We start from the raw sequence: 45,429 nt of genomic DNA on the forward strand, positions 1-45,429 counted from the left end.
CTCAGTGATTCGCGCATCCTCAGCCGCTCGGCCCTGGATGCCGCTGAGTTTGTGCGGATCGCTGGGGTGATGTGGCGTGGGTGGGGCGGGCGTCGCGCAGTCTCAGTGTTTCGCGCATCCTCAGCCGCTCGGCCCTGGATGCCGCTGAGCTTGTGCGAATCGCTTGGGTGATGTCGAGTGGGTGGGTCGGGCGTCGCGCAGTCTCAGCGATTCGCGCATCCTCAGCCCTTTCGCCCCGGATGCCGCGCACCCTGTGCGGATCGCTGAGGGTGCGCGGGCGACACGCCGACGCGCGGAAGGCCGGCGCCCCTCGGGGCACCGGCCTTCTGGCATCCGGACGCGGGCTTCGCGTCAGGCCTTGGCCTTCGCCTTCGGCTTGCGGACGAACAGGGTCTCGGTCTGTTCGAGCTCCATGCCCTTGGTCTCGGGGATGCGCAGGGCGACGTAGACGAACGACAGGGCCGCGAACAGGGCGTACATGCCGTAGGTGAGGGGCAGCGACCAGCCCGACATGGCCGGGAACGACACCGTGATGGCGAAGTTCGCGATCCACTGGGCTCCGGCGGCGACGCCGAGGGCCTTGCCTCGGATGCGGCTCGGGAAGATCTCGCCGAGCAGCACCCAGACCAGCGGGCCCCACGACGCCCCGAAGCCGACGACGAAGACGTTCGCGGCGACCAAAGCGACTCCACCCCACGGGGCGGGCAACGACACGTCCGTACCCGAACCGGTGGCGAAGGCGAACGAGAGCGCCATCGCACCGAGCGAAACGGTCATGAGGATCGAGCCGGTCAAGAGAATCGGCTTCCGGCCCACCCGGTCGACGAGGAAGATCGCGACGAAGGTCACGACGACGTTCGTGACCGAGGTGATCACCGAGATCAGCAGAGAGTTGCTCTCGTCGAAGCCGACAGCCTTCCAGAGGGTCGTGGAGTAGTAGAAGATCACGTTGATGCCGACGAACTGCTGGAACATCGACAGCAGAATGCCGGTCCACACGATCCCCTGCAGTCCCAGCACCGGCCCGCGCAGCGAGACGTTCTTGTTCTTGCGGTCGGCCTCGATGGCGTTCGAGAGCTCGTTCATCGTCTTGTCGAGGTCGGCCGGCGGCACCAGTCGCGCGAAGATCGCCTTCGCCTCGTCGCGCTTGCCCTTCGAGAGCAGGTAGCGGGGCGATTCGGGAACCGTGAAGGACAGGACTCCGTATACCGCTGCCGGGACCACACCGACGAGGAACATCCAGCGCCAGGCCTCCATGCCCAGCCACAGCTGATTGGCCGCGCCGCCGGCGGTGTTGGCCAGCAGGGCATCCGAGAGCAGGGCGCCGAAGATACCGAGCGTGATCGCCAGCTGCTGCAGGGAGGCCAGGGAACCACGGATCTGACGCGGGGCGACCTCCGCAATGTAGGCGGGGGCGACCACCGAGGCGATGCCGATTCCCAGTCCGCTCATCACGCGCCACAGGATGAGGTCGGGCACGCTGAAGGTGAGGGCGGCGCCGATCGACGAGACGAAGAACAGCACGGCGCCGAGGAGCATGACCTTGAGGCGCCCCCAGCGGTCCGACAGGGCGCCGGCGACGATCGCGCCGACGGCGCAACCGAGCAGGGCGACGGCGACGACGAAACCGGTGAGCACCTGCGAGAGCTCGAAGTTGCCCTGGACGGCGTCGACAGCGCCGTTGATGACCGAGGAGTCGAAACCGAAGAGGAAACCGCCCACCGCTGCCGCGAGCGAGAGCCCGATGGCTCGTCGCCCGTAGGGGCTCCTGAGGGTGAAAGCGTTCGAGGGGATGGACTGCGTTTGACTCACCTGATCACGCTACTCCTGCCCATCGGGAGCGTCGGGTACTGGCGGGATCGCTGACTACAGTGGAACAATGCCCGTTTCCCTCCTCGGTGCCTCCGAGATCCGTCGGCTCGCCGCCGAGCTCGATGTGACCCCCACCAAGAAGCTCGGGCAGAACTTCGTCGTCGACGCCAACACGGTGCGCAAGATCGTGCAGGCGGCTCGGGTCACGGCATCCGATCGTGTCGTCGAGATCGGTCCCGGTCTTGGATCCCTCACTCTGGCGATCCTCGAGACGGGCGCCTCGGTCGTTGCCGTCGAGATCGATCACCGGCTCGCGGAGCGGCTTCCCTCCACCGCGGCAGCCCACGACGTGCCCGCCGGCCGCCTGACGGTCATCGACGCCGACGCTCTGCGCGTCGATGAGCTGCCGGGAGAACCCGGTGTCCTGGTCGCGAACCTGCCGTACAACGTCTCGGTGCCCGTGCTGCTGCACTTCCTCGAGACCTTCCCCTACCTGCAGCGCGGCGTCGTCATGGTGCAGGCCGAGGTGGGGGAGCGCCTCGCCGCCCCTCCCGGGTCGAAGATCTACGGCGCCCCGAGCGTCAAGGCGGCCTGGTACGGCTCATGGCGACTGGCCGGCACGGTGTCGCGTCAGGTGTTCTGGCCCGTGCCGAACGTCGACAGCGTGCTCGTCGGCTTCGACCGGGATGCCGAAGCCCGCGGCACCGAGGAGCACCGACTCCGCACTTTCCAGATCGTGGATGCCGCTTTCCAGCAGCGCCGCAAGATGCTCCGCCAGGCGCTGTCGGGCGTGCTGGGCGGCACGGCCGCGGAGGCGTCAGCTCATCTCGAAGCGGCCGGCGTGGATCCCACGCTGCGCGGCGAGCAGCTGACGGTTGAGGACTACGCGCGCATCGCCGCGGTCTGATCGCCGCGCTCTGACCCGAGGTCGGGGCGCCCCGACGTGACCCGCGTTCGAGGTGACCCCTGTCCGCCGAGAGGACCCGCGTTTCGCGCTCGTCTCGGGTCATCTCGCGCATCGCGGGTCATGTCGCTCGACCGGGCGGGATGCGGCGCGGCGTCCACCCCACACGACGTCCCGTGCCACCGCGCAGTGCGGCCACGTTGTGAACTGTCGGGTGAATTCTCGCCGTGTTCATCACGCGTTCCAGAAACATGTCTGTAACATTTCGAGCCAACCGGGAGCATCACGCCGGTGACGAGGTCGTACCCGACGGCCCGAGAGGATCGAGATGCGCTACGCCGAGTACCCCCGAGCCGAACGTGTGCTGCTCCACCTGAGCGACACCCACCTTCGCGCCGGCGGTGCACCGCTCTACGACGACGTCGACTCCGAGGCGTACCTCGCCCGTGCGGTCGAGGCGATCGGTGCGTCGGGCATCCGCCCCGACGCCCTCGTCTTCACCGGCGACCTCGCCGACTACGGCGAGGCTGACGCCTACGACCGTGTCCGCGCGTTGGTCGAGCCGCTCGCCGAGCGCTTGCAGACGCGCGTGGTGTGGGTCATGGGCAACCACGACGACCGGGCGGCCTTCCGCTCGCGGCTGCTGCCCGGTGACGAGGGCGACCGCGACGCTCCGGTCGACCGCGTCGACGAGTTCGACGGCTTGCGCATCGTGACGCTCGACACCTCGGTGCCCGGTGCCCATCACGGCGAGGTCACGGCGGCTCAGCGCGAGTGGCTCGCCGAGGTGCTGGCCACCCCCGCGCCCCTCGGCACGATCCTCGCGATGCACCACCCGCCCGTCCCGAGCGTGCTCGACCTCGCGGCCTCCGTTGAACTGCGCGATCAGCGCAGTCTCGCCGCGATCCTTCGAGGATCCGACGTCCGCGCCATCCTCGCGGGACACCTGCACTACTCGACGTTCGCCACGTTCGCCGGCATCCCGGTGTCCGTCGCCTCGGCCACCTGCTACACGCAGGACCTCATGGTGCCCGTGGGCGGCACGCGCCCTCAGGACGCGGCGCAGGGCTTCAACATCGTGCACGTGTACGACGAGACGGTCGTTCACTCCGTCGTTCCGCTCGCGACGAGCGCGGCCTTGCAGTATGTCGACGCGGACGAGTCGCAGCGGCGGCTGCACGACGCCGGCGTCGTGGTCCCGACCTCGCGCGAGCTCAGCGGCCGGGTGTCGCCGCCGACGACGCCGCTGCCGATCCTTCGCTGACCGAGGTCTTCTCCCACGGCGCAGCGACCGGGAAGTAGCGCTCGAGGCAGGCGCGCAGCGCCGGGACGCGCACCTCCTCGGGGATCTCGGGCACGCTGCCGTCGTTGAGGCAGAACATGTCGGTGTCTCGGCGCGACACGAGGCGCTCCATGGTGCGGAGGGAGTCCAACTGCGTGGTCTGCACGTAGCGGGTGCGCGGCTCGGTCGTGATGACCGCGCGACCGGTCGCCAGAGCGTAGTGGTGGTACAGGCTGTTGGTGACCGAGATGTCGGTCGCCGAACGGAACCGGCTCGCGGCCGTGCGTGCATAGTCCTCGGCGAACTCCCGCTCGAGCTCGAAGGCCACGGAACGGCGCAGCGGCGTCGCGCAGTGCTCGAGGTCGAGTGTGATGACACGGCCGAAGCGCTCTTTGAGCAGCGCCCGGTTCACGCGCAGGCCGTTGTCGTGGCCGGAGCGGTCGACGTGCGCCGGACCGCTGCCGATGCGCACACCGCTCTCGACGAAACGGCTCACTCCGCCACCGCTGAAGAACAGTTCGGGGGTGACGGGGCGCCCGAAGAACATGTCGTCGTTGCTGTAGAGGAAGTGCTCGGCCAGACCGGGGATGCGGTGCAGCTGCGCCTCGACCGCGTGCGAGTTGTGCGTGGGAAGGACCGAGGGATCGGCGAAGAACTCCTCGCTGCGCACGATCGTCACTTTCGGGTGATCGGCGAGCCATTCCGGGGTGGGGGAGTCGGTGGCGATGAAGATGCGGCGCACCCACGGCGCGTACATGTGCACACTGCGCAGCGCGTAACGCAGTTCGTCGACCTGTCGGTACCGGGCGGCGTTGTCGTCGCCGTCGCCGACGACGTAGCCCTTCATCCGGGCAGCGCGCTGACGTTGGAACTCGCTCGAGGATCCGTCGACCCACGAGAAGACCATGTCGACGTCGGCGGTGAACTCGTTCGGGTGGGGGTCGAACATGCCCGAGACCGTCATCCAGCGGCGGCCGTAGCGCTCGACCTCGACCAGATCGAGGTCGGCGGCGGCGAACTTGCGGCGGGTGAGGGCGCTCGGGCGGGGTGCCTCGATGGTCTTCTCGCCGAAACGCCAGAGCTCCATCCGCGGAGCCAACGCCGAGCCGTAGCGGTACGACCCCTCGGTCGAGGTGCGCGGGCGGAAGACCGCGTAGGCCTGCACCGACCCGGGAGCGGGCTCGACGCTGTGTGCGGGCACCGGGTCTTCGCCACGGGCCTTGAGGTACATCGGGCCGAGGTCGGGATCGCGCAGCGCGGCGAGGGCCTTCGCGGCATCGGCGGTATCGACGACGAGCTTGGGACGACGGTTGGCGTCGCGCACCAGCAGCACCCTCACCCCCGCAGCTTCGATCGCGGACGCTGCGGTGAGCAGGTCGTCGCGCTCGGCCATCGCGGGCGTCGAGGAGTCGTCGACGACGTGCAGGATGCCGTCGTGCATGCGGATATCGGACCGGGACAGCAGGGCGCGCCAGGGGTCGGTGTCGATCGACAGGGGGACCATCGGGCGCATTCTGCCTCCTCGGGGGTGGGTGCAAGGGATCCGGTCACCGTATGGTTCCGGGGTTACGAAGACGTTTCGGCCTCGGCGCCGAACGACGGGGGAGCGGAGCACTACTGTCGAAGAGTGACTCAGATCGCTCGCTCCGGCCCGTACCTTTCCGTACCGCCTTGCGAGCGTTGGCGGGAAGCGGGCCGACGTTCCAGTTTCGCACACCCCGACAGCCCCCGGCGCGCGGGACGGCGGCAGGGACGATGAGCGTCCACGCCCCGGCATCCGTCCGCGTTCGCGCGCCCGGGAAGATCAACGTCTTCCTCGAGGTGGGCGACGTCCAGGACGACGGTTACCACGAGCTCGCGACGGCCTTCCAAGCGGTGTCCCTCTACGAAGAGATGGTCGCGACGCCCGCTGACGACATCACGATCGAGGTGTCCGCGCGCGGTCCGGTCGATATCGATGGTGTTCCCACCGACGACCGCAACCTCGCCGTTCGCGCGGCGCGCCTTCTCGCGCAGACCGCGGGAATCGACCGAGGTGCCCATCTCTCGGTCCGCAAGGCCGTTCCCGTCGCCGGCGGCATGGGTGGGGGATCGGCCGATGCGGCTGCCGCCCTCGTCGCCTGCGATGCGCTCTGGGGGCTCGGGATGCCGACGAGCGAGCTCGCCCGCCTGGCTGCCCGCCTCGGCGCGGACGTCCCCTTCGCCCTGCTCGGCGGGACCGCCATCGGCACCGGTCGCGGCGACCAGCTGAGTCCGGCTCTCGCGCGTGGGCGCTTCGACTGGGTGCTCGTTCCGAACGAGACCGGCATGTCGACCCCCGTCGTCTATGGCGAGCTCGATGCGCACCGCAGACGTCACGCCGTCGACATCGGTCCGGCTCCGCGCGTGCCCGTGGTCGACCGTGACGTGCTCCACGCCCTTCGTCAGGGCGACGCCGGCATGCTCGCCGCGAGCCTGCGCAACGACCTCCAGGCGCCGGCCCTCCACCTCCGCCCCGATCTCGCCCGCGTGCTCGAGCGCGGCGAGAGCTCGGGTGCCCTGGCGGGGATCGTTTCGGGCTCCGGGCCGACGCTCGCGTTCCTCGCCGCCGACGAATCATCCGCCATCGACCTGCAGGTCACCCTCAGCGCCGCCGGTCTGGTCGCCCTGCACGTGCACGGGCCCGTTCCCGGCGCGCGTGTGGTCTGAGGGCGCCGCACCCTAGCCCAGGTCGTCACACGGGGCAATCTGCGCTTTGCGTGCCGACCGTCTGGTTAGCCTCATGCGAGGTGGTCCGTCACCGATGGGCGCTGTGCCCGCGGGACGCCACGGAGGGGGTAAACCATGAAGGCAGTGCTCGACGGCGTCGTGATCGCCGAAGCCGACCGCAACGACCTGGCCTCGATCGAGGGCAACTGGTACTTCCCGCCGCAGTCCGTCCGCGAGGGCGCTCTGCATGAGAGCCCCACCCCGTACACCTGCCCGTGGAAGGGCGCTGCACAGTACTGGAACGTCGCGCTCGACGGTGTCGAACTGGCCGACGGTGCCTGGTCGTACCCCGACCTGTACCCGGGCGCTGTGGAGCGCGTGGGCAAGGACTTCGCCGGCTACGTCGCCTTCGACCGGAAGGTCGTGGTCTCCGACTGAGGTCGGGTGAGCACATGATCGAGTTCTCGGCCGTCTCCAAGGTCTTCCCCGACGGCACGCGCGCCGTCGACGACTTCCATCTCGTCATCCCCTCGCGAAAGACGACCGTCTTCGTGGGGTCGTCCGGCTGTGGCAAGACGACATTGCTGCGCATGATCAACCGCATGGTCGAGCCCTCCTCGGGCACGATCGAGATCGACGGAGCAGACATCGGCGGCAGCCCCGCCGTGCAGTTGCGCCGCAGCATCGGCTACGTGATGCAGAACTCCGGCCTCTTGCCGCACTTCACCGTGGCCGACAACATCGCCACCGTGCCGGTGCTGCAGGGGCAGAACCGTAAAGCCGCTCGCGCCCGGGCGCTCGAGCTCATGAAGACGGTGGGCCTCGACGCGGCGATGGCCGACCGTTACCCCAGCCAGCTCTCCGGCGGGCAGCAGCAGCGCGTCGGCGTCGCTCGCGGCCTCGCCGCCGACCCCAACATCCTGCTGATGGACGAACCCTTCGGTGCCGTCGATCCGATCGTCCGCGATGAACTGCAGCAGGAACTCCTTCGTCTGCAGAGCGAGATCGGCAAGACGATCGTCTTCGTCACCCACGACATCGACGAGGCCTTCCTGCTCGGCGACCAGGTCGTGATCCTCGAGAAGGGCGCGAAGATCGCGCAGGTGGGAACTCCCAGCGAGATCGTCGAGAACCCCGCCAGCGACTTCGTCGCGAGCTTCATCGGCGCGGTCAAGGGCAAGCGCGCGCTCCATCTGAAGCAGACGCCGAGCGGCACGGTCGTCGTGGATGCCGAGGGACGCACGCAGGGTGCGCTCGTGGAGGATTCCCGCCCGTGAACTGGGTCGGCAACAACCTCGAGCTGATCGGGGAGCTCACGCTGGTGCACCTGCGCCAGAGCATCATCGCGTTGATCGCTGGCTTCGTGTTGAGCGTCCCGCTCGGCTGGGTCGCGTGGCGGTATCGCCTCGTGCGCAGCGGTGTCATCACCATCACCGGCTTGCTCTACACGATCCCCTCTCTCGCCCTGCTGATCCTCGTGCCCGTCGTCACCGGTTGGTACAGCATCGTCAGCGAGACGAACCTCATCGTCGCTCTCGCCATCTACGCGGTCGCGATCCTCGTACGCGCGGTCGCGGACGGTCTCGATTCGGTGGATGCCGGAGTCCGCCAGGCCTCGACGGCCATCGGCTACGGCTCCTTCCGTCGCTTCTGGGCGGTGGAGTTCCCGCTCGCCGGCCCCGTCGTGCTCGCGGGTCTGCGCGTCGCCTCGGCCAGCACGATCGCGCTGGCCACGGTCGGCATCCTCGTCGGCATCCAGAACATCGGCTACCTGTTCACGAACGGGCTGCAAAGGCGCATCATCCCCGAGGTCTTCGCGGGCGTGATCGCCGTCGTGGTGCTCGCTCTGATCATCGACCTGCTGCTCGTGGTCGCGGGCCGCCTGCTCATGCCGTGGACGCGTGGGACGAAGACCGTCTCGCGTCAGGCCAACCGAACGCTGGTGAAGGCATGAACCTCCTCGGCGACGCGATCGCCTGGATCTTCTCCGGGGATTCCGGCCAGTTCGACTCGATCCCCGCCGCCATCGGCGTCCAGTTGCTGTACACGCTGGTCGCCGTGGTGATCGCGGGAGCGATCGCCATCCCGCTGGGCTGGTACATCGGCCACACCGGCAAGGGGCGCGAGAGTGCCGTGGCGATCTCGGGTGCGGCACGGGCGATCCCCTCCTTCGGCTTGCTGATCCTCCTGACACTGCTCCTCGGCGTCCTCCACAAGCCCGAGGCCGCGGTCATCTCGTTCATCGTGCTGGCGATCCCGTCGCTGCTCGCCGGGGCGTACACGGGCTTCGAGGCCATCGACCGCCGCGTGATCGACGCGGGACGCTCGATGGGCATGACCGAGTCGCAGATCCTCTGGCGCATCGAGGTTCCCCTCGGTCTTCCGCTGCTGGTCGGCGGCATCCGTGCGGCGACCCTGCAGGTGTTGGCGACCGTCACGATCGCCGCGTACATCGGCCTCGGCGGGCTCGGGCAGTACATCATCGCCGCGATCCCGCTCCGCCGGTTCGACATCCTCATCGGCGGGGCGATCCTCGTGGCCGTCCTCGCGCTCGTCATCGACGGGCTCTTCGCCCTGCTTCAGCACCTGGTCGTACCCCGTGGCATCCGTGCCGCAGGTTCCGCTCAGCCGCAGCGGCGCTCCGTTCGTCAGCGTCGCGCCGAAGCCCTCGCCGTGGGGGCACCGACCGCACCTCCGGCGACCCCCTGACCCACACTCGATTCCCGAATCACCAGAAAAGAGAGCACCCATGTTCACAGCACGAACCAAGAAGGGCCTCGGCCTGTTCGCCGGCCTCGCGGTCGCCTCGCTCGCCCTCGCCGGTTGCGGCGGCGGCTCCAGCGATCCCCTCAGCAACGGCGGCGGCGACGCCAGCGCCTCGAGCGACACCATCGTGGTCGGCTCGCAGGCCTACTACTCGAACGAGATCATCGCCGAGATCTACGCGCAGGCGCTCGAGGGTGCCGGCAAGACCGTGAAGCGCCAGTTCCAGATCGGTCAGCGCGACGCGTACATCCCGCTGCTCGAGGACGGCACCGTCTCGGTCTTCCCCGAGTACACCGGCAACCTGCTCCAGTTCTTCGAGAAGGACACCACCGCGCGCACCTCCGACGACGTGTACGCGGCTCTGCCGGCCGCCCTCCCCGAGGGTCTCGAGGTCCTCGACCAGTCGCAGGCCACCGACCAGGACTCGTACACCGTCACGAAGGCGTTCGCCGACGCGAACGGGCTCACCTCGATCGCCGACCTCGCGAAGGTGACGTCGGGTGTGACCCTCGGGGGCAACGCCGAGCTCGCCGAGCGTCCCTACGGACCCACCGGTCTGCAGTCGACCTACGGCGTGAGCGTCCAGTTCTCGCCCACCGGTGAGACCACGGTCGACGACCTCGTCGCCGGTACCGTCCAGGTCGCCAACGTCTACACGGCCGACCCCCGCATCAAGACCGACAACCTCGTCACGCTGACCGACCCCAAGGGCCTGTTCCTGGCGTCGAACGTGGTGCCGGTGGTCAACTCGAACGTCGCCTCCGAGGTGTCGGACGTGCTCAACAAGGTCAGCGCCGCCCTGACGGCCGATGCCCTCGTCGAGATGAACGTCGAGTCCACGGTCGACCAGAAGTCGTCCGCCGACATCGCCAAGGAGTGGCTCTCGGCCAACGGCTTCTGAGCCGTCGAGTCACGCGGGGTCGTCCGGTTCGCCGGGCGGCCCCGTCGTCGTTCCGGCCGCGGCCCCGGGTGCCGGCATCCGGGGTGCGCCTGCGATCGTCTCGTCCGTGGCGCGCCAGATGGGCGACGGGAAGCAGGAGATCCCGGATGCCGGCACCCCCGCGCGCTCGCACACCCCGGGCACCGCGTAGCCTGGGACGGATATGGCACACCTGCTCGGGGGCGAAGCCCTGCACCTGGAATACCCGACCAAGGTCGTCTTCGACTCCGTCTCGCTCGGCGTGAACGAAGGTGACCGAATCGGCATCGTCGGTCGCAACGGCGACGGCAAGTCGAGTCTGCTCGGCATGCTCGCCGGCACCCGCGAACCCGACGGCGGGCGCGTGACGGTGCGCGGCGGCGTCACCGTGGGCGTGCTCGACCAGCAGGACACCCTCGACGACGACGACACGATCGGGCACGCGGTGGTCGGCGACCGCGCCGAACACGAGTGGGCCGGTGACGCGCGCACGCGCGACGTGATCGCGGGTCTGCTGGGTGATCTGCCCTGGGACGCGCGCCTCGGCGACCTCTCGGGCGGTCAGCGCCGCCGCGTCGCGCTGGCGGCGCTGCTCTCGGGCGATTGGGATGTGCTGTTCCTGGACGAGCCCACCAACCACCTCGACGTCGAAGCCATCACCTGGCTCGCGGGGCACCTGAAGAAGCGGTGGGCGCCGTCGGCGGGCGGTCTGCTCGTCGTCACGCACGATCGGTGGTTCCTCGACGAGATCTGCACGGTCACCTGGGAGGTGCACGACCGTCTCGTCGAGCCCTTCGAGGGCGGGTACGCGGCGTACATCCTGCAGCGCGTGGAGCGCGACCGTCAGGCGGCATCCATCGAACAGCGCCGACAGAACCTGGCCCGCAAAGAGCTGGCGTGGCTGCGTCGCGGGGCGCCGGCGCGCACGTCGAAGCCGAAGTTCCGCATCGATGCGGCCAACGAGCTCATCGCCGACGTGCCCGAGATCCGCGACAAGGTCGCGTTGCAGTCCCTCGCCGTGGCACGGCTCGGCAAAGACGTGGTCGACCTGCTCGACGCCGGTGTGACCTACGGCGATCACACGGTCCTGAAAGACGTCGAGTGGCGCATCGCCCCGGGTGAGCGCACCGGCATCCTGGGGGTGAACGGCGCGGGCAAGTCGACCCTGCTGAGCCTGGTCACCGGCTCGCTCGAGCCGACGAGCGGCCGGGTCAAGCGCGGCAAGACGGTGAAGGTCGCCACCCTCACCCAGCGCCTCGACGAGCTCGACCAGCACCTGAACGACCCCGTGCGCGTGGTGATCTCGGGGCTGCGGACCACCTATTCGTTCGGCGCGGGGTCGAAGGCGAAGGAGCTCACCCCCGGCGAGCTGCTCGAGCGCCTCGGGTTCTCGAGCGCCCAGCTCTCGACCCCCGTGAAAGACCTCTCCGGCGGTCAGAAGCGGCGCCTGCAGCTGCTGCTCGTCCTGCTCGACCAGCCGAACGTGCTCATCCTCGACGAGCCCACCAACGACCTCGACACCGACATGCTCGCGGCCATGGAAGACCTGCTCGACTCGTGGTCGGGCACCCTCATCGTCGTCTCGCACGACCGGTACTTCCTCGAGCGCGTCACCGACCAGCAGTACGCGATCCTCGATGCGAAGCTGCGGCACCTGCCCGGCGGCGTCGACGAGTACCTGCGTCTTCGAGCGATTCAGGATGCCGAGCCCTCGCGGTCCGCGACGACGGGCGGCGCCACCGCGACCTCGGGTCTGCAGGGCGCGGAACTGCGCGCCGCGCAGAAGGAGGCCTCGGCCACCGAGCGGCGCATCGAGAAGCTGCAGCAGCAGATCGACAGGGCCAAAGCCGCGCTCGTCGACCACGACCAGGCGGATTATGAGGGACTCGGCAAAGAGATGCAGCGCATCTCGGCCCTCGAGGGCGAGCGCGACGAGCTCGAGATGAAGTGGTTCGAGCTCACCGAGACGATCGGCTGAGCTCGTCCCGAGCGAGTGCCGCCCAGCGGAGGATTTTCGTACCTCGATCGTCCTCGGCCGCCGAGATCTCCTCCCCGCACGGCGAACGGCCCGCCCCCTCGGGTGACGGGCCGTTCGCGTCGTCGGGTCAGTGCACCGAGACGAAGATCGGGTTCGTGTAGAGCCACGTGTCGAGCCAGGGGTTTCCCTGCCCCGCCGCGTGCGGCTGAGGAGCGCGCGGGTCGACCTCGGCGCCGCGGGGGCCGGTGCCGTGGACCTTGCCGTCGGAGCCGCGCACGCGCACGTAGCCGTCGACGTCGGCCGTGCCCACCGGGATCACGATCTGGAAGGGCGAGCCGCTGCGGTCGCTCACGTCGCGCAGCTCGACGACGCGGGTGCGGGGAGCGATCATGGTGTCGCGGTCGGTCACCGCGCCGGTGATCTCCCCGCGGATCACATCGAGGTGGGCCAGACGGGGCAGGATGCCGGCGGAGTTGCGCTGCGTGGTCGGCTCGACGTCGATCACGATCTCGATCTTCGTCCCCGTCGGCACGCGCAGGGTTCCGCCGAGGGTGGCGGTGTTCGCGGTGTCGTCGACCGCGCGGAGGGTGACCCCGAGCCCGGCGACGAGGTGGCCGTGGTCGACCCACATGCGCCCCGCTCGCACCGCGTCGAGGACGGCCGTGTGCGTCTTCGCGGTGGCGCCCACGTGGGTGCGGCTGAACTCGCCCGGCCAGAGGTCGCTGCCGCCCTGCGGTGCCGCCGTCGACACGGGATCGGGGCGGCGGCCGGCGCGGTTGAAGTTCGCCAGCGTCGCGCCGTTGTCCCAGCCCGAACCGGTGGGAAAATCGCCCACGCGGGTGTTGTCGAAGTTCTTCAGGTGCAGGTCGCTGTTCGTGGTGATCCACCAGCGGCGTCCCTCGCTCAGCAGTGCGTCCCACATTCCGCCGACGACGGCCGTCATCCAGTCGAAGCCGCCGTGCGCCCGGTAGGCCTCGCTGGGGAACCCGGGGTACGAGTAGTCGCTGCGCGAGTTCTCGTACTCCCCGCGCTGCGAACGGTCGGTGGTGTTGGCCGCGAGGCCCGAGGCCTGCGCTCCCGGTGCACCCTCGAATCCGACGAAGATGTCGGGGTCGGCATCCTGCCACGCGCGCAGTTCGCCGGGGGAGTCGATCCCCAGACGGCTGGGATGGTTGGCGAGCACCAGCACGTCGGCGATCGCCCCCGCGGTGCGCTGCTGACCGAGCCACGAGATGCCGTCGACCGCGTGCTGCAGCCAGTCCGCGGCGTCGCTCGTGTTCGGCCGCGGCTTCTCCCACTTGTTCAGCTTGCCGTCGTAGTCGAGCTCGAAGCGTCGCAGCACCTCGGTGACCCGGGGGCCGGGTGCGACGAGAACAGTGCCGTGCTCCGCGGCCGGGATGTACCACTCGAGCCCCTGGAACACGAGCAGGTCCGGGCGCGCCGTGCGTGCCGCCTCGATCTCCCGGGCGGCGTTGAAGACGCCTCCGACGTTGGCGTGACCGACGTTGCTGTGCTCTGTGAAGGCGATGGCATCCACCCCGAAACGCTGCGCCTGGTCGAGGATCGTCGTCATCGCGTACTTCGCGTCGTGCGAGTACACCGAGTGCACGTGGTGGTCGAAGACCAGCCAGCGCAGGGTCTTCGGGTCGGTGACGGCGGCGGGCGCGGCGGTCGCCGCCGCAGCTGTCGCGGCGGCGGCGGGACCGAAGGACGACGCGGCGGACGCGGTCGTGACGGCCGCCGCCGCGGCGGCGAGGAAGGCGCGGCGGGAGAAGCCGGAAGGGGTGTGAGTGGGCATTGGTCACTTTCGTGAGAGGGGTCGCCGGGAACGTAGGGGCCGCGGGTGAATAGCGGGTGGCCTGCGGGTGATGTTGGCGTCATCATCCGTTCACCGGGCGGACCGAACCGTGGGGCACAGTCCGTTCGTCCTCACCACCCGATCGAGAGCAGCCATGTCGTCCACGCCCGTGCCCACCCGCCTTCTCCCCATCGCCGCCGCCGTGGTCCTCGTCGCGGGTATCGTTCCGCTCAGCTCCCTGGCCGCTTCCGCGGCGAGCCCCCTCGTGCTGCGGGATGCCGACGGTGCGGCCGTCTTCTCGGGCGACGCCGCCGCATACCCGTCGTTCGCCACCGCGGACTTCGCCGACGGCTGCCCGGCCGGCACACGCGACGGGGCGCGCCTGACCGTTTCGGCGGGCGGCAGCACCGTGGTGGTGTCGGCGACCGTGCCCGTGGACGGGGGAGCGGCCGTGAGTGTCCCCATGGGGTCGTCGTTCCGTGCCGTGGTCCCGGCGGGAACGACGGCGGCGACCCTCAGCCTCGAGTGCCTCGCGCTGTCGTCGGGCGTGCCCTCATCGATCACCTCGGCGGCCAGTCTGCCCGTGACCCTCACCGCAACGGGCTGGTCGGTCCCGGGCCAGTCCGCTCCGACTCCGACGACGGCCCCGACGACCGCCGCTCCGTCGCCGAGCACCTCGGCGTCGGTCGGCCCCGACCCGGCGGCCGCCGCCACTCCGCGCCCCTCGGTCTCGACGGCCGCGGTTCCCGTCGCCGCGGGCGGGGCGGACCTCGCCGTCACGGGGGCGCAGGTCGCGGGCGTTGCGGGACTCGGGGCCCTCCTTGCCGTCGTCGCCGGCTTCGTCCTGCGCAGCCGCGCCCGTCGCCGGGCGGTCGCTCGGGACTGATGGCCCTTCCCACCGCGTCGTTGCGAGAGCGATGAGACGGTCGGCGTCAGCGGAAGGCGCTCGTGTCGCCCGCGACGAGATGTCGACGAGGGATGCCGTCAGTGGATGGCGTACTCGAGCGCGATGATGAACACGCCGAGGCAGGCGGTCGCGAACGCTCCCAGCAAACGCACCGCGATCCGGGCCTTCCGCCTCGCGTACGCGCCGTACCCCAGCAGCGCGAGCACCGCGAAGGTCGCCCACATGCAGGCCTCGAACGCATCGTCCACCGAGACGCCGGTGAGGCCGGCCCACACCAGCACGAGGATCGAAGGAACCGAGGCGTACAGCATCCCGGCTCCGTGGCGCATCCCCTCACGCGTGGCCAGACGCAGGCCGTGGTCGGCGTGTTCGGTCAGGGTGTGGGCGAAGACGTGCGCGATGAAGAACACCACGAGCGACACCGACGCGCTCGCGAGGACCTCCCACACGTCCTCGGCGTGATCGTCGGCGATCGAGACGAAGGCCGCGAACACGATGAGGCCGTAGATGGCGGCGGGGGAGCGGAAACGAACGCCGAACCACCCCCTCACACGGGCCCAACGCGAGGGGGACCCGATCGGAGCGCTCACGCGTCGAACCCCAGGCTCAACTTGCGCAGGAGGGTCGCGAGGCGGTCGCGGTCGCCGCGGGAGAGGCTCTCGAGCAGCAGGGCCTCGGCATCGACGAGGCGGGTGATCGCGGCATCCACTCGTATTCGTCCGTCATCGGTCAGAGTCACCAGGATGCTCCGTCCGTCCCCGGGGTCGGCCTCCCGGCGCACGAAACGGCGAGCGACCAGCCGATCGATGCGGTTCGTCATCGTTCCGCTCGACACCAGCGTCTGCTGAAGAAGCTGCTTGGGGCTCAGCTGGTAGGGCTCGCCCGCGCGGCGCAGAGCCGAGAGCACGTCCCACTCCCACGACTCGATGTCGCTGCGGCGGAACGCCTCCTTGCGGGCGATGTCGAGGTGCCGTGAGAGGCGGGCGACACGCGAGAGCACCTCGAGCGGCGAGAAGTCGAGATCGGGGCGCTGCCGCATCCACGCATCGACGATGCGGTCGACTTCGTCGCTGTCCCGGCTCACGGTCTCATTATGTCGAGTGCGCGGTCCACCGTCGTCGCGCGCCGCAAGTCGGAACGCGCGGCGCTCGGGTCTGGCAGACTTGACCGGTGCCCGCGGGCACGGTCCGCCGTGGTGTAACGGCAGCACGACAGCCTTTGGAGCTGTTAGGTCTAGGTTCGAATCCTGGCGGCGGAGCATGACATCACCGACCGAGCTGGCTGTCGTCGTCCTCGCCGCGGGTCAGGGGACGCGCATGCGCTCCCGCACCCCCAAGGTGCTGCACCCCGTCGGCGGTCGCCCGCTGGTCGGTCACGTGCTCGACACCGCGGCCTCCCTCGACCCGGCGCGCATCGTCGTGGTCGTGCGTCACGAGCGAGAGCTCGTCGCCGAGACCGTGTCGGAGCTCGCGCCCGGCGTCGTGATCGTCGACCAGGACGAGGTGCCCGGTACCGGTCGTGCGGTGGAGGTCGCCCTCGACGCGCTCGACGGATTCGAGGGCGATGTCCTCGTGCTCAGCGCCGACGTGCCGCTGCTCGAGACCGGAACGCTGACCGAGCTGCTCGCGACGCACCGCACGGGCGGCGCCGCCGTCACCCTGCTCAGCGCTCGCGTCGACCAGCCGTTCGGCTACGGCCGGATCCTGCGCGACGAGGCCGACGGCGTGCGTCGGATCGTCGAGCAGAAAGACGCCTCGGCCGAGGAGGCCGCGGTCACCGAGATCAACGTCGGGGTGTACGTCTTCCAGGCGGCGCCGCTTCGCGCCCAGCTCGCGCAGGTGGGTACCGCCAACGCGCAGGGCGAGAAGTACCTCACCGACGTGGTCGGCCTGCTGCGCGACGCGCAGCTGGGGGTCGCCGCTTCCGTCACCTCCGACGCCTCGGCCGCCCTCGGAGTCAACGATCGCGTGCAGCTGTCCGAGGCCGGGCGCACGCTCAACGCCCGCACGGTGCGTCGCTGGCAGCTCGAGGGCGTCACCGTCGTCGATCCCGCCACGACCTGGATCGACGTGACCGCCACCCTGGCTCCCGACGTCACGATCCTCCCCAACACTCATGTGCGCGGGGCGACCGTCATCGCCTCGGGCGCCACGATCGGCCCCGACACGAGCCTGGTCGACTGCGAGGTGGGAGAGGACGCCACGATCACCCGCACCGACGGCACCCTCGCCGTCGTCGAGGCCGGGGCGACCGTCGGCCCGTTCGCCTACCTCCGCGCGAACGCCCGGGTGGGCGTGAACGCCAAGGTCGGCACCTTCGTCGAGGTGAAGAACTCCTCGATCGGCGAGGGCAGCAAGGTGCCGCACCTCTCGTACATCGGCGACACGGAGATCGGCCGCGGGGTCAACCTCGGCGCCGGCGCCATCACCGCCAACTACGACGACGTCGCCAAGCACCGCACGGTGATCGGCGACGAGGTGCACAGCGGGTCGCACAACGTCTTCGTCGCGCCGGTTACGATTGGAGCGGGTGCCAAAACGGGCGCCGGAGCGGTGATCCGCAAGGATGTCCCGGCCGGTGCGTTGGCGCTCAGCGTGGCACCCCAGCGCAACGTCGAGGGGTGGGTCGAGAAGAACCGACCGGGCACCAGAGCGGCCGACGTGGCCGCGCGGGCTCGGGCTGAACAGGAAGCGGCCGATGGCTCGTAAGAAGAATCGTGTAGACCTCGACCGCGACAACGGCATCGCCCCCGGGCTCGTCGCCAAGACCAAGAAGCGGCTCGTCGTCGCCTCGGGTCGTTCGCACCCCGATCTCGCGGCACAGGTCACGCAGCACCTGGGTACCGAGCTCGCCCCGACTGAGCACCGCACCTTCGCGTCGGGCGAGATCTACACCCGGTTCGAGGTATCGATCCGCGGCTGCGACGTCTTCGTCATCCAGTCCTTCGGTCCTCCGGTCAACGAGTGGCTGATGGAGCTGCTCATCATGCTCGACGCCCTCAAGCGCGCCTCGGCCAAGCGCGTCACGGTCGTCGCTCCGTACTTCCCCTACTCGCGTCAGGACAAGAAGGGCCGCGGCCGCGAGCCGATCAGCGCCCGCCTCGTCGCCGACCTGCTCAAGACCGCCGGCGCCGACCGCATCATGAGCGTCGACCTGCACGCGGCACAGATCCAGGGCTTCTTCGACGGCCCGGTCGATCATCTCTTCGCCAAGCCCGTGCTGCTCGAGCACTTCGAGCAGGGCCTGTCGGCCGAAGACCGAGAGACCCTCACGGTCGTCTCGCCCGACATGGGTCGCGTCCGCGTCGCCGACACCTGGTCCGACAGCCTGGGGGCCCCGCTCGCGATCATCCACAAGCGTCGTGATCCCAAGGTCGCCAACCAGGTCTCGGTGCACGAGATCGTCGGAGATGTGAACGGGCGCACCTGCCTGCTCGTCGACGACATGATTGACACCGGCGGCACGATCCAGAAGGCCGCGCAGGCTCTCAAGGCCGCGGGCGCCCGCAAGGTCATCGTCGCCGCGACGCACGCGATCTTCAGCGACCCGGCAATCGAGCGCTTGCAGGACGCGGCGATCGACCAGGTCGTGGTCACCGACACCATCCCGATCGAGGCCGAACGCCGGTTCGAGCGCCTCACCGTGCTGCCGATCGCGCCGTTGCTGGCTCGCGCGATCCACGAGGTCTTCGAGGACGGCTCGGTCACGAGCATGTTCGGCGGCGACGCGTAGGCGTTCGCTGCTTCGATACTCAGCCACCTCCCCTCGGGGAGGTGGCTGAGTCGTTCTCGTGCCGGGCCGTCCTGCGGAGTCGCGTGGCACACGCCGCTCCGGGATGCCGCGGCACGGCGTGTCGCCGAAGACCTCCGACGGAGGGTACGGGCGGCTGCCGGCCCGCTCGCGCGGCCGCGGCCGGGCCGTCGTGCGGAGTCGGGGTTCGACACGCCGGTTTCGGGTGTCGTGAGCACGGCGTGTCAACCGCGAACTCCGCTCGGCGGCCCGGGCGGCCCCCCATTGCCATCTCGCCCCAACCGCCCACCACACATAGCTTGCACAAAAGAATGAACCGGTGAGCGGGCAAGGTCGTGTCCCTACCGTGAGCACGTACGCGCCGCGAGGCACGACCGAAGGAGGACCCTCATGATCCGCACCACAGCCGTACCCCGTCCCGTCCGCATCGGCACCGCTCTGCTGGGTGTCGCCGGCATCGCCACCCTCGCCGGGTGCGCGGGCGGCACCACGACCGGCGACGCCGCCCCCGCCGAAACCGCGGCCCCCGCCGCGAGCTCGGCTCCCACCACCTCGGGTGCCGCAGCCGGATCCACCGGCTCTGGCTCCTACAAGGACGGCGAGTACGAGGCCACGGGCCAGTACGCCACCCCCGAAAGCGTCGAGACCATCGACGTCACGCTCACGATCGCCGGCGACACGGTCACCGCGGTCACGGTCACGGGCGATCCACAGGCCGCGGAGTCCAAGCGCTACCAGGGCGAGTTCATCGGCGGCATCCAGAGCGAAGTCGTGGGCAAGAAGCTCGACGAGATCTCGGTCAGCAAGGTCGCGGGCTCCTCGCTCACGAGCGGCGGTTTCAACAAGGCCGTCGACACGATCAAGTCCGAGGCCCAGGCCTGACAGCCATGAGCACTCCGATTGCGACGGGTTCGACCTGGACCTTCGACGCGATCGGCACGTCGTGGGCGATCGAGACGGCGGATCCGCTCTCCTCGATCGCCCGCGACGCGGTGTCGTCGGTCATCGAGCGCTTCGATCGGGAGTGGTCGCGATTTCGCGACGATTCGCTCGTATCCTCGCTCGCCGAGGGGCGCACGGCATCCGTTCCCGCCCCGGAGGACGCGGATGCCATGTTCTCGCTCTACCGAGAGCTCGACGCGGCGACCTCCGGCGCGGTGAACCCCCTCGTCGGCGAGGCGCTCGCGCGCCTGGGCTACGACGCACGGCTGACCCTGGCTGCGTGGGGAGACCCGCAACCGGCGCCGTCCTGGCGCGACGTCCTCACCTGGGACGCCGACCGCGTGAGCGTCGCGACTCCCGCGACCATCGACGTCGGGGCGCTCGGCAAAGGACGGCTGGTCGACCTCGCGCTCGACACGCTGAGCACGTTCGTCGAGGGCGACCTCGTCGTCGACGCCTCGGGAGATCTCGCCGTTCGCGGGACCCCGCTGCGCGTCGGGCTCGAGCACCCGTTCGACGCCACGCGCGCGATCGGCGTCGTCACCGTGACCGACGGGGCCCTCTGCGCCTCGGCGATCAACCGCCGCGCGTGGGGAGACGGGCTTCATCATGTGCTCGACGCCCGCACCGGCGCCCCCGTCCGCGCGTACGCCGCGACGTGGGCTCTGGCCGACACGGCCATGCGCGCCGACGCCCTGGCCACGGCGCTGTTCTTCGACGGCGGCCCGGAGCTTGCGGCATCCTGGAACGCGAACTGGGTGCGCATGCGCACCGACGGCCGTGTCGAATGGTCGCCCGGCTTCTCGGGCGAGATCTTCTCCTGACTCCCATCTTTCGAAGGGTTCCCTCTCATGAGCACCACGCTCGCCGCCGGTTCGACCCGGGTCCTCGGACTCATCGGACGCGTCTCGATGTACCGGCTCGTCATGGCGTCGCTCGGCCTTCTCGCCGTGATCTCGCTCGTCCTGGCGTTCGCCGGGCTGGTCGTGCCGCAGCCGCTGGCGATCGTCTCGAGCGCCGTGGTGCTCGCCGCCGCGTGTGCCCTCACCGATGTCGTGGCGCAGAGTGCGCTCCGGATGCCACATCGTGTGGAATCCTCGCTGATCACGGCCGCAATCCTGCTGTTCGTCCTGCGCCCCTCGATCGAGCCGTTGGGTCTGGCCGGTCTCGCTCTCGCCGGGGTGGTGGCATCCGCGTCGAAGTACCTGCTCGCGTGGCGGGGCCGGCACATCTTCAACCCCGCGGCCACGGGGGCGGCGGTGTTGACGATCGTGAGCATCTGGGCGCCCGATCTCGGTTCCTCGGCCTGGTGGGTCGGCTCGCCGTGGCTCGCGGGTCCGGTGCTGGTGCTGGGCGTTCTGCTGCTGTTGCGCACCGACAAGCTGCCGATCGTCGTGGTCTTCTGGGTGGTCGCCATGGCCGTCGCCTTCTTCCGCACGAGCGTGCAGTTCCAAGCCGCGGGCTTCCCGGTCGACGTGCCGAGCGTGCTGCTGCAGGTGGCGTTCTCGTCGCCCTTCCTCTTCCTCGGGGCGTTCATGCTGTCCGAGCCGCTGACCCTTCCTCCGCGTCGCGTCCAGCAGTACCTGGTCGCGATCCTCGTCGGCGTCCTCGCGGGTTGGCCGCTGCCGCTGGGCGAGATCACGCTCGGCCAGGAGCGCGCCCTGCTCATCGGCAACCTGCTCGCGTTCCTGTTCTGCCTGCGCGCGGCCGTCCGTCTGCGGGTCGAGCGCCGCCGCGATGTGACGCCCACGGTGCGCGAGCTGTCGTTCCATGCCGCCCGCCCCTTCTCGTTCCACCCCGGGCAGTACCTCGAGCTCGACGTGCCGCACCGCCGCCCCGATGCCCGCGGCACGCGGCGGGAGTTCTCGATCGTCTCGGCGCCGGAGGACCTGCCCGAGGTGCGCATCGCGTTCAAGGACGGCTCGCAGTCGTCGTACAAGCGAGCGCTGGCGGCGGTCGAGCCGGGCTCGACCCTCGCCGTCACCGGCGTCTGGGGCGACTTCGTGCTGCCCTCGCGCCCGACCTCCCCGGTGCTCCTGGTCGCCGCCGGCATCGGTGTGACCCCGTTCGTCTCGCAGCTGCGTCACCTCGTGGCGACGAATCAGGACCGCGACGTCGTTCTCGTCTACGTGGTGTCGGAGGCATCCGAACTCGCCTTCCGCGACGAGATCTCCGCCAGCGGCATCCCGGTGGTGGTGTTCTCGCGCGACGCGCCGCTCGACCTCCCCGCGGGCTGGGTGTGGGCGGGACCCGATCGCGTGGATGCCGAGGCGCTGCTGCGCTCCGTTCCCGATATCGCGCAGCGAGCGGCGTACGTCTCGGGCCCGCCGCGGCTCATCTCGGCCCTCGCCCCCGCGCTCGCGAAGGCGAAGTCGCTGACCACGGACGCGTTCGCCGGGTACTGAATCGAGGGTGGCGGAGGAGGGCCCGAGCGGGAAGGGTGGGGGGATGACCCCCGGTTTTGTTCCCGCCGACCCTCGGAGGCCGGTCGGCCACTCTCGCGGACGAGGTGCGAACGCGGTGGGGCGGAAGTGTTCTCAGGCTTTCCTCGCCCTCCTCGCCGTGACTCTCGTGCTCAGCGGCTGCTCGGCCGACAGCGGGGGAGACGAGGTCGCAGGCTACGTCGAGGCAGCGATCGCCGAGATGCGCGACGGCATCCACGCCGACACGGACGAGTTCCGGGATGCCGTGTCTCGAGTCGAACCCGAGCTGAAGGCGAAGACGACGATAGCCGAGACCCACCGGGGGCTGGGCGAGTTGGTGGTGGTGGTGGCGGGCGGGGTGCACTCGTGGCTGCAGACGCCCGCGGATGTCGCCTCCATTTCGGCGCAGAACGCGCCGGCGGCGTCCTTTCCCGTGCCGACGGCCTCGACGCGGGACGGCATCAGCATCCTGTCGCTGCCCGGGTTCCAGGGGGAGGAGCCCGAAGCGATCGAACGGTACGAGGCAGCGGGACTGCAGGCGATGCGGGCCGCCGCCGCGGCGACGACCTGCGGCTGGATCGTCGACCTGCGCACGAACGGTGGGGGCAATGCGTGGCCCATGCTCGCTGTGGTCGCGCCGCTGCTCGACGACGGAGACGTCGTCGGACTCGAGCGAGACGGGCAGGTGCAGTGGGCACGTGTGGCCGACGGCGGTGTCGTCTCGACGCCCGGGGGAGACGACACCTCGTCTCCCGGGGGATTCACCGTCGACGCCCCAGTGGCGCTGCTTACGTCGGGGATGACGAACAGCGCCGCCGAGATCGTGGCCATCGCCTTCGCCGGTCAGGCCGATGCCCTACGGGTCGGCAAACCGACGGCGGGAATGACGACCGGTAACCAGGTCCGAGAACTCAGCGACGGCGCCCGCCTCATCCTCACCACCAGCTACGACGTCGATCGCACCGGTCGGGTCTACGACGGTCCCCTCGCCCCCGACATCGAGGCGGCTCCCGGCCCCGACCTCGAGGCCGCGCGGACGGCGGTCAGGTCCCGCTGCGCCTGACCGCCGGCATCCGAAATCTCAGACCGGATCCGCGGGCTTCGCGGGGAGGCGCACCTCGAACGTCGTGTCACCGGGGCTGCTCTTCACGTTGATGGTGCCGCGGTGGGCGTCGACGATCGCGCGGGCGATTGAGAGGCCGAGGCCCGTGCCGCCGGTCTTGCGGTCGCGGGAACGGTCGGCGCGAGCGAATCGCTCGAACAACTGGGAGGCGACCGACGGGTCGATGCCGGGTCCGTTGTCGTGCACGCGCAACACGGCCTCGGCTCCCTCGTGGGCGACGGAGACGTTCACGACGCTTCCGGCCGGCGTGTGCGTGCGCGCGTTGGCGAGCAGATTCGCCACCACCTGGTGCAGGCGCGCGGCGTCTCCGGCGAGTTCGACGGGGGTGTCGGGCACGTCGATCGTCCACGAATGGTCGGGGCCGGCGGGGCGCGCATCGCCGACGGCCTCGACGGCCAGGCGCGTGAGATCGACCGAGCCGTAGACGAGCTCTTGGCCCTCGTCGAGGCGCGCGAGAAGAAGCAGGTCCTCGACGAGCGTGGTCATGCGCAGCGACTGCGCCTGAATGCGCTCGAGCGACTGCTCGGTGGTCTCGACGGCCAGGGCGATGCGTTGGCGACTCTCGTCGTCCTGCGCCTGACGCATGGCGCGCAGCGACAGCTCAGAGAAACCGCGAATGGATGCCAGGGGCGTCCGCAGTTCGTGGCTGGCGTCGGCCACGAACCGGCGCATGAGTTCCTCGTTGCGCTGGCGCGCGCTGAGCGAGGCGTCGACGCGGTCGAGCAGGGTGTTGAGGGCGGTTCCCACTTGCCCGATCTCGGTGTGCTCGTCGACCTGGTCCGCCGGGACGCGCTCGGTGATCGACACGTCTCCCTGATCCATGCGGATCGACGCGACGCGCGTGGCGGTCTCGGCGACCGCGCGCAGGGGGCGCAGCCCCAGACGGATGACGATCGCGATGATCACGGCGAGCAGCAGCAGGCCTCCGGTGGTGACGAGCGCGACGGTGGTGAGGATGGCACCGATCGTGCTGGTCACGCTCGACAGGGGGAGACCCACGAGGAAGACGCTGTCGCTTCCGGGTGTCGGGAACGCTCGGACGAGGTACTCGCCGAGATTCGGCAGATCGACCGTCTGAGCGGTGGGGTCGGATGCGGCAGCCTGGAGGCTGTCGGCGATGCGACCGAGGTCGTCGGTCGTGAGCGCGCGCACGCCGTTGTCGCCGACGACAGCTCCGGTGATCCCGGCACCGCGCGAGTTCATCACGAGCAGCGTGCCGGAGTCGAAGAACCCCGACTCCAGGACCTGCTCCGCCGAGCTCTGGAACGCCGCCCGCGGCTGTATGGAGGCAGCCGCTTCGTCCACCTGGGCGCCGAGGTTCACGTAGAGAACCTGGCTGAGGATCGCACTGGTCGAGATGCCGATCATCACGAGGATGAACGCGACCATGCCGATGACGGCCGTCATCAGACGCGCCTGCAGCGTCCACGGGCGGCGGAGCCGCGTCGACAGGGGCTCCCGCTTCGGCCTCGGCTCCGGTGTGCCGGTGTCGGCGACTGCGGGGTGGTCGGTCTCCCAGACCTCGGACGGGGGAGCGGGGGGCGCTGGTCTCGGCGGAATACTCACTGAGGCGCTTTGATCATGTACCCGACACCGCGCACGGTGTGGATGAGCGGGTCGTTTCCGGCGTCGATCTTCTTGCGCAGGTACGAGATGTAGAGCTCGACGACGCTGGAGCGACCGCCGAAGTCGTAGTTCCAGACGCGGTCGAGGATCTGCGCCTTCGACACCACGCGACGCTGGTTGCGCATGAGGAAGCGCAGGAGCTCGAACTCGGTCGCGGTCAGCTCGATCTCCTTGCCGCCGCGGATGACCTCGTGGCTGTCCTCGTTCAGCGAGAGGTCGCCGACGCGCAGGATCGGCTCGGAGTCGCGCGTGAGGGCGGTGCCGGCGCGACGCATGAGGCCTCGCAGGCGCGCCACGACCTCTTCGAGGCTGAAGGGCTTGGTGACGTAGTCGTCGCCACCGGCCGTGAGACCCGCGACGCGGTCGGCCACGGCGTCCTTCGCCGTCAGGAACAGCACGGGCACGTCGTTGCCCGAGTGACGCAGGCGCTGCAGCACCGCCATGCCGTCGAGGTCGGGCATCATGATGTCGAGCACCATGGCATCCGGCTCGAAGTCGCGCGCGGACTGCAGGGCGTCGAAGCCCGATCCGGCGGTCTTCACGTCCCAGCCCTCCATTCGCAGGGCCATCGACAGCAGGTCGGTGAGCATCTGCTCGTCGTCGACGACGAGGACGCGCAGGGCGCTCCCGTCGGGGCGGGTGAAGGTGGGGGCGGCGGCGGTCGCGGTCATAGAACTCATTGTGCTCTCGTATCTATGAGCTTTCTATGGCGAGCCTTATGGGAATCCTGGGAACGGGAGATCCGACGGCTGAGAACGAGCCCGTGCCGACCCCGACCGCGGCACCCGGGGTTGTTCGCGACGACGTCGCGGACGTCCGCGACGCGCCTTGGCGGCCTTAAACGCACGAGGCGGCGACGAGCCATGCTCGCCGCCGCCTCGTCAAGACAGCTCTCAGTGGGTGTCTTCGGCTTCGATCTCGGTGCGGTCGCCCGACCACAGGGTGTGGAAGGTGCCCTCCTTGTCGATGCGACGGTAGGTGTGTGCACCGAAGAAGTCGCGCTGGCCCTGGATCAGGGCGGCGGGCAGGCGCTCCGCGCGCAGGCCGTCGTAGTACGCGAGCGACGAGCTGAACGCGGGGGCGGGGATGCCGCTCGCCGCCGACAACGACACGATGTGGCGCCATGCGTCCTGCGCCCGGCCGAGGGCCTCGACGAAGTACGGGGCGGTCAGCAGCACGGGGAGGGTGGCTTCGGCGTCGTAGGCCTCGGCGATGCGGTTGAGGAACTGCGCACGAATGATGCACCCGCCGCGCCAGATCTTCGACACCGCGCCCAGGTCGATGCTCCAGTCGTACTGGGCGGCACCGGCGCGGATCTCGTCGAAGCCCTGCGAGTAGGCCACGATCTTCGAGGCGTAGAGCGCGAGTCGCACCTGCTCGATGAAGGCGTCGGCATCTTCGCCCGAGAGCACGTCGGTGCCCGAGGGGCCGGGGAGCTCGCGCGAGACCTCGCGCTGCTCGGGGTGGCTCGACAGCGACCGGGCGAACGTGGCCTCGGCGATGCCCGAAACGGGGACGCCCAGGTCGAGGGCCGTCTGCACGGTCCACGCGCCGGTGCCCTTGGCGCCGGCCTGGTCGAGGATGACGTCGACGAGGGGCTTGCCCGTGTCGGCGTCGGTCTGGCGCAGCACCTCGGCGGTGATCTCGATGAGGTACGACTCCAGTTCGCCCCGGTTCCACTCGGCGAACACGTCCGCGATCTCGGCCGGGCTCTTGCCCGTGGCGCGGCGGATGAGGTCGTAGGCCTCGGCGATCAGCTGCATGTCGGCGTACTCGATGCCGTTGTGCACCATCTTCACGAAGTGACCGGCGCCATCGTGGCCGACGTGCGTCACGCAGGGCTCGCCCTCGGCGACCGCGGCGATCGACTTTAGGATCGGGCCCAGCGTGGCCCAGGCCTCGTCGGAACCGCCGGGCATGATCGAGGGGCCGCGCAGGGCACCCTCTTCGCCGCCCGAGACGCCCATGCCGACGAAGTTGATGCCGGTGTCGCGCACGGCCTTCTCACGGCGGATGGTGTCGGTGAACAGCGCGTTGCCGCCGTCGACGATGATGTCGCCCGGTTCGAAGACCTTCACCAGCTCGTCGATGACGAAGTCGGTGGGACGGCCGGCCTTGACCATGATGATCGCGGTACGCGGCTTCGCCAGCGACGCGGCGAAGTCCTCGTACGAGAACGAGGCGACGAAGTTGGCCTCGGGGTGCTGCTCGAGAACGTGCTCGGTCTTGTCCTTGCTGCGGTTGAAGATGGCGACCGTGTTGCCCTCGCGGCTGGCGAGGTTGCGGGCGAGGTTCGAGCCCATCACGGCCAAGCCGACGACGCCGATGTTGGCGCGGCCGTCGCCCTCGCCCTGGGGGCGTGAGTCGGCGTCGGCGGTGGGACGGTCCACCTCTTCGATGCCGGGCGCACCCTCGTGCACCTGTGCGGCCTGATGCGGGGACTGGTCCTGGTCGGTCGAGGGGCCGGTCGGGGAGGCGTGGGACGTCATGGGTGCTCCGTCTTCAGGTGCGAGGGGTGTGGGCAGGCTCACGTGGGCCGCCTCCGCCACTTTATCGGCTCGGCCCGCGCGTGTTTCAGGACGGGGTGTGAGTGAGCTGGAGACGCTCGACGACCTCTCGCACCTGCTCCTGGGGAGTGAGGTCGAGGTCGATGCGGATCGCGCGCTCATCGGCATCCGGGATCTCCAGGGTCTCGAACTGCGAGGTCAGCAGCGACGGCGGCATGTAGTGGCCCTGTCGACGCAGCAGGCGTTCGAGCACGAGCTTCGGGTCGCCCATCAGCAGGACGAAGGTCACATCGTCGCGGCGCAGTACGTCGCGGTAGGTGCGCTTGAGGGCCGAGCACGTGATGACGCCGGGGCGTCCGGCGGCGATCTGGCCGTCGATCCAGCCGGCGACGCGATCGAGCCACGGCCATCGGTCATCGTCGTCGAGGGCGTGACCGGATGCCATCTTGGCGACGTTCTCCGCGGGGTGCAGGTCGTCGCCCTCCTGGAAGTCCCAGCCGAGGCGACCGGCGAGCATGCCGGCGACGGTGGACTTGCCGGTGCCGGCGGGGCCCATGAAGACGAGGACGGGGTGGGACGTCATGATTCTCTCTTCCTCTCCCATCAGACGAACACGCTGATCGCGAGAACGCCGGCCAGGCCCATGACCGAGATCACGCACTCCAGCACGCTCCATGTTTTCAGTGTCTGCGGGATGTTCAAGCCGAAGTACTCCTTGATGAGCCAGAAGCCGGCATCGTTCACGTGGCTCAGGAACACCGAGCCCGCGCCGATCGCGAGCACCAGCAACGCCGTCATGGGGGCGTCGAGGGTCTCGGTGAGCGGCTGCAGGATGCCGGCGGCGGTGATCGTGGCGACGGTGGCCGATCCGGTCGCGACGCGGATGACCACGGCGACCAGCCAGGCCAGCAGCAGCACGGAGACACTGGAGCCCGCGACGAGATCGGCGATCACTTTGCCGATGCCGGTGTCGACGAGCACCTGCTTGAACCCGCCGCCCGCGCCGACGATGAGGAGGATGCCGGCGATGGGCCCGAGCGAGGAGCCGACGACGCTCGTCAGCTTGGCGCGGTCGAAGCCGGCGCCCCGGCCGAGCACGACGAAGCCGACGAGCACGGCCAGCAGCAGCGCGATGATCGGCAGGCCGAGGAAGTCGATGACCACCTTCCATACGGCGGTCGAGCCGGGCGCGACGATGTCGGCGACGGCCTTCAGCAGCATGAGGAACACGGGCAGGAGGATGCTCGCCAGCGTCGCCGCGAACGACGGGCGGCGAGCGGGCTCTTCGCCCTTCTCCTCGGCCGAGACGAACAGCTCGGGCACGGGAACGGGGGCCCAGCGGGCGGCGATCGGGGCGAACAACGGGCCGGCGACGATGACCGCGGGGATCGCGACGATCACGCCGAACGCGAGGGTCAGGCCGAGGTTGGCGTCCAGTGCGTCGATGGCGGCGAGCGGCCCCGGGTGCGGGGGCACGAGGCCGTGCATCGCGGAGAGGCCTGCGAGGGTCGGGATCGCGATCTTCATCAGCGAGACGCCCGAGCGGCGGGCCACGAGGATGATGACGGGGACCAGCAGTACGAGACCGACCTCGAAGAACATCGGCAGGCCGATGATCGCTCCGATCAACCCCATGACCCAGGGGAGTGAGCGCGGGGTCGCGCGGGCGACGAGGGTGTCGACGATGCGGTCGGCGCCGCCCGAGTCGGCGAGCAGCTTGCCGAAGATCGCACCGAGGGCGATGAGGATGCCGACGCCGCCCATGGTCGAGCCGAAGCCGCCGGTGAAGCTCGTCACCGAGGTGGCGATGGGCATGCCGGCGACGACGCCCGTCGTGAACCCGCCGATGGTCAGGGCGAGGAAGGGGTGCAGCTTGCCCCACGTGATGAGCACCACGATGAGGGCGATGCCGATGAGGGCGGCGGTGATCAACTGCCCGGCGGGGGCGGTGGTCGCGGACTCCGCGGCGGCGAGCACCAGCGTGGAGGGGTGGGGGGAGAGGGCCATGAGCGTCCTTGATCCGGCGAGCGGCAGCGATGCCGTGGGTGATGGTGCAGTGGGTATTTGTCGTACATAAAACCACAAGATGCAGGGATGTGCACGACGAATGCGTCCGTCGGAGCGCATCACGTCTGTCATCATCGAGCAATGACGTTGGACCGTCCCGCCGTGTCGACGCTGCACGACGCCCTCGTCGACCGCCTGGGCTCGGCGATCGTCGACGGGGAGCTGGGCGCCGGCTCGCGCCTCATCACAGCCGAGCTCTCGCCCGGATCGTCGCGCGGAGCGGGCCGTGAGGCCGTGCGCGTGCTGCAGTCGCTCGGGCTCGTGCGGGTGCGTCGAAAGACGGGTGTCGAGGTGCTTCCGTCGACGCAGTGGAACGTCTACGCGCCCGAGATCATCGCCTGGCGCCTCGCCGGTCCCGGCCGGCACGCGCAGCTACGCGAGCTCAGCGAGCTCCGCGGTGCGATCGAACCGCTCGCTGCGCGTGCCGCGGCGACCCACGCCACCGACGCGCAGCGCCAGGTGCTGGTGGCCGCGGTGATGGAGATGGCGCGCACCGAGCACGACGCGGACGGCGCCGAGTACCTCGCGGCCGACATCCGCTTCCACCGCACGGTGCTCGCGGCATCCGGCAACACGATGTTCGCCGCCCTCGGCGCGGTCGTCGAATCGGTGCTGGTGGGGCGGACGCGACACGAGCTCATGCCGCACGATGCCAACCCGCATGCCGTGCGGTGGCACCAAGACGTGGCCTTCGCCGTCGCGGCCGGTCGCGCCGACGACGCCGTGCAGGCGATGCACCTCATCGTGCGCGAGGCGGGGGATGCGATGGCCTCCGCGGTGAGCTCGGAGTAAGGCCTCGGCGGATCCGTTGCGCGCAGGGACGAGTCGGTCGTGGTGGGCTCGTCGCTCGCGGTCGCTCCGGCGCTCGCCGATGTCAGTCCGTGTGGGTGGGGGCCGAGCTGCGCTCCGCCGTGAAGCGGCGGGTGACGGCGATGTCGCGGCCGCCCAGGCCCCGCTCGACGATCTCGTCGAAGGCGGCTCGCAGGGCCGGCAGCAGCGCGGGCCGCGTGTCGGTGGATGCGGCGATGTCGGCCGCGAAGCGCAGGTCTTTCACCATGTACTCCGCGATGCCACTGGGGGAGTCGTCGCCCGTGACGAGGCGCTCGCGACGGCTCTCGAGCAGGCGTGATCCGGCGTACCCGCCGCCCAGAAGCTCCCACAAGGTGGCGGGGTCGACGCCGGAACGCGCGGCGAGCTCGGTCGCCTCCCCGAGCGCGAGGATCGTCGAGGCGACGACGAGTTGGTTGCAGGCTTTCGCCACCTGCCCGGCGCCGAGGGGGCCGAGACGCACGGGCGTTCCGCACGGAGCCAGAAGTGCGGCAGCCCGGTCGGTGTCGGCGGGGGAGCCGCCGAGCATGATGGACAGTCGTCCGGCTTTCGCGCCGTCCTCGCCGCCCGAGACGGGGCAGTCGACCACCCGGATGCCGTCGGGGAGGCGGTTCGACAGCTCCCGCACGCCCACGGGTGACGAGGTCGAGCCGATCATGACGAGAAAATCGCGGTCGCCGATGCCTGCCAGCAGCCCGTCGGGCCCGTCGAGGTGCTCCTCGAGCTGCGGAAGGTCGGGCAGCATCACGAGCACGGCGTCGGTGTGGGCGGCGAGGTCACGGGCCGTCTCGGCCCACTGCGCGCCGGCCTCGATGAGCGCCGGGCGTCGCCGACGCGCGTGGACGGTCAGGGAGCCGCGGGCGGCGAGCAGGTGGTGCGCCATCGGTGCCCCCATCGCCCCGAGGCCCCATACCCCGAGTCGGACGGTGGCGGGGGTGGTCTCGTCGTCGAGAGGTGTCATGCACGGCATCCTATCGACTGGACAACAGGTTGAACAGGGTTCACTATGGTGAACGTATACCGAGGTGTCGAGCGGCTCGCGGTGCCCGCGATCGCGGCGAAGGGATGGACGAAGATGTCGACGCACAAGAGCCTACGCGCGGTGGTCGCCGTTCCGCTGTCGGAGGAGCACTGCCGGCTCATCGAGCGGCTGGAGCCGCGGCTCGAGCTGGTGCGCGATGCCGCTCTCACGCGCCCCATGCGCGGCCCCGCCGACTGGTCGGGTGACCCGGCCCACGTGCGCACCGACACCGAGCAGCGCGCCTTCGAGGCGATGGTCGACTCGGCCGAGGCGCTTTTCGGCATTCCCGACGTCGAACCGGCCGCGCTCTCGCGCACGGTCGCGGCCAACCCGGGGCTGCGGTGGGTCATGACGACGGCAGCCGGTGGCGGCGGGCAGGTGAAGGCGGCAGCCCTCGACGACACGGCTCTCGAGCGCATCGTGTTCACCACGAGTGCGGGCGTGCACGGCGGGCCGCTCGCGGAGTTCGCGGTGTTCGGAGTGCTCGCGGGGGCCAAGGGCCTGCCGCGCCTGCGGGCAGACCAGGATGCGCGCGTCTGGTCCGATCGCTGGGAGATGCGCCAGATCGACGAGATGACCGTGCTCGTCGTGGGGCTCGGCGGCATCGGTGCCGAATGCGCTCGCCGCTTCCACGCTCTGGGCGCCGAGGTGTGGGGCACGACCCGCTCGGGCACGCCCGTCGAGGGGGTCGACCGCCTCGTACCGCTCGACGATCTCGCCGAGGCCGTCGGGCAGGTGGATGCCATCGTCGTGACGCTCCCCGGGACCGATCAGACGCACCACCTCATCGGTGCGGACATGTTCGCCGCCGTCCGTCCGGGGGTCGTCCTCGCCAGCGTCGGGCGCGGCAGCGTCATCGACGAGAGCGCTCTGCTCGCGGCCCTCGACGATGGCCGGGTCGGTTTCGCGGCGCTCGACGTGTTCGAGGTCGAGCCGCTGCCCGTCGACTCGCCGCTGTGGGGGCACCCGCGCGTTCTCGTGAGCCCGCACACGGCCGCGCTGAGCAGCAGGGAAGAGGAGAGGATCGCCCGTCGCTTCGCCGAGAATGCCACGCGCCTGATCGATGGACAGCCGCTGCGCGCGGTTGTCGATACGGTCGAGTTCTACTGATCGAGACCATCGAGGGGAGCCGGCATGACCGACGACGACGACGGCCGGCTCGCACGGGATCCCGCCCCGGCGGTGGGACGCAGTATTCGCCTGCTCGGGCTTCTGGCCGAGGCCGAGCGTGCGCTCACCCTGACCGAGCTGGCATCGGGGCTGGGGCTGGCGAAGTCGTCGACCGCCAACCTGTGCCTCTCGCTCGAGGCGGAGCGCATGATCGAACGCGTCCCGCTCGGCTATCGCCTCGGCATCCGCACCGCCGAGCTCGGCGGAGCATTCGCGGCGCAGTTCAACCAGGTGCGCGAGTTCTACGCCGTCTGCGAGTCGTCGCCCGTGCTGGCGCGCGAGCTCGTGCAGGTGGCGGTGCTCGATGACGCCGACTCGCTCTACCTCGCCCGGTACGAGGGCTCGCGCTCGGTGCGTCTGGGCACGCCGCTGGGCTCCCGACTTCCCGCCGCCCTGTCGGCGACGGGGCGCGCGCTGCTCATGACGCGCGACGACGCCACCGTGCGGGATCTGCTCGCGCGTCGAGGCCCGCTGCCCGCGCTGACGGCGCACAGCACGGTCGATGTCGAGGGCATCCTCGTGAAGCTGGCGGTCGCTCGCGAGCGCGGATGGGCCATCGACGAGGAGGAGTCGTTCCGGGGGATCGTCGGGGTGGCCGTGCCCCTCGAGGGGTGGGCACCGGGCGATCCGCAGTTGGCCCTGGGTGTCGGCATCCCCGTTCTGGATGCCACGCCCGAGCGCATCACGCGTGTCGGAGAGGCGCTGCGCGGGGCCGCGTCGGCGCTGACGAATCCGTTCAGCGCGGCACCGCGCCCCTGAGTGCGCTCGTCTCGCCCCTCCGTGGAGGGGTATTCGTCGCGCCTCCCGATCGATGGAGTGGAAACGGGCTCAACGAATTGTGTTCAACATATTGAACTCAGTTCAGAGGGTTGATACAGTCCCGGTGTCGGGAGACCCCAGCCGATCAAAGGAGATGGCCGTGACCACTGCACCCACCGCACCGCCCGTGCCGCAGGACGACCCCGAGTACGCCGCCAATCTGCGGAGGGCGACCCTCGCCTCCAGCATCGGCAGCGCGCTCGAGTACTTCGACTTCGCGCTCTACGGGCTGTCGACGGCGCTGATCTTCAACGTCCTGTTCTTCTCGCAAGACAACCCGGCCCTGGCCACGGTCGCCGCTTTCGCGACCTACGGCGTCGGCTTCCTGGCACGTCCCTTCGGCGGACTCTTCTTCGGCGTGCTCGGCGACAAGCTCGGCCGTAAGTGGGTCCTCGTCATCACGATCGTGCTGATGGGCGGGGCGTCCACCGCCATCGGCCTCCTGCCCACGTACGAGGCCGTCGGCATCCTCGCTCCGATCCTGCTCGTGATCATGCGACTGCTGCAGGGCTTCGGCGCCGGCGCCGAGCAGGCGGGGGCCACGGTCCTCATGGCCGAATACGCCCCCGTCAAGCGCCGCGGATTCTTCTCGGCCCTGCCCTTCATCGGCATCCAGGCCGGAACGCTGCTCGCGGCCGTCGTGTTCAGCCTCATCTCGCTGCTGCCCGAAGACCAGCTGCTCAGCTGGGGCTGGCGCGTGCCATTCCTCGCCTCGTTCGTGCTGATCCTCCTCGCGCTGTTCATCCGCATGCGCCTGCGCGAGACGCCGACCTTCATCGAGCTCGAGAAGAGCGAGCAGATTGCCGAGCGGCCCGTGCGCGACATCTTCACGCGGGGTCTGCCCGGAGTCATCGTCGGTATCGGGCTCCGCATGGCCGAGAACGGCGGCTCCTACATGTTCAACACCCTCGCGCTGACCTTCTTCGTCGCGTCGGTGGGGGGACAGGCCGACCGCAGCCTCCTCACCTGGGGGGTCACCCTCGGCTCGCTGATCGGCATCTTCTCGGTGCCGCTGACGGGCGCCCTGTCCGACCGGATGGGTCGTCGCACGGTGTACCGCGCGGGCGCGGTGTTCATGCTGCTGTTCACCTTCCCCGCCTGGTGGCTGATCTCGCTCGGGAGCTACCCGATCACGATCGCCGTCGTCGCGATCGGTATCGGCGTCGCCGTCAACTCCATGCTCGGACCCCAGTGCGCGATGCTCCCTGAGCTGTTCGGCAACCGCCACCGTTACCTCGGCGTCGCAATGGCGCGAGAGATCTCGGCGGTGCTCGCCGGCGGCCTCGCGGGTGTGCTGGGCGCCTACATCATCGCCGTCAGTGGCGCGAACTGGCTGCTGCTGGCGATCTACATGGCCACTCTCGCCCTGATCACCACGGCATCCACCTTCCTCGTCCCCGAGACGCTGCGCCGCGACCTCACGCGCACCGACGACGCGATCAAGGTGTCTCGCGAAGAGGCCGGCGAGGGCGTGGACGCCACGACCGTCACCGTGCGGACGATCCGATGACGGTCGCGTTCGACCTGACCGGGCGGCTGGCCCTGGTCACCGGTTCCAGCCGCGGCATCGGCCGGGCCCTCGCGCAGGGCCTCGCCGAGGCGGGGGCCACGACGCTCGTGCACGGACGGGATGCCGAGACCGCCGGACGCGCGGCGGAGGAGATCTCCGCGTCGACCGGGGTGGCCGCTCACGCGGTGACCTTCGATGTGGGGGAGTCCGGCGCTGTCGACGAGGGCGTCTCTCTCATCGAGCATCGCTACGGCGTGCCCGACATCGTCGTGAACAACGCCGGCATCCAGCGGCGCGCGCCGATCGCGGAGTTCGCCGACACCGACTGGGACGACCTGGTGCGCACGAACCTCTCGAGCGCGTTCTACGTCTCCCGACGTGTGGCCGGCGGCATGATCTCGCGCGGATCGGGCAAGCTCGTGCAGATCGGTAGCGTCCAGTCGCAGCTGGCCCGCCCTTCCATCGCGGCGTACGGCGCGACGAAGGGAGCGATCACGATGCTCACGAAGGGCCTGTGCGCCGATCTCGCGCCGCACGGCATCCAGGCCAACGCCATCGCACCCGGGTACTTCGCCACGGAGCTGACCCGGGCACTCGTCGACGACGAGAAGTTCTCCGCGTGGGTGCGCTCGCGCACGCCCGCGGGGCGGTGGGGGAACACCGGCGACCTGGTGGGGGCGCTGGTGTTCCTCTCGAGCTCGGCGAGCGACTTCGTCAACGGCCAGACGATCTTCGTCGACGGCGGCATGACGGCGGTGGTCTGATGCGCATCGCTCGCGTCGAGACCCCCGCCGGGGTGCGCACGGTCCGTCTCGCCGACGACGGGTCGTGGATCCCGATCACTGATCCGTACGCAGCGTTCGCGGACGGCCGCCGCCCCGCCGACGAGGGCGACCCGGTCGCGGGACGTCTGTTGGCTCCGTGCGAGCCGATCGTGGTCGTCGGCATCGCGCAGAATGGCCCCGATCATGCCGCTCCCGTGCAGGCATGGCTGAAGAGTCCGCGCACCGTCACCGGGTCGGACGCGTCGGTGGCGCTCCGGCGCGACGCGGGCACCACGGTCGCCGAAGCCGAGATCGCCGTCGTCATCGGTCGCGACACCACCGGGTTGACGGCGGCGAACGCCCACGAGTACGTGCTCGGCATGACTGCCGTCAACGACCTGTCGAGCCCCGACCGGTCGGTCCTCGATCCGCGCAACTTCGAGTCCAAGGCGGGCGCGGGCTACACACCGCTCGGGCCGTGGATCGACACCGGGTTGTCGCTCGATGCCGATCTGGCTCTGGCGCTCATCGTCGACGACGAGCCGGTCCGGCAGACCTCCGCCGCGCGTCTGCCGGTCTCGCTGAGGGACTGCCTGGCCTACGTCGACGGGTGGAACGTCCTCGGCCCGGGCGACGTCATCATGATGGGGGCACCGTTCTCCGCCGCACCGATCCACCCGGGTGCGCGGGTCGACGTCGTCGTCGCCGATGTGCGCCTTCGCACCGCAACTTTCTGAGGAGAACCGTGACGAATCTCGCCGTGGTGGCCCACGCCGCCGACGACCTCCGCATCGACGACATCGGTGAGCCGACCCCGGATGCCGATGAGGCCGTCGTCGCCGTCTCATTCGGGGGTGTCTGCGGCTCCGACCTCCACTACTGGCGACACGGGGCTGCGGGAGCATCGATCCTGCGGGAGCCGCTCGTCCTGGGCCATGAGCTGTCGGGGGTGGTGGTGCGCGCCGCTGCCGACGGAAGCGGGCCCGCCGAGGGCACGCCGGTGGCCGTGCACCCGCTGACTCCCCGCGACGACGGCGCGACGCCGTGGCCGCGGGAGCGCCCGAACCTCGCGCCGGCCTCGACCTACCTGGGCTCGGCCATGCACCTCCCGCACACGCAGGGCGGGTTCGCCGAGCGTGTCGCGCTCCCCACGCGCATGCTCTTCCCTCTGCCGGCGGGGCTCGATCTCGCCACGGCCGTGCTTGCGGAGCCCGCGGCGGTCGCGTGGCACGCCGTCGAACGCGCCGGAACGGTCGCGGGCCGACGCGTCGCGGTCATCGGGTCGGGTCCCATCGGCCTGCTCGCCGTGGCCGCGGCTCGCCACCACGGTGCCGGCGAGGTCATCGCCACTGATCTGCACGAGCTTCCGCGCGGTCTGGCAGCGGCTCGTGGGGCGCGTACCCTCGACGCGCGCGACGCGGCGGCGATCGAGGCCCTGCACGCCGACGTCGTGATCGAGTCGAGCGGCACCGTCCCCGGACTCGCTGCGGCGGTCGCGGCGGCGCGGCGCGGCGGGACGGTCGTTCTGCTCGGGCTTCAAGCGGCGGGCACGGTAGCGGCGCCGATCGCGACGGCGATCACACGGGAGCTGACGCTGACGGGGTCGTTCCGCTTCGGCGGCGAGTTCGGCGAGGTGCTGGCGGCGCTTGCCGACGGGTCACTCGCCGTGGAAGGCATCGTGACGCACGTGACGCCCGTCGCTCACGCCCTCGACGCCTTCGCGACGGCGGCGGACGCGTCGCGATCGTCGAAGGTCGTGCTCTCGTTCGGCGGAAACAACTGAACGACCCGTCACGCTCCGCCGGAGGCGGGGGTGACGACGATCGAGCTCGTCCTCACGAACCGGTCCGCATAAGGGTCGGCACAGCCCGGCGACCGCGGAGCGGCTCCGCCGGGGGCAAGCCGCGGTTCCGGGCGTCAGTGCTTCTTGTAGTTCGTGGTGCGGCCCATCGAGAACAGGGCGCCGACGGTGCCGATCAGGCCGAATGCGGCGATGCCGCCGATGACCCAGAGCACGACGTGAGAGAAGAAGCCGCTGTCCATGATGATCCTCCGGGTGGGTTGTGGCTGTTCGATCCTACCGTCGCTCCGCGGGCGGTCCTGCGCGCGCCCCGGCGGCGGGGTCGTGGTGCGGCCCCGCGCGCTGGTAGACTTCCGGGGAACTTCGGCGAGGGATGCCACCTCGTACGCCGTACGGCGCGCTGGGCATCCGTGATCGACGCAGTGATGCAGGCTCCCGGCTTTCCTCACGCGCTCGCGTTCGAGTCGAATCCAGACCACACAGGTGCGGACCTTGTCCGCTCACAAGCTGCGGGACACGAGCCCGCGAGGAGAACATCATGTCGGAAGACAACAAGGTCGTCGTAGAACTGCGCGAGAACTTCGGCAAGGGCTTCGCCCGTCGCCTCCGCGCCGCGGGCAAGATCCCCGCCGTCATCTACGGTCACGGCACCGAGCCCCAGCACGTCGCGCTGCCCGGTCACCAGACCGCGCTGCTGATCCGTCGCGCCAACGCGCTGCTCGACCTCGACATCGCGGGCAAGAGCCAGCTCGTCCTCGTCAAGGATGTCCAGAAGGACCCCGTGCGCCAGATCATCGAGCACATCGACCTCATCGTGGTGAACAAGGGCGAGAAGGTCCAGGTCGACGTTCCCGTCGTCATCACCGGCGAGCCCTTCTCGGGCACCATCGCCATGCTCGACGCCACGTCGGTCTCGCTCGAGGTCGAGGCCACTCACATCCCGCAGAACGTCGAGGTCGATGTCGAGGGCGCCGAGGACGGCACCCAGATCACCGCCGCCGACCTGAAGCTGCCCCAGGGCGCGACCCTCGTCACCGAGCCCGAGACCCTCATCGTGGGTGTCTCGATCCCGCTCGACACGATCGCCGCCGACGAAGAGATCGCCGAGGCCGACGCCGAGGTCGCCGGGGAGCAGTCCGAAGAGGCCGAGACGGCCGAACAGGGCGACGACAAGTAATTCCCGAGGGCCGTTCACCGGTCCGACGACGACGAGGGGGCGCGGATTCGCGTCCCCTCGTTCGTTTCGCCGCGCGGCGCACCGCGTCGTCGCGTACGGTCCCCACCCGGACCCGGAAGGATGGATGCCATGGCAGACACCTGGCTCATCGTGGGTCTCGGCAACCCCGGCCCGCGCTACGAGGCGACGAGGCACAACATCGGTCAGATGGTCATCGATGAACTCGCCGCCCGTCGCCGCGAAGCGTTCCGCGCGCACAAGGCCAACGCGCGAGTGGTCGAGACCTGGCTGCGGCCGGGAGCGGCGAAGCTCGTGTTGGCTAAGCCCAACAGTTTCATGAACGTCTCCGGCGGCCCGGCCGCCGGCCTCGCCCGGTTCTACGACATCGGCCCCGAGCGGATCGTCGTCGTGCACGACGAGCTCGATATCCCCTACGACACCATCAAGCTCAAGACCGGCGGCGGTCACGGTGGTCACAACGGCGTCCGTGACATCGCGAAAGCGCTCGGCACGCCCGACTTCCCCCGGGTGCGGGTCGGAATCGGTCGCCCGGTCGGCCGGCAAGATCCCGCGGACTGGGTGCTCGACCCCTTCAGTGCCGCCGAGCGTCAGACCCTGCCCATCCTGGTCTCGGATGCCGCGGATGCCGTGGAGCTGTTGGCCGACGAGGGCCTCGTCGCCGCGCAGCAGCGCTTCCACGCTCCGCGCGCCTGAGCGAAGGGCTCATACCGAGCCGGTCACCGGTGTGGTCGGGGTCGCGAGCGTGGTGGCCGTCCCCTCCGAGTGAAGAATGTGACGATACGGCCCGGTCGCCGCGAGCCCTAGCGGCAGGAGCGCGGCGTCGAGAGCGGCCCAGGTGTCCCCGAGGTCGACGGGCCGTTGTGCGAGTCGGACGCTCGCCGCGCGGGGCGCTCCCGGGATCGTGATCACGTCTGTTCGGGCCGCCTCGCAGACCGCGGTCACGGCGATCACCCGGGGGTCCGTCGTCCCGTCGTAGACGAGGGCGACCTCCGCCCCTGCCGGTGCGGCCATCCGATCGAGCACCGCGCGCACCGCCGCGGGAATCTCCGACTCGTGCGCCACGGACGTCCGCAGGCCCGGGCCCGTGAGCGGGGGGAGCGCTTCCAGCGTCAGCGTCGTCGCGATGTCGTGGTGCCCGCGGTCGAGCGAGGCGATCCTGCTGTCCAGACGGCGCAGGGCGGCGTTGTCGCGGGCGATGCTGGCGGAAAGCGTCGATCGCCTCGCATCGAGGACTGCGCGCAGCTTCGCGTGGTCCGTCCGTGAGTCGAGCAGGACGCGGATCTCTTCGAGTCCGAAGCCGTTGGCACGGAGGGCGACGATGGTCAGCACGCGTCCTTCCTGCGCGAGGTCGTAGGAGCGGCGTCCGGTTGCCGGATCGACGTCTGCGGGAGGCAGAAGGCCGGTGGCCTCCCAGTGGCGCAGCATGCGTGGCGTCGTACCCGTTTGCCGAGCGAGTTCACCGATCGAGACCATGACGACAGTCCACACCCTGCCACGGTGTCAGGGGCAACACGAGACGGCGAACGGCCCCGGTCGCGAGCAACCGTGGCCGTTCGCACCGAGGGTCAGCTCACGTCGAGACGCCGATCGCCGCGCCTGCGGCCAGGGCGATTCCGACCACGATGCCGCCGAGCACAGATAGCACGACGGCGCCGATGCGCCACCCACGACCGCGACTCTTGATCGCCGCGACGATGCCCTGGACGAAGCCCCACAGGCCGAGAACGGCGTACACGGCGAAGGCGACCACGGTCAGGATGCCGAAGAGCGCAGCCGCCTGCTGGACCTCCGGTGGGAGGGCGTTCGGGTCGACCCGCTGACCGGCGTCGGCGTAGGGCGCGAGGGCCGCGCTCTGCATGCCGGCGATGAGAGCGATGATCGAGCCGCCGACCACGCCGACCAGCGAGACGACGAAAGCGCCGAGCCCGAGCTTGTTTCCGCCCTTGGGGTTCGCAGATGCCGGGGGGACGTAGGCAGGAGCCGCGGGGGCGGGCACTCCTGCGGGGGTGGCGCGGTAGGCGTCGTTGCGCGCGACGGGCTGCTGGTAGGGCTCGGGGGGCGGCGGTGTCGTGCTCACGGAGTGCTCCTCTGGTCTTCGATGGGCGAACAGGCCCTGTCCCGAAGTCTAGGAACCGACTGGCCGGGGATCGCGGGGGTGGACGGTCGCCGATTCGGCGCGATGTCGCCCACTGGGGCGAGGAGCAGTCCGCCCGGGGATCAGACCGACGAACCGCCGGAGGGGACGCTCGCCAGCCCTGCCACGATGGCGATGAGCGTGAGCCCGCCGAAGATCGCGGGTCCCAGAACCGCGATGACGAGCCCGGCGATCCCGGCGCCCCGCCCGGACCGCCGCACGATGGCGACGATACCGAGCACGAGCGCCGTGAGACCGATCACGGTTCCCGACCAGAAAGCGACCTCGCCCAGCAGCACCAGATCGCGGACGGGGGAGAGGACGCGCCAGTCGAAGCCGTTCGACGACATGGTGCCCAGCCCGGGGGCCGCCCCGCGCGCCGAGCGGAACGCCGCGAATCCTCCGACGGCGGATGCCAACACCGCCGCGACGACCGAGAGCGCGAGCGCCCAGGTTCCCAGGGGTCGACCGCGGCGCGTCGGCTCCGGAGGAGTGAGCAGCGTCCCGACCGGCGGCGCCGCGTGGGGGGCGGCGAAGACCGGACCGTTCGGAGCGCTCGGCGACGTCATGCGGCCAGCCTACGAGACACGGATCGCCCGCCGTGTTGTCCACCCCGTCCGAATGTCGGAGCCCCCGCGTAAACTCTTCCGAGTGACAGTTCCCGGGATCGTTCGCGCCCTCGAGCAGGCTGAGTCGTATCGTGAAGCCGCTTCGGCTGCTTCCTCCGACCTGTCTCTCTCCCTCGTCGATGGCCTCGACGCCCCGGTCATCGCCGGCCTCGTCGAACGGCGCCGCTCGGCGGGTGGCCCCGGTGCCGTGCTGGTCATCGCCCCGACCGGTCGACGAGCCGAGTCTCTCGGTCCGGCTCTGGATGCCGTCCTCCCCGGCGCACAGGTTCTGCACTTTCCGGCATGGGAGACGCTGCCGCACGAGCGGCTCAGCCCGAGCCCCGAGACGGTCGGCCGACGCCTCGACGTCCTGCGCCGGATCGCCGCGTGGGACGGCACCGCCCCCCTTGTCGTGACCGCATCGGTGCGCAGTGCTCTCCAGCCGCTGGCTCCCGGGCTCGGCGATGTCGATCCGATCGAGCTCGTCGTCGGCGGGCGTGGATTCGAGCTCGAGGGCGTCATCACACGGCTCGTCGAGCTCGCGTACCACCGCGTCGATATGGTGTCGCGCCGCGGCGAGTTCGCGGTGCGCGGCGGCATCCTCGACGTGTTCCCGCCCGTGGCCGATCATCCCTACCGCGTCGAGTTCTTCGGCGACGAGGTCGACCAGATCCGCGCCTTCTCCGTCGCCGACCAGCGTTCGCTCCCCGGCGAGGTCACCTCTGTGATCCTTGTTCCCAGCCGCGAGCTGCTGCTCACGACCGAGGTGCGTGCCCGGGCCGCCGAGCTCCGCGACGGCTACCCGGGCCTGCGTCAACTGCTCGAGAAGATGGCCGAGGGCATTCCCGCTGAGGGGATGGAGTCGCTCATCCCGGTGCTGGTCGACGACCTCATCACCCTTGTCGACTACCTCCCCGGCGGCAGTGCGGTGGCGCTCGTCGACCCCGAGCGTTCGCTCGCCCGCGCGACGACGCTCGGTGACACCAATCGCGAATTCCTCGAGGCTGCCTGGTCGGCGGCTACGGCCGGCGCGGACACCCCGGTCGACCTCGGCTCCGGCGATTTCGTCACCCTCGACGACCTGCACGAGAAGGCGAGCGGGCGCGGCGGTGTCTGGTGGCAGCTCAGCGCCTTCGACTCGGGAGCGGCCGATGCCGAGGACGAGGGGCTCATCGTCCGAGACGACTCGACCCACCGCATCAAGGCCGATCCCGTTCCCTCCTTCCATGGCAATGTCGAGGGCGCGACCGCTCACGTCGGCACGCTGATCAGCGACGGATGGTCGGTCGTCGTCACGGCATCCGGTCCGGGAATGGTCGATCGCGCCCGCGACGTGCTCTCGGAGCGCGGAATCGCGGCGCGTCGTGTCGACGACGTGCGTCTGGCGCCTGAGACGGGTGTCGCTCACGTGGTGTGCGCTCCTCTCGAACGCGGATTCCAGCTTCCCGAGGCGAAATTCGCGGTCATCACGGAAACCGAGTTCTACGGTCGCTCGGTCAGCGGCGACAACCGCGGCGTGAAGAAGCTCGCTTCCCGCCGTCGCAACGTCGTCGACCCTCTGCAGCTCAAGCCCGGCGACGTCGTCGTGCACGCGACGCACGGAATCGGCAAGTTCCTCGAGCTCACCCAGCGCGAGGTGTCGAGTGGTGGCCGTCACGCGGTGAAGACGACGAAGGAGTACCTCGTCCTCGAGTACGCGCCGGCCAAGCGCGGCTACCCGGGCGACAAGCTGTTCGTCCCCACCGATCAGCTCGATCTGCTGTCGAAGTACGTCGGCGGCGAGGCGCCCACTCTGTCGAAAATGGGCGGCAGCGATTGGGCTGCCGCCAAGGGGCGCGCCCGCAAGGCCGTTCGCGACATTGCGGTCGAGCTGGTGAAGCTGTACTCGGCGCGCATGGCGTCGAAGGGCTACGCCTTCGGTCCGGACACCCCCTGGCAGCGCGAGCTCGAAGAAGCATTCCCCTTCGCCGAGACTCTCGACCAGCTTCAGACGATCGACGAGATCAAAGCCGACATGGAGAAACCCATCCCCATGGATCGTCTGCTCTCGGGCGATGTCGGTTTCGGGAAGACCGAGGTCGCGGTCCGCGCGGCCTTCAAGGCCATTCAGGACGGCAAGCAGGTCGCCATGCTCGTGCCGACAACGCTGTTGGTCAAGCAGCATCTCGAGACCTTCGCCGAGCGTTTCGCCGGGTTCCCCGTCACCGTGCGGCCACTGTCGCGTTTCCAGACCGACAAAGACGTCAAGGCCACCCTCGCCGGCCTCACCGACGGCACCGTCGACATGGTCATCGGGACCCACCGCATCCTCACCGAGAAGGTGATCTTCAAGGACCTCGGTCTCATGATCATCGATGAAGAGCAGCGCTTCGGCGTCGAACACAAGGACCAGCTGAAGAAGCTCAAGACCAACGTCGACATCCTCGCGATGAGCGCCACACCCATCCCGCGCACGCTCGAGATGGCGGTCACCGGTATTCGTGAGATGTCGACGCTCGCGACTCCGCCGGAGGACCGGCACCCGATTCTGTCGTACGTCGGACCCCGCAACGACAAGCAGATCGCGGCGGCCATCCGGCGCGAACTGCTGCGAGAGGGCCAGATCTTCTACGTGCACAACCGGGTGTCCTCGATTCAGCGGGTCGCTGCGCACCTCGCCGAACTGGTCCCCGAGGCGCGCATCGTCGTCGCCCACGGGCAGATGGGGGAGCACGCGCTCGAACAGGTCGTCGATGACTTCTGGGAACGTCGTGCCGACGTGCTCGTATCGACCACGATCATCGAGACCGGCCTCGACATCTCGAACGCCAACACGATCATCATCGATCGCGCCGACAAGTACGGGCTCTCGCAACTGCATCAGCTCCGCGGTCGAGTGGGCCGCGGTCGTGACCGCGCATACGCGTACTTCCTCTACGACGAGATGAAGCCCCTCTCCGAGACCGCGGCCGACCGCCTCGAGACCATCGCCGTCAACAACGACCTGGGTTCCGGCATGCAAGTGGCTCTGAAAGACCTCGAGCTCCGCGGTGCCGGCAATCTCCTCGGTGCCGAACAGGCCGGGCATATCGCCGGCGTCGGTTTCGACCTGTATCTGCGGATGATCGGCGAAGCGGTGTCGACGTTCCGAGGTGAGGACGTCGACGGACCCACCGAGCTGCGGCTCGAGCTCCCCGTGGACGCACGCCTGCCCGAGTTCTACATCGACAGCGAGCGGCTGCGTCTCGAGGCGTACCAGAAGCTGTCGGCTGCGGCGTCAGGTACCGCGAAGGCCGACGCGATCGACCTCGTGGTCGACGAACTCCGCGACCGGTATGGGGAGCCTCCTGCGGAGGTCGAAGGTCTCATCGCGGTCGCGCGCCTGCGTCGTCGTGCGGCACAGGCGGGCTTGGCCGATGTCGTCGCCATGGGGTCCAATCTGCGCGTCGCCCCGGCCAACCTGCCCGATTCCATGCGCGTGCGACTGCAGCGGCTGTACCCCAAAGCAAAACTCGTCGCCAATGGAGATGCCATGGTGGTGCCGCTTCCACAGGATGCCGACGACGCGAACCTCATCGCGTGGGTGCGCCAGTTGCTCGATGCGCTGTGGCCGCTGCCGGTAGACGAGAACGCGGAGACCGCGAACGCCTGAGCGTCGCCCGCCTCGCGGATGATCGAGGCAGGAGCCCGGCCGACTGTTCGTCGGCCGGGCTCCGTCGTAGGACCGTGTCATTCTCGGGGCGAGGGGTGGCGACACGCCCGGGCGGAGGCCTCGATTCGACCGATCCGAACTCCCGACGTAGTGTTTTACCTGTTCGCCCCACAGGGGAGAGCGGAGAGGCCGGAAGGCCCCGCTTCGTCTCAAGTGGCGGACTGTCCAGAACCTCATCGTTTCGGTGTAGGGTTTTGGTTCTGGTCTTCGACCGGGTTTCACGACGTTGATCTTTTATAGGTCCCACGGTGAGAACCATGAGGTTTGAATGATCGAATAGGTAGTGAATTGCCTCACGGGTAGGTCGGGAGACTGTTTCTGTGGGTGCGTCCGTTCCTTGAGAACTCAACAGCGTGCACTTGTCAAATGCCAATTTATTCCTCGTCGGTCTGA

At 69.8% G+C, this 45,429-nt stretch carries 41 protein-coding genes and 1 tRNA gene; 27 read left to right on the plus strand and 15 right to left on the minus strand.

Features of this window, described 5'->3' with window-relative positions:
• Positions 1-351: 351 nt before the first annotated feature.
• Entirely contained in the window at positions 352-1,812 is a 1,461-nt protein-coding gene (locus tag AB6V29_RS16050) for a sugar porter family MFS transporter (RefSeq protein ID WP_210074048.1), read from the minus strand.
• A gap of 67 nt (positions 1,813-1,879) precedes the next feature.
• Here AB6V29_RS16050 and rsmA point away from each other — a divergent pair, with 67 nt between their 5' ends.
• Together rsmA and AB6V29_RS16060 are read left to right on the plus strand one after the other, a co-directional pair.
• On the plus strand, positions 1,880-2,719 hold the full coding sequence (rsmA, locus tag AB6V29_RS16055; RefSeq protein WP_369359879.1) for a 16S rRNA (adenine(1518)-N(6)/adenine(1519)-N(6))-dimethyltransferase RsmA: 840 nt from the start codon (positions 1,880-1,882) through the stop codon (positions 2,717-2,719).
• Between the two features lie 325 nt (positions 2,720-3,044).
• Positions 3,045-3,980 carry a phosphodiesterase gene (locus AB6V29_RS16060; protein ID WP_267787509.1) on the plus strand — a complete coding sequence of 312 codons (936 nt, stop codon included), beginning with the start codon at positions 3,045-3,047 and terminating at the stop codon, positions 3,978-3,980.
• Here the strand turns inward: AB6V29_RS16060 and AB6V29_RS16065 are convergent.
• On the minus strand, positions 3,931-5,511 hold the full coding sequence (locus tag AB6V29_RS16065) for a stealth family protein (RefSeq protein WP_267787508.1): 1,581 nt from the start codon (positions 5,509-5,511) through the stop codon (positions 3,931-3,933). The two genes, AB6V29_RS16060 and AB6V29_RS16065, sit on opposite strands and share 50 nt — an antisense overlap.
• A 242-nt stretch (positions 5,512-5,753) precedes the next feature.
• On the opposite strand from AB6V29_RS16065, the gene AB6V29_RS16070 reads away from it, so the two are divergent.
• From AB6V29_RS16070 to AB6V29_RS16100, 7 genes are all read left to right on the plus strand, one after another.
• The gene (locus AB6V29_RS16070; protein WP_267787507.1) at positions 5,754-6,686 is read left to right on the plus strand and encodes a 4-(cytidine 5'-diphospho)-2-C-methyl-D-erythritol kinase; all 933 of its coding nucleotides are present in this window, start codon (positions 5,754-5,756) and stop codon (positions 6,684-6,686) included.
• Between the two features lie 135 nt (positions 6,687-6,821).
• Positions 6,822-7,124, plus strand: coding sequence for a DUF427 domain-containing protein (locus tag AB6V29_RS16075; protein ID WP_267787506.1), 303 nt, complete (start codon positions 6,822-6,824; stop codon positions 7,122-7,124).
• Between the two features lie 14 nt (positions 7,125-7,138).
• Positions 7,139-7,963: an ABC transporter ATP-binding protein gene (locus AB6V29_RS16080; RefSeq protein ID WP_210074061.1), complete on the plus strand. Its 825-nt coding sequence runs from the start codon at positions 7,139-7,141 to the stop codon at positions 7,961-7,963.
• Positions 7,960-8,640, plus strand: a complete 681-nt coding sequence (locus AB6V29_RS16085) for an ABC transporter permease (protein WP_210074063.1) — start codon at positions 7,960-7,962, stop codon at positions 8,638-8,640. Before AB6V29_RS16080 ends, AB6V29_RS16085 begins: the two co-directional genes overlap by 4 nt.
• Positions 8,637-9,395 carry an ABC transporter permease gene (locus AB6V29_RS16090; protein ID WP_267787505.1) on the plus strand — a complete coding sequence of 253 codons (759 nt, stop codon included), beginning with the start codon at positions 8,637-8,639 and terminating at the stop codon, positions 9,393-9,395. The genes AB6V29_RS16085 and AB6V29_RS16090 overlap by 4 nt, the downstream gene beginning before the upstream one ends.
• 40 nt (positions 9,396-9,435) lie before the next feature.
• A complete protein-coding gene (locus AB6V29_RS16095) occupies positions 9,436-10,353 on the plus strand; it encodes an ABC transporter substrate-binding protein (RefSeq protein WP_267787504.1) in 918 nt (305 codons plus the stop codon).
• Between the two features lie 202 nt (positions 10,354-10,555).
• A complete protein-coding gene (locus tag AB6V29_RS16100; protein ID WP_210074068.1) occupies positions 10,556-12,349 on the plus strand; it encodes an ABC-F family ATP-binding cassette domain-containing protein in 1,794 nt (597 codons plus the stop codon).
• Between the two features lie 127 nt (positions 12,350-12,476).
• Here the strand turns inward: AB6V29_RS16100 and AB6V29_RS16105 are convergent, their stop codons facing one another.
• Positions 12,477-14,147, minus strand: coding sequence for a PHP domain-containing protein (locus AB6V29_RS16105; RefSeq protein WP_267787503.1), 1,671 nt, complete (start codon positions 14,145-14,147; stop codon positions 12,477-12,479).
• Between the two features lie 154 nt (positions 14,148-14,301).
• Between AB6V29_RS16105 and AB6V29_RS16110 the strand changes: the two genes are divergently transcribed.
• On the plus strand, positions 14,302-15,033 hold the full coding sequence (locus AB6V29_RS16110; protein WP_369359884.1) for a hypothetical protein: 732 nt from the start codon (positions 14,302-14,304) through the stop codon (positions 15,031-15,033).
• 98 nt (positions 15,034-15,131) lie between these two features.
• On the opposite strand, the gene AB6V29_RS16115 is transcribed toward AB6V29_RS16110, so the two are convergent.
• Positions 15,132-15,644 carry a hypothetical protein gene (locus AB6V29_RS16115; RefSeq protein WP_267787501.1) on the minus strand — a complete coding sequence of 171 codons (513 nt, stop codon included), beginning with the start codon at positions 15,642-15,644 and terminating at the stop codon, positions 15,132-15,134.
• Positions 15,641-16,138 carry a MarR family transcriptional regulator gene (locus AB6V29_RS16120; protein WP_324289902.1) on the minus strand — a complete coding sequence of 166 codons (498 nt, stop codon included), beginning with the start codon at positions 16,136-16,138 and terminating at the stop codon, positions 15,641-15,643. The genes AB6V29_RS16115 and AB6V29_RS16120 overlap by 4 nt, the downstream gene beginning before the upstream one ends.
• 102 nt (positions 16,139-16,240) lie before the next feature.
• Here AB6V29_RS16120 and AB6V29_RS16125 point away from each other — a divergent pair.
• The 7 genes from AB6V29_RS16125 to AB6V29_RS16155 all read left to right on the plus strand — a co-directional run bounded on the left by AB6V29_RS16125 (position 16,241) and on the right by AB6V29_RS16155 (position 23,232).
• Positions 16,241-16,312 (plus strand) — tRNA-Gln (locus tag AB6V29_RS16125).
• A 1-nt stretch (position 16,313) separates the two neighbouring features.
• Positions 16,314-17,762, plus strand: a complete 1,449-nt coding sequence (gene glmU / locus AB6V29_RS16130) for a bifunctional UDP-N-acetylglucosamine diphosphorylase/glucosamine-1-phosphate N-acetyltransferase GlmU (RefSeq protein ID WP_369359887.1) — start codon at positions 16,314-16,316, stop codon at positions 17,760-17,762.
• On the plus strand, positions 17,752-18,786 hold the full coding sequence (locus tag AB6V29_RS16135; RefSeq protein ID WP_210074077.1) for a ribose-phosphate diphosphokinase: 1,035 nt from the start codon (positions 17,752-17,754) through the stop codon (positions 18,784-18,786). The genes glmU and AB6V29_RS16135 overlap by 11 nt, the downstream gene beginning before the upstream one ends.
• A 408-nt stretch (positions 18,787-19,194) precedes the next feature.
• Complete coding sequence (locus AB6V29_RS16140; RefSeq protein ID WP_210074079.1) at positions 19,195-19,686, plus strand: hypothetical protein; 492 nt, start codon at positions 19,195-19,197, stop codon at positions 19,684-19,686.
• A 5-nt stretch (positions 19,687-19,691) separates the two neighbouring features.
• Entirely contained in the window at positions 19,692-20,570 is an 879-nt protein-coding gene (locus AB6V29_RS16145) for an FAD:protein FMN transferase (RefSeq protein WP_267787499.1), read from the plus strand.
• 27 nt (positions 20,571-20,597) lie between these two features.
• Positions 20,598-22,151 (plus strand): FAD-dependent oxidoreductase, encoded by a 1,554-nt coding sequence (locus tag AB6V29_RS16150; RefSeq protein WP_369359889.1) that lies wholly within the window; start codon positions 20,598-20,600, stop codon positions 22,149-22,151.
• A 115-nt stretch (positions 22,152-22,266) separates the two neighbouring features.
• On the plus strand, positions 22,267-23,232 hold the full coding sequence (locus AB6V29_RS16155) for a S41 family peptidase (RefSeq protein ID WP_369359891.1): 966 nt from the start codon (positions 22,267-22,269) through the stop codon (positions 23,230-23,232).
• Positions 23,233-23,250: 18 nt separating this feature from the next.
• Here the strand turns inward: AB6V29_RS16155 and AB6V29_RS16160 are convergent, their stop codons facing one another.
• The 5 genes from AB6V29_RS16160 to AB6V29_RS16180 all read right to left on the minus strand — a co-directional run bounded on the left by AB6V29_RS16160 (position 23,251) and on the right by AB6V29_RS16180 (position 29,432).
• Positions 23,251-24,699, minus strand: coding sequence for a cell wall metabolism sensor histidine kinase WalK (locus AB6V29_RS16160; RefSeq protein WP_267787496.1), 1,449 nt, complete (start codon positions 24,697-24,699; stop codon positions 23,251-23,253).
• 155 nt (positions 24,700-24,854) lie between these two features.
• Positions 24,855-25,589, minus strand: a complete 735-nt coding sequence (locus AB6V29_RS16165; protein ID WP_056228637.1) for a response regulator transcription factor — start codon at positions 25,587-25,589, stop codon at positions 24,855-24,857.
• Between the two features lie 222 nt (positions 25,590-25,811).
• Positions 25,812-27,407, minus strand: a complete 1,596-nt coding sequence (gene gndA, locus AB6V29_RS16170) for an NADP-dependent phosphogluconate dehydrogenase (RefSeq protein ID WP_307317580.1) — start codon at positions 27,405-27,407, stop codon at positions 25,812-25,814.
• Positions 27,408-27,492: 85 nt separating this feature from the next.
• The gene (locus tag AB6V29_RS16175) at positions 27,493-28,008 is read right to left on the minus strand and encodes a gluconokinase (protein WP_307455478.1); all 516 of its coding nucleotides are present in this window, start codon (positions 28,006-28,008) and stop codon (positions 27,493-27,495) included.
• Positions 28,009-28,028: 20 nt separating this feature from the next.
• Complete coding sequence (locus AB6V29_RS16180; protein WP_267787493.1) at positions 28,029-29,432, minus strand: GntP family permease; 1,404 nt, start codon at positions 29,430-29,432, stop codon at positions 28,029-28,031.
• Between the two features lie 141 nt (positions 29,433-29,573).
• Here AB6V29_RS16180 and AB6V29_RS16185 point away from each other — a divergent pair, with 141 nt between their 5' ends.
• Complete coding sequence (locus tag AB6V29_RS16185; RefSeq protein WP_267787492.1) at positions 29,574-30,284, plus strand: FadR/GntR family transcriptional regulator; 711 nt, start codon at positions 29,574-29,576, stop codon at positions 30,282-30,284.
• A gap of 82 nt (positions 30,285-30,366) precedes the next feature.
• Here AB6V29_RS16185 and AB6V29_RS16190 read toward each other — a convergent pair whose 3' ends face one another.
• The gene (locus AB6V29_RS16190; protein ID WP_369359896.1) at positions 30,367-31,281 is read right to left on the minus strand and encodes an NAD(P)-dependent oxidoreductase; all 915 of its coding nucleotides are present in this window, start codon (positions 31,279-31,281) and stop codon (positions 30,367-30,369) included.
• Positions 31,282-31,395: 114 nt separating this feature from the next.
• On the opposite strand from AB6V29_RS16190, the gene AB6V29_RS16195 reads away from it, so the two are divergent.
• The 6 genes from AB6V29_RS16195 to AB6V29_RS16220 all read left to right on the plus strand — a co-directional run bounded on the left by AB6V29_RS16195 (position 31,396) and on the right by AB6V29_RS16220 (position 37,387).
• The gene (locus tag AB6V29_RS16195; protein ID WP_307317980.1) at positions 31,396-32,451 is read left to right on the plus strand and encodes a D-2-hydroxyacid dehydrogenase; all 1,056 of its coding nucleotides are present in this window, start codon (positions 31,396-31,398) and stop codon (positions 32,449-32,451) included.
• Between the two features lie 24 nt (positions 32,452-32,475).
• Positions 32,476-33,270, plus strand: a complete 795-nt coding sequence (locus tag AB6V29_RS16200; protein ID WP_116238929.1) for an IclR family transcriptional regulator — start codon at positions 32,476-32,478, stop codon at positions 33,268-33,270.
• 154 nt (positions 33,271-33,424) lie between these two features.
• Positions 33,425-34,840 (plus strand): MFS transporter, encoded by a 1,416-nt coding sequence (locus AB6V29_RS16205; protein ID WP_210074097.1) that lies wholly within the window; start codon positions 33,425-33,427, stop codon positions 34,838-34,840.
• Positions 34,837-35,604, plus strand: a complete 768-nt coding sequence (locus AB6V29_RS16210) for an SDR family oxidoreductase (RefSeq protein WP_369359899.1) — start codon at positions 34,837-34,839, stop codon at positions 35,602-35,604. The genes AB6V29_RS16205 and AB6V29_RS16210 overlap by 4 nt, the downstream gene beginning before the upstream one ends.
• Positions 35,604-36,341 (plus strand): fumarylacetoacetate hydrolase family protein, encoded by a 738-nt coding sequence (locus tag AB6V29_RS16215; RefSeq protein WP_369359901.1) that lies wholly within the window; start codon positions 35,604-35,606, stop codon positions 36,339-36,341. Before AB6V29_RS16210 ends, AB6V29_RS16215 begins: the two co-directional genes overlap by 1 nt.
• Positions 36,342-36,349: 8 nt before the next feature.
• Positions 36,350-37,387, plus strand: coding sequence for a zinc-binding dehydrogenase (locus AB6V29_RS16220; protein ID WP_369359903.1), 1,038 nt, complete (start codon positions 36,350-36,352; stop codon positions 37,385-37,387).
• 134 nt (positions 37,388-37,521) lie between these two features.
• Here AB6V29_RS16220 and AB6V29_RS16225 read toward each other — a convergent pair whose 3' ends face one another.
• Positions 37,522-37,647 carry a hypothetical protein gene (locus AB6V29_RS16225; RefSeq protein ID WP_263641785.1) on the minus strand — a complete coding sequence of 42 codons (126 nt, stop codon included), beginning with the start codon at positions 37,645-37,647 and terminating at the stop codon, positions 37,522-37,524.
• A 296-nt stretch (positions 37,648-37,943) separates the two neighbouring features.
• On the opposite strand from AB6V29_RS16225, the gene AB6V29_RS16230 reads away from it, so the two are divergent.
• Together AB6V29_RS16230 and pth are read left to right on the plus strand one after the other, a co-directional pair.
• Positions 37,944-38,582 carry a 50S ribosomal protein L25/general stress protein Ctc gene (locus AB6V29_RS16230; RefSeq protein WP_210074105.1) on the plus strand — a complete coding sequence of 213 codons (639 nt, stop codon included), beginning with the start codon at positions 37,944-37,946 and terminating at the stop codon, positions 38,580-38,582.
• Between the two features lie 129 nt (positions 38,583-38,711).
• On the plus strand, positions 38,712-39,296 hold the full coding sequence (pth, locus tag AB6V29_RS16235) for an aminoacyl-tRNA hydrolase (protein ID WP_267787485.1): 585 nt from the start codon (positions 38,712-38,714) through the stop codon (positions 39,294-39,296).
• 9 nt (positions 39,297-39,305) lie between these two features.
• On the opposite strand, the gene AB6V29_RS16240 is transcribed toward pth, so the two are convergent.
• From AB6V29_RS16240 to AB6V29_RS16250, 3 genes are all read right to left on the minus strand, one after another.
• Positions 39,306-40,091: a MerR family transcriptional regulator gene (locus AB6V29_RS16240; protein ID WP_369359906.1), complete on the minus strand. Its 786-nt coding sequence runs from the start codon at positions 40,089-40,091 to the stop codon at positions 39,306-39,308.
• An 82-nt stretch (positions 40,092-40,173) separates the two neighbouring features.
• Positions 40,174-40,680 carry a hypothetical protein gene (locus AB6V29_RS16245; protein ID WP_369359908.1) on the minus strand — a complete coding sequence of 169 codons (507 nt, stop codon included), beginning with the start codon at positions 40,678-40,680 and terminating at the stop codon, positions 40,174-40,176.
• A gap of 140 nt (positions 40,681-40,820) precedes the next feature.
• Positions 40,821-41,306, minus strand: a complete 486-nt coding sequence (locus AB6V29_RS16250; RefSeq protein WP_307317563.1) for a hypothetical protein — start codon at positions 41,304-41,306, stop codon at positions 40,821-40,823.
• An 82-nt stretch (positions 41,307-41,388) separates the two neighbouring features.
• Here AB6V29_RS16250 and mfd point away from each other — a divergent pair, with 82 nt between their 5' ends.
• Complete coding sequence (mfd, locus tag AB6V29_RS16255) at positions 41,389-44,976, plus strand: transcription-repair coupling factor (protein WP_369359910.1); 3,588 nt, start codon at positions 41,389-41,391, stop codon at positions 44,974-44,976.
• Positions 44,977-45,429 lie beyond the last annotated feature (453 nt).

The sequence above is a fragment of the Microbacterium sp. 20-116 genome (assembly GCF_041079415.1).
In the GTDB taxonomy this organism is placed as follows: Bacteria; Actinomycetota; Actinomycetes; order Actinomycetales; family Microbacteriaceae; genus Microbacterium.

Excerpts from the sequence above, each read along its gene's own strand:
- AB6V29_RS16165 (WP_056228637.1), bottom strand. The coding sequence starts at position 25,589 with ATGACCGCGACCGCCGCCGCCCCCACCTTCACCCGCCCCGACGGGAGC.
- AB6V29_RS16105 (WP_267787503.1), bottom strand. The coding sequence starts at position 14,147 with ATGCCCACTCACACCCCTTCCGGCTTCTCCCGCCGCGCCTTCCTCGCC.
- AB6V29_RS16110 (WP_369359884.1), top strand. The coding sequence starts at position 14,302 with ATGTCGTCCACGCCCGTGCCCACCCGCCTTCTCCCCATCGCCGCCGCC.
- AB6V29_RS16135 (WP_210074077.1), top strand. The coding sequence starts at position 17,752 with ATGGCTCGTAAGAAGAATCGTGTAGACCTCGACCGCGACAACGGCATC.
- AB6V29_RS16230 (WP_210074105.1), top strand. The coding sequence starts at position 37,944 with ATGTCGGAAGACAACAAGGTCGTCGTAGAACTGCGCGAGAACTTCGGC.
- AB6V29_RS16060 (WP_267787509.1), top strand. The coding sequence starts at position 3,045 with ATGCGCTACGCCGAGTACCCCCGAGCCGAACGTGTGCTGCTCCACCTG.
- glmU (WP_369359887.1), top strand. The coding sequence starts at position 16,314 with ATGACATCACCGACCGAGCTGGCTGTCGTCGTCCTCGCCGCGGGTCAG.
- AB6V29_RS16140 (WP_210074079.1), top strand. The coding sequence starts at position 19,195 with ATGATCCGCACCACAGCCGTACCCCGTCCCGTCCGCATCGGCACCGCT.
- AB6V29_RS16195 (WP_307317980.1), top strand. The coding sequence starts at position 31,396 with ATGTCGACGCACAAGAGCCTACGCGCGGTGGTCGCCGTTCCGCTGTCG.
- AB6V29_RS16225 (WP_263641785.1), bottom strand. The coding sequence starts at position 37,647 with ATGGACAGCGGCTTCTTCTCTCACGTCGTGCTCTGGGTCATCGGCGGC.
- AB6V29_RS16205 (WP_210074097.1), top strand. The coding sequence starts at position 33,425 with ATGGCCGTGACCACTGCACCCACCGCACCGCCCGTGCCGCAGGACGAC.
- AB6V29_RS16075 (WP_267787506.1), top strand. The coding sequence starts at position 6,822 with ATGAAGGCAGTGCTCGACGGCGTCGTGATCGCCGAAGCCGACCGCAAC.
- AB6V29_RS16185 (WP_267787492.1), top strand. The coding sequence starts at position 29,574 with ATGACGTTGGACCGTCCCGCCGTGTCGACGCTGCACGACGCCCTCGTC.
- AB6V29_RS16180 (WP_267787493.1), bottom strand. The coding sequence starts at position 29,432 with ATGGCCCTCTCCCCCCACCCCTCCACGCTGGTGCTCGCCGCCGCGGAG.
- AB6V29_RS16090 (WP_267787505.1), top strand. The coding sequence starts at position 8,637 with ATGAACCTCCTCGGCGACGCGATCGCCTGGATCTTCTCCGGGGATTCC.
- AB6V29_RS16150 (WP_369359889.1), top strand. The coding sequence starts at position 20,598 with ATGAGCACCACGCTCGCCGCCGGTTCGACCCGGGTCCTCGGACTCATC.
- gndA (WP_307317580.1), bottom strand. The coding sequence starts at position 27,407 with ATGACGTCCCACGCCTCCCCGACCGGCCCCTCGACCGACCAGGACCAG.
- AB6V29_RS16070 (WP_267787507.1), top strand. The coding sequence starts at position 5,754 with ATGAGCGTCCACGCCCCGGCATCCGTCCGCGTTCGCGCGCCCGGGAAG.
- AB6V29_RS16200 (WP_116238929.1), top strand. The coding sequence starts at position 32,476 with ATGACCGACGACGACGACGGCCGGCTCGCACGGGATCCCGCCCCGGCG.
- AB6V29_RS16210 (WP_369359899.1), top strand. The coding sequence starts at position 34,837 with ATGACGGTCGCGTTCGACCTGACCGGGCGGCTGGCCCTGGTCACCGGT.
- pth (WP_267787485.1), top strand. The coding sequence starts at position 38,712 with ATGGCAGACACCTGGCTCATCGTGGGTCTCGGCAACCCCGGCCCGCGC.
- AB6V29_RS16100 (WP_210074068.1), top strand. The coding sequence starts at position 10,556 with ATGGCACACCTGCTCGGGGGCGAAGCCCTGCACCTGGAATACCCGACC.
- rsmA (WP_369359879.1), top strand. The coding sequence starts at position 1,880 with ATGCCCGTTTCCCTCCTCGGTGCCTCCGAGATCCGTCGGCTCGCCGCC.
- AB6V29_RS16250 (WP_307317563.1), bottom strand. The coding sequence starts at position 41,306 with ATGACGTCGCCGAGCGCTCCGAACGGTCCGGTCTTCGCCGCCCCCCAC.
- AB6V29_RS16160 (WP_267787496.1), bottom strand. The coding sequence starts at position 24,699 with ATGACGGCCGTCATCGGCATGGTCGCGTTCATCCTCGTGATGATCGGC.
- AB6V29_RS16145 (WP_267787499.1), top strand. The coding sequence starts at position 19,692 with ATGAGCACTCCGATTGCGACGGGTTCGACCTGGACCTTCGACGCGATC.
- AB6V29_RS16065 (WP_267787508.1), bottom strand. The coding sequence starts at position 5,511 with ATGCGCCCGATGGTCCCCCTGTCGATCGACACCGACCCCTGGCGCGCC.
- AB6V29_RS16175 (WP_307455478.1), bottom strand. The coding sequence starts at position 28,008 with ATGACGTCCCACCCCGTCCTCGTCTTCATGGGCCCCGCCGGCACCGGC.
- AB6V29_RS16215 (WP_369359901.1), top strand. The coding sequence starts at position 35,604 with ATGCGCATCGCTCGCGTCGAGACCCCCGCCGGGGTGCGCACGGTCCGT.
- AB6V29_RS16080 (WP_210074061.1), top strand. The coding sequence starts at position 7,139 with ATGATCGAGTTCTCGGCCGTCTCCAAGGTCTTCCCCGACGGCACGCGC.
- AB6V29_RS16190 (WP_369359896.1), bottom strand. The coding sequence starts at position 31,281 with ATGACACCTCTCGACGACGAGACCACCCCCGCCACCGTCCGACTCGGG.
- AB6V29_RS16095 (WP_267787504.1), top strand. The coding sequence starts at position 9,436 with ATGTTCACAGCACGAACCAAGAAGGGCCTCGGCCTGTTCGCCGGCCTC.